Below are 57671 nucleotides of genomic sequence, written 5' to 3'. Positions count from 1 at the left end.
CAGGGAAAACATAGAACTCTTGTCCAAAACAAAAAACTTTCGACTGATTATGAATGGGGAAGAAGCGGTACGGCTATTTGTGCAGTATGAAAGAAATCTTGAACGGGTATTTCGTCAACATGAATCAAATGAGCAGGTACAGGACGGTCTTGCGGTGCAGTTAGACGAACCAAGCCAAGCAAATGACGAAAAAGAATTGTGAGGGCAAATGCTTAAACTGAATAGAGTGCTGCAAGGAGACGCATATACGGTATTGAAATCGCTACCGGCAAATTGTATTGATTCCTGTGTTACTTCCCCGCCATATTATAACCTGCGCGATTATGAAATAAAGGGACAGATCGGTAAAGAACGGACGCCGGAAGAATATATTGCAAGGCTTGTAGAAGTTTTTGTTGAAGTAAAAAGGGTACTTTGCAACGATGGAACGCTATGGATTGTCATTGGGGATAGTTATGCGGGAAGTCACCAGGGGAGGAACAAGGATGGAATACGCAATAAAACTGTCCACAACTACAAGCAAGGTACAAATATGGGTACTGTGATTGGGAAGATAACCCCCACAACAGGAGCCGAAAGCTGTAAACCGAAGGATTTAATCGGGATACCGTGGATGCTGGCTTTTGCTTTGCGTGATGCTGGATTTTATTTGCGGCAGGAAATTATATGGTATAAGGTGAACCCGATGCCCGAAAGCGTCAGGGACCGATGCACCAAAGCCCATGAAACGGTATTCCTGCTTTCAAAATCGCGGAAGTATTATTATGATGCGAAAGCGATTGCCGAACCTATGGCACAGAGTTCCCGTATGCGGTTAAGCCAAGACGTTGACCGTCAAAAAGGGAGTATGAGAGTCCCCGGAAAAATCAACGGCAACATGAAGGCCGTTGCTCCAAAATATTGTATCAAATCTGAAAACGGAGAACAAACCATACTGCGCAATAAACATTCTGTGTGGACCATTGCGACACAGCCTTTTGGCGGTGAACATTTTGCTACCTACCCACCTGAACTTGCCAGGCAATGTATATTAGCGTCCTGCCCTGTTGGTGGAACGGTTCTTGATCCATTCTTAGGTTCTGGAACTACCGCTTTTGTAGCATTCAATCATGGGCGTAATTATTTGGGAATAGAACTAAATCCCCAAAGTGTTGAATTGGCGAATCAGAGAATCAGAGAGGAAACAGGACAATTATCAATATGGAATCAAGAATTGTTGACGAATAATGAAGATGAGGTGATGCTGAAAGCAGAAAAGGATTCCACTCAGGAGCAACAATAAAATATATCCTGACTATAAAGCAGGATAAAAGAAAAATTGGCGGCAGACGAACCGGATCGCTTAACCGGAACAGTCTGCCGCCTTTTTTTGTCGGCAAGGAGGTAAATATGCTGATCGAAAACACATTATTTGGGAAAAAAACAAGGTTGAAGAAGCGATTAAAAGGTATCAGGCGTTCGAGCCGGAGGAAGGATACTGGCTCGCGTTTTCAGGCGGGAAGGATTCCTGCGTCATCAAACGTCTCGCGGAGATGGCGGGGGTAAAACACGAGGTCCATTACAACGTTACATCTGTCGATCCCCCTGAGTTGGTACGATTCATTAAAGCTATGCCGGAGGTCGCTTTGGATATACCGCACTACAAAGACGGGTCCGGCTTCATTACCATGTGGAACCTGATACCGCGAAAGATGATGCCGCCAACCCGCTTAGTCCGGTATTGCTGCGAAAAGCTGAAAGAATCAGGCGGTAAAGGGCGTTTGACAGTTACAGGAGTTAGATGGGATGAAAGCCTGAATCGAAAAAAGGGGCATGGCGTTATCACAGAAATGACGGGCAGCAAGAAGAAACGTGGGTTGGTGCTTAACGATGACAACGACGAAGCACGGCGCATGGTTGAGATGTGCTACCGGACTTCAAAGACAATTTTGAACCCAATCGTCGATTGGACAGACGCCGATGTATGGGAATTTATCAAGACAGAGAATATCCCTTATTGTGGGCTTTATGACGAGGGATATAAGCGACTCGGTTGTATTGGCTGCCCTATGTCAAACAGGCAGGAACAGGAGTTGGAGCAGTATCCGAAATACAAGGCTCTTTACCTGAAAACCTTTGAACGAATGCTGGAAGTCAGGAAACAAAGCGGCAGGGATGACCTGATAAGAGGTAATTGGATTTCGCCGGAACAGGTATACCTTTGGTGGCTTGGAAAATTGCCCAAAACAAACCCTGACCAAATATCTTTTGAACTTTAGGATGGCGATGAAGCCATCAGACAGGAGGAAAGAACTTTTATGAAGTTTGATGTAAAAATTAAGGACAAAAACAAATACACCACGCATGAAACTGTAGCTATTGGCGACAGGCATATCCTGCTTGCAGAATTGCCGGGGAAAGCAGAACCGTTTATGGTATTGGAGCGCAGGCACATTTCGGATTTGCCGGAATATGGAAATATGGAAAGCTATGCGACATATCTTGAAGCATATCAAAAATTTGCGGATAGAATCCAAGAACGAATCGCAGATATTCTCGCGTTCCGTAAGGAAAATGGCATTGAAGAAGGTGCGCTAACCGCAGATATATGTATTCCTGAAAGTCAGGATTTGGATTATGCAGGAGAGTATGTACTTCTGAAAGCGGACAGCCTTTTGCCGGAATACCGTGTGGCACAATATCAGATCGTCAAAGCGACAGGCGGCTTTGGATGTTCCCCAAATGCCAGGGGGACGGCAGTGTATGGGGAGAACCTGTTTAACGGCCAAACAGAACGATTTGAGCGGTATGAGATCGAGGGTATCATCGATTCTGAAAAAATGCCGGAGTGGGCGAAAGAAAAGAAACAAGAGTTGGAAAGTCACGAAAAGGAGCCGGACATTGAGCCGGAACGCTAAAAGGAGGTTTACAAAATGGAAGGAGAAGCAGCTAGATTTATTCCAGGGCGCGGAAATCGTCATGCAAATGGGGCGTGGCGCAGGAAAGATTATGGTATTCCTTTTCAAATTTAGGAGGTTGTTATGGAATATGATTTTAAAAAGCGGGAAAAGCCGGGTGGATATACGATCAGAGAAGCGATATGGCTTGCCGGACGGGATATTGTAATCGGCGAAAAATTAGACACAAAAGAATCACTCGTGTGGCTTGGAGAAAAAGTTGACACAGAAAAACCATATGTGGTTACAGAACGGCTGCAAACCTCCATATATATCCAATATTCTGATGCACAGACCTTTGATTCCTATCTGGAAGCATTTGAAAATGTTGCCGACAGGATCAAGGAAAAAATTAACGAAATTAAAAAGCACCGTGCAGCATGTGGAATCGAGGATCATTACCTCACGCAAGATATTTGCATTCAAGGGAGTGCACAATGCGATTATCAGAACCAATATGTGTTAATCAAGGCAGAATGTCTTGCGCCGGAATTTCGTGTCGAACAATATCAGATTATGAAAGCGGAAAGTGGAAATGGTTGTTCGCCACATGCAATAGGTCAATCTGTTTTTGGGATGAACCTTTTTGAAGAAAGAGACGTTCGCTATGATCGCTCAGATATTGCAGGAATTATCAATCCTGAAAAAATGCCGGAGTGGGCAAAAAGCAGGATACAGGATAAGATAATGCCGGACAATGAACCGGAAAGAGAGGTATAGCTATGGAAGGAGAAGCGGCCAGATTTATATTTCAAGGAACGGAGATCGTCATGCGCGCCGGACAGGGCATGGGAAAAATCATGGTGTTTCTTGTAGCAGCGTTAAAGAAACGAAAGGTATTCAAAGGGGAAACATCGCTGAAAAAGATACTTCGTATGGGTGCGTCTGTGATGATCGGCAGCATACCCAAGGAGCGAATGGATGAGTTTTTAAGCCACATCAAAGAATACGGCCTGCTGTACGCGACAGTAGACAACCCCGAACAGAATGCGGTGGACATCATGTTTCCCTCGCAGGACTTGGCAAAATTCAACCAAATCGCAAAACGAATTGGCGTCACCGTGGACAGTAATAAAATGGCGGAAGCGACGGTTGAAGATGTGCGCGAAAGCACGAAGGAGAAATTGGAGCGCAACGCGGCGTTCCTCGATGCGCCGGAGCCTGCCCCCTCAAATTGCACGATCAGCGATATGGACATCGAGACGATCCAAGAGACCGTTGGGGAAATCAACCGAAACAACGAGGAAGCATATACGCCGGACAACTGGAAAGCTTATCTTGAGATGCAGGCCGTCTTGTACGATTTTTCGAGCAAAAATCAAAACCTTATTTACGAAGCAAAGCCTGACGCAACGATGGTTATGTCAAGAACCCGTTGGCGCGCGATTGGCCGGGAAATCGCGGACGATGCAGATAAAATCATAATCAAGAGACCTGTGAAGAAAGACGGGAAAACAGAATTTGTGGATGCTGTTGTCTACGACGTACAGGATACGTCCGGCAAGGCTGTTGGATTTGGCTCATATTTTGAAAAACTTACGTCGGAAACGCTTATTGAAGTAAACGAACGATTCAAAAAAAAATATCCGGTGGAGGTTTCCGAAACACTCGGACAGGACGCTTTGTTTTCACCGGAAAAAAAGAAAATATTACTGAAAGAAGGGCTTTCACCGGAGCAGGAGTTTCAGGCGTTGCAGCGCGAAGCGATCTATGGACGGTGCTTTAAACAGCAGGGAGCGAAGTATACGCGGGAAGAAAATGCTTTCCGCGCAGACAGCGTTGTTTATGCCCTGTCCGTCAAGTATGGCCTCGATACCGCGAACATGGATTTTACGCAGCTTGATGAAATACCAATGGAGAAAGCGGACAAGCTGTTTTCAGACAGGGTGAGTGTCCTTGCGGATATTGCGGATAAGAAAAAAGAACTCAAGGAAATGATCCCCATAACAAAGGAAATGGACGTGATGACACTGTGATGGACAAAAAGACGCTGAAATCGTCGGTCATCATGTGGGGCGTGCTTCTCGGCGGGATGTTGTGGTTCGCCGTGAAGCTCGCTATGAGCTATGAAATAGGGATCACATTTGAGCAGTTCAAGCAAAATTTTATGATAAACGCCGCAAATATATTCTACTTCAAAGCCGCCGAGCACACGGCGGCTTTTGTAGTAGTAGTTGTTGTGATCTGGCTTGTGCTGCTGTCAAATTACCTTTTCCGTGCCGGTCTGTATATGCACGGTAAAGAGCATGGCAGCGCGGGGTTTGCCAATCTCAGGGAATTGCAGCGTAAATATGTGCAGGATGAAAATATCATCCTGTCTCAAAACCTTTCGATTGGACTGGATATGTACCGGCACCAACACAATCTCAATATTTTAGTGGTCGGCGGCAGCGGGAGCGGGAAAGGACGGGGATTTTGTATACCGGGGCTGATTTCGAATACCCCCGATTTAAGCTATGTTTGCTCCGATCCGAAAGGGGAAGCCCTGCGAAGTACAGGCCATGCCCTTGAGAAAATGGGATATGTAGTGCGGGTGTTAAACCTCATAGACATGAAAAATTCCATGCGGTACAATCCATTCCGCTATTTGCGAAAGGACAGCGACGTTATTTCCCTCATCACAAACTTCATACAGAACACAACGCCAAAGGACGCGCACAATTCCGATCCGTTTTGGGAGAAAGCGGAAATCGCTTTACTTCAAGCCCTTATGTTCTACCTATGGTACGAAGCGCCGAGCAACGAACAAAATTTTGCGATGATGGCGGAAATGCTGCGGTATGCCGAGGTGCGGGAAAAGGATGAAAACCATAAAAGTCCGCTGGATATGCTGTTTGAGGAACTGAAACACAAGAACCCCAACCACATTGCCTGCCGTCAATATGATATGTATAAGCTTGCGGCGGGAAAAACGGCAAAATCCATTCTTGTGATGGCGGGAGTGTCGCTGTCTCTTTTCGGGATCGAGGAAGTCATTGAACTTACCTCAGAGGACGAACTGCGTTTCAGTGATCTTGCGGAAAAGAAAGTAGCGTTATTTTGCATTACCTCAGACTGTGATCCGTCCTTTGACTGGCTTGCGAGTATGCTCTATACACAGATGTTCCAGGAGCTTGAGTATATTGCGGATAACAGGCCGGATGGACGGCTTGCCCGCCATGTGCGGTTCATTCTGGACGAATACGCCAATATCTCGATTTCCTCCGGGCAGTCAAACGACGGCGGTCAAAAAGTGCTTTCGACGTGCCGCAGCAGGAATTTCAGTATGAATATCGTGATTCAAAACATAGCGCAGCTCAAAGGCTTGTTCAAGGACACGTGGGAGAATATCACCGGATGTTGTGACGTGATGCTCTACCTCGGTGGAAATGAACAGAGTACGCACAGGTACGTGGCCGACGAACTCTCCAAAGCTACGATTCGGTATGATACATACGGAAAATCCGCGAACAACCTCAATACCAATATCAATATCACAGGAAGGGAGCTTATGACGCCCGGCGAGATAAGGGAGCTTGACCGGAAGGATTGTATCGTCCTGATTGCAAATGAAAAACCTATAATCGACAGGAAATACGACCTGATGAAGCATCCTAACATTAACCTTGCTCAGCAGGGCGGCGCCCCGCCGTATTATTACAGGCGGGATCGAAACAAAGCTGCCTGATGGCAGTCGCACCTTGAAAACTGAATAGGAGAAACAGCATGGAAAGAAGAAAAAACTTAAAGATTGTTGTTATGGTGGTCGTTATGCTGACCATCATTTTTTTTGCCCAAACGGCGTTTGCCGTAGATATACAGCAAGGCATGGATCCGCTTGAAGCGATGAACAACCTTGTGGATTTCATCCTTTCAATCGTTACCGTCGTGGGTGTCATCGCGCTCATATGGGGCGGCGTACAGCTCGCACTTGCACTTAAATCACAGGATGCGTCGCAGCGCACGAACGCGATCCTTTTTCTGGCGGGCGGCGCAATTATGGTCGGAATCAAGTTCGTGCTGCAGGCAATTGGAGTATCGGTATGACAGCGGCGCTAAGGAAAGGAGGTGGGGTAATTGGAGTATAGCGTATTATGGACGATCCAAATGGGCTTATCTTTCCTCAATAATTGTTTTGGGGATGTGAAAGCCCTGCTGATGACAGCCCCCGCCGATTATGCCGGTGGGGCGATATGGGATGTGGTCGTCAAAATCAACACGGGAATACAGGGGATCGGCTACGGTCTCCTGGTGTTGTTCTTCCTGATGACCTTTTTCAAGACTACGAGCAATTTTAAAGACCTTTCGATCCAACAGGTGATCGGCTGGATTGCGCGGTTCCTGATTGTGAAATTTGTGATCGACTACGGAATACAGGTTTTGAATTTCTCAATCAACGTTTCAATGGGGATCAACGACACGATTTTCCAGAATGCGACGGACTTTGAATTTGCACAAATATCCCCGGAAGTGATCGAAGCGGCACAGCAGATGATGAGCGCAAATTGGTGGGAACAGATCGCGGCAAATTTCCAGTCTATCCCGATGGGGCTGCTTGGTATGATCGGCAACATCATTATGTGGGCGGCGGGGATATGCCTTGTGGTCTGTACTTACCTGCGCTTTTTCCGCTTGTTCATCTATAGCTGCCTTGCCCCGGTTCCGCTCTCGACGCTCGGCAGCCCCGAAACAAGCCAAACAGGGAAGCATTTCCTCAAGGCTTACGCGGCGGTTTGTCTTGAAATCTGTGTGATCGCGCTTGCTATCGTTATATTCACGGCGATGGCGTCAAACAGCGCGTTCATCTTTCCATCATGGGAAGCGGGGAACACCAACGCCAACTTTACCTATTGGAATACGCTGATCAATTATTTGTTCCAGATCATGCTGCAATCGGTGATGCTGGTGGTGGTCGTGATGTCCGCGAACAGGTTCATCAGGGAAATGCTCGGCGTATGAGGAGGAAAATATGGAAACGACAGTTATAACAGACATATCCGAATATCAGGAAAACATAATCGCGGGGATGAATGGGCGGCAGCTTGCCCTCAGCATCATGGGGATCATAATAATCATTTTGTCCTATACGACAGTGACAAAGTACCTGCCCTTGCAGGCAGCAAGCTATTTGGCAATCGGGCTTGGGCTTCCCTGCTTTCTGTTCGCGTTCGCGCGGCCCCATAAAATGCGGCTCGAGCAATTCATCGCGATTTGGCTCGAGAGCGAACTGCTGTCCTTCAGGAAGCGGTGGTATATCTCGGAAAACAGCCTGTATGAAGCAATCGCAGGAAACGATACTCATAAAAAGGAGAAGAACACACATGGCACAGTGGAAACCGAAACAGAGTAAGCCCGTGTATAAAAGACCAAAATCCGTACAAAAAAGCATTCCGATCAAAGCCGTTCATCCGAACGGTATTTTTGAACATAACGGCGCGTTTACGATGACAGGCCGGTTTACGGATGTAAACTATCAGGCGGCGGCGCCGGAGGAACAAAAATATATTTTTGCGGGCTATCAGGAGCTTTTGAAATCCTTTGATATTGACGAGCTGATGAAGATAACGCTCGTGAACAAGAAGGTCAACGAAGCGACCCTGCACGGGGATATGTTCCTGCCGCTCAAAGGCGATGAGTTTGACGAATACCGCGAGGAAATCAACAGGGTAAACCGCCGCCGCGCGACGGAAGGCACAAACAACATCGTACAGGAGAAATACATCACGGTCACGACTCACAGGAAAAAAGCCGCAGACGCGCAGCCGTGGTTCACACGCATGGAAAGCACCCTCAAAGGCGCGCTTTCCAAAATCGACAGCAATTTTGAACGGATGGGTACAGAGGAACGCCTGAAAATCTTTTATGATTATTTTCGGGCGGGTGAGGAAGCGCAGTTTCATATTGACAAGGAGCTGATCGGAAAACGCGGCCATAGCGTGCGGGATTATATCGCGCCGGACGGTATGGAATTCCACAACGATTATTTCAAAATTGGGAAGCGGTATGGGCGCGTCCTGTTTTTGGGAGAATACCCCGCATACCTGCGGGACACGCTTATCACAGAACTGATGAGTCTGCCAAAAGAGATGATGCTTTCCATTGATATGATCTCAAAATCCCGTGAAGATTCCTTACAGCAGGTACAGCGGAAATTGCTTTCCGTTGAAACAGAGATCGGAAACTCAACAAAAAAAGCGAACGAGCAGGGCAATTACAACGCCACGGTTCCGCCCCGGCTGGAAGAAAAACGGAACGGCCTGACAGAGATCATACGTCTGATCCGGGAATACGACCAACGCATCGTATGGGCGCAGGTCAATCTTTTTCACATGGCAGATTCGCTGCGTGAATTGGATAACGACACAGAAGCTATTGTTGCGATTGGGCAGGGGTATATGTGCCGGTTCCAAACAGCGATGTATCGGCAAGAATGCGGGCTGAATACGGTGCTGCCATACGGATTATGGTATATGGATTCCCTGCGCACGCTAACCACTGAGAACGCCGCGACCCTGCTTCCGTTTGTGTCGGAGGAAATATGGGACAAAGGCGGGATATGCTATGGCATCAACATGATCAGCAAGCATTTGGTGATCGCGGACAGGCGGGAGCTGCTTACGCCGCACTCGGTTTGGGCGGGGCTGCCCGGCGGGGGCAAGTCAATGGGATATAAGCTGGAGTTTACAAATGTGTTCCTCAATACAAACGACGATATTCTGATCCTTGACCCGGAACGGGAGGCATTTCCTGTTGTCAAGATGTTTGGGGGAGAAGTGCTCCATATGTCTGCGGGTTCGCAGATGCACCTAAATGCACTCGATATGATGCAGTATGTGGAAAAAGGCGATGATCCGCTCGCGATCAAAGGAGAATTTGTCCTGACGATCATTGAAATGGCGATTGGCAGGGGAAACATCACGCCGAAACAGCAATCCATTATTGACCGTTGTGCGCGGCGGGTTCTGATGAGCGGCATGAGCGGGCGCAGGAAGAATCCGGTGACGCTGCGGGATTTGTACCAAGCAATCAAAAAGCAGCCGGAGCCGGAGGCACAGGATATTGCGACGTGCATGGAGATGTATGTGCTCGGTTCGCTCAATATGTTCTCAAAGGCGACCAACGTGAATACGAAATCCCGGCTTCTTTGTTACGACATCCGCGATCTTGGAGAGAAGTTGAAACCCCTTGCGATGACGATTGTACTTGATGCGATCCAAAACCGCGTTGCATATAACCGCTCGATTGGAAAACGAACGTGGGTATACATTGATGAATTTTGGCTGATGTACCGGGACGAATACACCGCAAAGTTTTTCGACGCCTTTTACCGCCGGATGCGAAAGTATGGCTGCCTGATCGGCGCCATGAGCCAGAATGTATCTTCCCTGCTCCATTCGGAATATGGGCGGGATATGATTTCAAACTGCCAATTCCTGATGCTGTTTTCGCAATCGGAATCGGATAGGAAAGCCCTCGGCGAATTGCTCAATTTATCCGAACGTCAAATGGATTACCTTTCAAACGCGAAAGCAGGGTGTGGACTGATGCGGCGTGGTTCCGTGGTCGTACCTTTTGACGGGCGGTTTGATCAAGACACCAAATTGTACCGCGCGATGACAACCAAAATCGAGGAGGTGGACACGCTTGCAGGATAAGCGGGAACAAGCAAAACGGATTGTTCACAGTATTCATGCTGAACGCGCGCGAAACATCCGCCTTTCCCCAAGCGTTATGAACCGCGAAGAAGAACTCCAAAAGCTACGGCCTCAAAGTTTAGGAAAGGGCGGTTTGCGTAATACGCAGGCTGCCCTTAGCCTTGTTAAGAAAAAAATGGCAATGGCACATTACGATTCTTCGCCGGAGCAGGCTGTGGGGAAGGAACTATTCGAGGACACGAAAGCAACGGCGAATGCCGTCGGCGGCGTTGCGCGGGATATAATTTCCCGCCGAGTGGGAATGCCGCTCAATGAAAGGGGGAGACGTCCTGCGGCATATAACAGTCCACCTTCAGTATCGTCAAATACGGGGAAAGCCGCCGAAATGGTGCGCAGGGAACGGGCGAAAAATGCTGTTGTACGGGAAACGAAAAAAGCGGCGGTTAAGACAGCAAAAAACACGGCGAAAAAAACAGTGAAAAAAGTCGTAAGGAGTGGGGCGGGCACAATGAGGAAAGGCGTATCTATTGCATTGAAAATGCCTTTTGTCGGGCTGCCCATCCTGATTGCCGTGCTTCTCGTGGCTATTATTGCCCTGATTACGATGGCAATTTCATCCTCACCGACGGGCATATTTTTTTCAGATAACGAGAAAAATCCGAATCAGGTGAAAAGTATCGTGGAGCAGGTCAACAACGAATGGTACAGGGAGCTTGCGGCAAGGCACCGGGAATATGAGACACAGGGATATACCGTTGACGTCAGCTACGGTGCGGACATTGGAGATGAGGGGGGCAGGGTAGATAATTGGGTGGATTGCCTTGCGCTCTACGCTGTTATTTCAAACGACAGCAGCAACGCGCCGATAGGGTTTAGCGACGGGGATATTCAGGAGATACGAAACCTGTATTTTAAAATGAATCCAATCAATGTAACGATATGGACAGAAGAACCGGAGCCTGCTGCAACAGGCGCACAGCGCAGTGTACGCGCTCTTGCTTCCCATACGCCTTTGCCGCAGGCAAGTATGCACGCTGAACTCAATGTGACGAATCTGCGGTATATTCAGATGCTTGATGAGTATAACCTGAGTGAAGAACAAAAGGAAATGCTCCAGTTTCTCGTGAGCAGCGAAAATGCCCCGCTTTGGCGTAAATTGGGAGTGGATTATTTCGGAATGACAGACGCCGACATTGGGAATATATCTGATATTGTGAAGAACCTCCCCAAAGGCACGCTTGGCGGAGATATTGTGGAAGCAGCTTTTACAAGGATTGGAGATCCTTACAGTATGGAACTACGCGGGCAGGGAAATTACATCGACTGTTCAGGATTGACACAGTGGGCGTATGCGCAAGTGGGGATAGAGTTGCCTGCTACGGCTGCGGATCAGGCAAAATATTGCGTGGATAATGAGAAAGTGATCGACGAGATCCAGTTACAGGCAGGAGACCTTATCTTTTGGTCGTATCCCAACAGCAGCAGGGTAAAAAAGCGGTTTATGGCGATTGGACACGTCGCTGTTTACGTTGGTGACGGAATGATGATCGAAGCTGCCCCATCTGCGGGCGGCGTTGTGTACCGCGAGGTTTCAGTGCAGGGGACGCCGTTTATGTATGGCAGACCGTATGTATAAGGAGACGAACATGAAAACATTGGTTGTAAATCTTTTCGGCGGCCCGGGAGCGGGAAAAACCGCCGCCGCTTGGGAAATCGCAAAAATTCTGAAAAAAGGAAATGTCTTGACTGAATATATTCCTGAATATGCGAAGGATCTCGTTTGGGCGGAACGCTTTGACCTCTTGGACGGCAGCTTTGCACATCAACTGCGGATATTGGAAGAACAAAACAGGCGGCTTAAATGCGTTCAGGGGAAGGTGGATGTAGCGGTTACAGATTCGCCGGTGATCCTTGGATTGATTTACCAAAAATATCCGAGTGAGGATTTAAAACGCGAAGCGTTCAAGGCATATAACTCCTATTTCAATTTCAACCTGTTTATTGAACGCCCAAAGAATAGGCAGTTTGAGCAGGCGGGGAGGATTCACACCGAACAAGAAAGTTTGGAAAAAGACAGGGAGATCATAAATCTGCTGAAAGGCAATAGGCTGTATTATGGAACATATTCAAGGGATTCTGAAAAATTGATCGTGAAAAATATAGTTCGGCATATGCAACGGATAAACAAAATGGAAAGGCAGGACAGTATGGGAGAAAAGAACGAACCCATTTTATGTAAAACGCAAGCGCATATTCACTCATTGAACGGTGAATTGAGGGAAGCGACGATTATTAAGAAAATTGGGGACAATGACTATTTAGCTGAATATAACGGTGTGCTCTGCCATGCGATTTTCAATGTGTATGTCGGAAAATATTATGTAGATGACAAATATGCCGTTATCAAAGAGAAAACATCCGTGAAAGACAAATTAGATAGACTGGAAATGACGAACGGACACACCGATGGGCCGATGAAAATAGTAGATGAATTAACGCCGGAAAAGTAAAGGAACGCCTCCCGCTTCGGCGGGAGGCTCTTTTGTTATTTCTGCTCAGATGAAAGAGCGTTATAGAAGGCTTCTTCCAACGCATCTAAATTTTTGCCTTGAATTGCTTTTTTTTGCCACCTCCAGTATAGCCGTTTGAGACGACCGCTGCTCTTGGTTATCATATAATGAACCGCGTTGACTTCCTTAGAATAACTTTCAATCGTAGCGTTCTGAAATTTGATAAATACTTCCGACGTTTTGCCGGAATCGGGATTCAGGATAGAATTGATTTTTGCAGATTGAATCCGGTCCTGAGCGTATTCTATGCTGGCTAACAAAAATTGCTCCATGAGCGGCAAATCTTTTGTTTTGATAATGGCAGCTAAATCACCACGGCCATCATAATACCTGTAATGATTGATCCTGAAAGTCAAATATAAGCTGTCAAAATAATGAACAACTGCGCCTTTCTTTAGGGCATTACTATAAATTGCCGGAAGGGATTTTTTCCTGTTGTTTCCATCAATATAAATAAGGCAGTCTATATTTTGTAGCATTGCCTTTTGCGGAGCATCCGAATTCATAGATATAAAGATACCTGAATATGGAGCCAGATCCTCCATGAAAGTTATGAAATCGTCCTGATCGGGCGAACAATAAACCAGGGCGCTTATATCATCACTTTTTATCTCATCGCGCATTTCCGATACCAACGACATAAACGTAATATCCGAATCATTGTTCTCGGATACGCAGAAGCTACCGACATTCTTTTGATACAGGTATTCTATATCGCAGCGAAGCGCCGCGCGTATGCGTTTGCTGTAATAGGGGAAATCGTCCTGTTTGCTACCAAGTTTTCTGAACGAATCAGCCCGTACATCTAAAAATCCGCATGATTGTGTTTTTTCCATAATTCTTCCTTTACTTCGTCCCGATAAAAGTAATACTGTTGACTATTCCGATAAAAATATCCTCATTCATTTGCGGTCCTGTGATCGTGAATATTTTCGCCTGGCCGCCGTATTCCGATTTAAAAATTCCGGTGCTGCCGTCCTGGTCGATAAAGTATTCAACGTTCTTCTTATCCATTGTCTGTGTAATCCCTTCTGCCTGAGGCTCGCTGTCACTTTCCATATAGCCGGTGGGTATATTATCCTGTTCATATAGGAAAATGCTTGAGCCATTGTAATCGTAAATTGATTTGTCATAGCCGAAATCAGCAACGCTTTCGCGTCCTTCAAAACGCACATCAGGGGAGGAGATAATATAGCATGGAAGGTCACCGCTCTGAACGACCTCCTGCATTTCGGCCACACGCTGCATGACCTGTTCCTCTGCGTTGACTTTTGGAGTTGTAAAAACTGAAAAGAGGACCACCACGGAAACGGCGCAGCAGGCAGCGCCCACAAGCCACTTATGTAGACGCTTTTTTTGACTTGTTTCCCGCTCGATCAGGAAATCCATTTCCTTACGGATTTCTTCTGGAAAGAGGTCAGGTGTGATATTTTGTTCTAATCTCTTTTTATCGGCAGGTTTCATCCAAATGCACCCTCAACAATTCGCTTATCTTCCGCTTATCACGATACAGCCACTTTTTGACAGTTTCATATTTCAGTCGTAATGCCCTTGATATTTTTGTTGCCCCGTACCCGCCAATGATATTGAGATATAACGCCTTTCCACGTTCGCTTGGCAATTCCGCAATGTATTCACGCAGAATATCCCTGATGATAATCTTATCCTCGATATTCCCATCAACGGAGTGATCGACCACATTCCCAAACTGTCCCGAATTTGTGTATTCCAGAAAGGCCGCATTATCCGGCTTTCGATAGTAGTCTGCGGCGCAATTCTGCGCGATCCGTTTCAGCCATTTTCCAAAGGCGGCAATATTGTCAAGGGTTTCGTAACTGCGCCATGCCTTTTGCATCGTTTCCTGTAAAATATCTTCAGCGTCATCGTCGGAATCCGAAATAGTAAGTATAAACCGTTTGATATATTGCTCATATTTTTGCCAAAGCTCCCAATCCATACAAATATCCTGATTATGCGTGTCCCCATTTCCATCATTTCATACGTCTTTATATATAGGGCTGTCAAAAATACAATTTAAAGGAGTATGTCATGAAAAAAAGAGTAATATCGTTCTTAATCGCTTTGATGCTCATTGTTTGCTCGATGCCTGCCTATGCTGCGCAGGCTGGAAATGAAGCGTTGGCAGGACCGGAGATCCAACCGCGGCTGCTGACAAATATATCCGTTTCCCTAAGCAAAAGCGGTTCTCAGCTTAAACTTTATACGTCGGTGATTTGTAATAACACCGACGAGCGAATCTACCTGACCGTTTACCTGCAACGATACCGCAACGGATCGTGGCAGAATTATTCTGCTTATACCGCCCAGGGGACAGGGGATTGCCTGATCGCGAAATACGTTTCGCCGCCAAGCGGTTACTCGTACCGGATCTATGCTGTAGTATCCAATTCGAGCTTGGCTACAAAGTATTCAGACTCAGTATATTTCTAAAAGAGTAATCCGTCTTTCCATTTGACAGCCTGTTTGCCGGTACGAACCGGCGCAGATCAGCAAGAGGCAGTAACTCATGACGCTGTCCTGCACCGTCCGCACCCCAGTTTACTCAGACGCCCAATGGAGGCGCAATTTCATTATATCATCAAATTTGGTTATAAAACAATATAATTAATAAACAAACACGTCAATCATTTAAGAGGTATAAAGATTACACTATTTATATGAGTAACAGTGAGGAAAAATTAAGAGAGTTTATTTCCAATAGGGTAAAGGAACTTCTGAAAACGAAAGGATCGCCAACGCAGAAAACAGTGAGCGGTTTAATTGGACATGGTGAAAATCAGCTTACCCGGTTACTTACCAAGAAACATACTCCCTCAATCCTCATTGTGTACGACCTGTGCAACTATTTTGGAATCACGTTGTCAGAATTTTTTAAGGAAGATTATAGCGGAGATAAAACAACATCATCACTCGTGAAGTTGTTAAGCGACAAGTATGATGCCGATGTCATAAATAAGCTATATGATCTCCTTGATTCTTTGGATAAAGCGACGGTAAAAGTATTGTTGTCATCTTATGCCGATTACCATCAATCCAAAAATGCAGACAAAAAGTAAGAGGGGAAATTGATATGAGCGAACCGAATATGCAGGATATTATGGATGTATTAGTTGGAATGCACCAACGTTTTGATAGTATAGACCAACGTTTTGATAAGCAGGATGAACGATTTGATAATATTGATGAACGATTAAATTCTATAGAAAATGATGTTCTTGCTGTTAAATTGGACAATGAGAACGTGATTAAGCCTGCTATTCAAACAATAGCGGAGAATCAAACGCTCCAGATCAAAAAACTGGAGGATATGCAAAAGGCCGTAGAAGTGATCCCGGATTTGGAAATGCGGGTGGATAACCTTGAAAAGGCATATCGTGAGGATCATTCGTTCAAGGCTGTAAAATAACGACAAAAGCAAAATCCATTGTGAGCGAGGCCATTCTTCGGGATGGCCTTTTTATGTTATCCATAATTTAATATTAAAATTCGTCATTTTTAACGCTATGTGGTAACAACGGAATATATAATGTCCAATACACCCTCAAACCAAGAATATCTGGAGAGAAGTAATGGACAGAATTATATTGCACAGCGATCTCAATAGTTTCTATGCAAGCGTGGAGTGCCTGAAAAATCCTGAATTGCGAAATGTCCCAATGGCTGTCGGCGGTTCGACTTCGGAACGTCACGGTATTATCTATGCCAAAAACGAGTTGGCAAAAAAGGCCGGTGTGAAAACAGGACAGGCACTTTGGGAAGCACACCAGGTATGCGACGGACTTGTGATTGTTCCACCGCACATGGAAGAATATATTGCTATCTCAGAACGTGTACGGGAAATCTATAATCGGTTTTCCTGTACGATTGAGCCGTATGGAATTGATGAGTGTTGGATTGACTGCACAGGCAGTACAAAACTCTTTGGAAGCGGCGTAGAAATTGCACAACAAATCATGGATACGGTAAAAAGAGAAATAGGGATGACAGTCAGCATCGGCGTCAGCTTCAATAAAATATTCGCAAAATTTGGCAGCGACTATAAGAAGCCCGCCGCGATCACGGAGATTACTCATGAGAATTTTAAAGAAATTATTTGGCCCTGCCCTGTGGAAGATTTATTCGGCATTGGCAGACGGCGCAAGAAATCCCTGAATTGGAAAGGAATATATAAGATCGGTGAGATTGCCAGATACGAAAGAAACCACTTAGTCTCTTGGTATGGAAAGGTTGGCGGCGAACTTTGGGATGCTGCTTGCGGTCTTGATGCAAGACCGGTTTCCCCATATGGTTATGTACCGCCTATAAAAAGTATAAGCAGCGGGATCACTTGCACATCGGATTTAGTCAACGCTGAAGAAGCAAAAAAGGTAATTTATGATCGGAGCGTAAATATTTCTCACAAACTCCGTAAGCATGGGTTGGCCGCGCGCGGCATTGAAATCAGTGTGAGGGATATTAACTTGCACTCATGGACATTTCAAGGTCAAATACCATATGTTACCCAGGCATGGCATGATATAGCGGAGCAGGCGTTTATCCTTTTTTGTAAGAGGTATCGGTGGAGCAGCCCGATCCGCTCGCTTACGGTTCGCGCAATAAATTTGGTTTCTTCCACGCAGCCAGAGCAGCTTTCCTTGCTTCACGATCAGGAGAAGCGTACCAAAAACGAAAAGCTCGAAAAAGTGATGGAGACGATCAAAAAGCGGTTTGGTAAGCGCGCAATTCTCCCCGCCATGCTCCTAAAAGACACAAAAATCCCTACCGATAGCCCCGGCGAATTGATGAAAATGCCGAATATGATCTATGGATAAAATAAATAATATCATTCCTTGACATTCATTAAGGCAGGAAATACAATAAGGCGTAGGGAGGGAATTTCCCTTTACATAAAAATATGCGGCAGGCCCGGAGTGGTGGAACACTCCGGGACCATGCTATCGGGTGAGACACCACCCTCAAGACATCCCCCGCAGGGGAACCGCAAGAATATTATATCATTCTGCGAGGATGTTACGCAATGTGATTTTACATGCACGAGGGAATTTGGCGTAAGCCAATCACCCCGTGCATTTTTTTATCAGGGAAATTCCCAACCATTTTAAAGGTGGTTGGGAATTTGAACAATTTTTTAATATCAAAGGGAACACTTCAAAAGCATGAACACAATCGAGAGTTTTTCCAGTTTTTTTCCGATTTAAATCAACTTGGAAAAGGGTGCGATGAATTCTATGATTATGTTAACTACATTATATGCGAAACAAATACCCTCGAAATCAATCATTCCGTAAATGCAGGTTTCCAGGCGGGCGTGCATTTGCATTTAATTTGTCAGGCTATTATAGACGAAAATTATCATATCGCTAATCGCCCCGACCTGTGCGCCAGAGCGGATGAAATATTCGATGTTTACAACCAATTTGAAGACAGGCTGACTCGTATCAATTATTTGTTTGTACACCTGAGCGATATGTTTTACGCAATAGAAGCTAAAAAATATATGTCGGATCAGAAAAAAGAAATTGCGGCACTATTTGAGACGGATACATATAAAAAAAAGGCAATCAGTTTGAAAAGCTGCATAGGGGAAACAAAATTTGAAATCCTGTTAAATAAACTACTGGATTTTTTTTATGTGATTCCGAGTTCGGACGGACATCGTCAGGGATTTAACAATGAACTTCTATATTCCCTATCCTATTGCGATGAAAGCAGCGGCAAAACTGTAATGCAGCTTTGGCTTGCTCATAGTGATTTACAGTAAAACCAGAAAAATTTAGCTCAAATAACAATTCGCGTAAGGAGAGCCAGTATTCGCGTAATTTCCTTAAATTGTGAAAATTTTATTCGATAAAGATTATAGAAGTATATAGATATGCGTTCAATGACAAAGCAAGGAGGCAAAATTATGTCAAACGTAAGCAGTATACCCTCAAGCGCTGCGGCCTATTATGCAGCATACTATTCTTATAAACCGCGGCAAACTCAGAACCTTGAACTTGTTGTTGGTAAAACTACAGAAGTCCTGTCGTTTAAAGGAAACGATACTTTCATGGATGTGGAACTAGCCGATTTCGACCAAGTTGAACGCATGGATGGCGTTGAATTTGTTGTCCCGGAAGGATTTGATAGTTTTCAGGACTACCTCGCCGACTGGAGCGAAAAGTATGGGTCAAAATTGCCGGATCCCTGGGAATCCGATCCGCCAGAATATAATTTTTATCGTTCATGGTCAGGATGGAATCTGATGGGAGGGCCTTGGCTCGACGAATCCACCAATTTTTTTGAGGCTGACAGTGGATCACGCTTTTTAGATGAAACTTTTTCATTCTTCCGGTTGCCGGGCGATTCTGACACATATTGGGACAGTTGGAGGACCTATCAGGATCAAGTACATGAGGCATGGCTTGAATATGACCAACAAGTCAAGGATGGAAAGGGAACCGGCTTTGAGAACCTGACGAAAACGATCACGATACAAGGTGTGGATATGACGCTCAATGATTTGGTGAAAACACACAAAATATTCAACGAGGCGATCAGGAAAATTGGTGGAAATGAGGGTGTCCCTTATGAAAATGCCGCGAAATTAGGACTAGCGGCGGCAACCGTAAAGGCTTTGGCCAAAAAAGAATTCTCGCCGGAAATGGCGGATAAGGTTGTTGCGCTGTATGAAAATCGTGTTCAAATATATTATTACGAACAAGATAGATCGCGAAGAAACTTATTCGATTTCACCTCACCTAAGTCATCAGATTCTTTGGATCATTACTATTCAGAGATGAATTCCGAGTTGAGTGATCCCAATTCGTTTATCGCGGATATTTACCATCGGTTCTCGAATATCGACATGGACGGGGATTATTGGAACAGCTTCCAAAAAGAAGCAGACTGGTACTTGGAAAAGAGAGAGAAGCTTCTTTCCACCTTTTATGGATACAGCGGTAACCGGCTTGCAAACAGTATGAACAGGATCGAAGGAACGCTCAACAAGATCAGGAACGCTTTCCAATAGCATTAGAACGGCAAATTGAAAGGAACCGGTTCAATCGAACCGGTTCCTTTTTGATGACAGTCTACATATAGTGGTTAAACAGATATTCCGCGGAGATAAGCCTGCTGCGATACTCCAACATCCGTCGCACCAGTCACAGAAATCGTGACTATATCGTATGTATGACGGTATACCGATCCGCTCGCAGAGTAAGCTCCAAAGGCGGGTGGGCATTCGTCTAAAGTAATATTAAAACCACCATTAGCTCCAACTGAATCTTCTACTACTCTACGGCCAAGATTTTCATTTGCTTTATCAATCCATGTTTGGTTATAGAAAGTCATTTTAATAGGTGTCCCCGATTGACAAAGATTTCCAAAAGCGTCTTTCGCCGTTCCTTCTACAGTAAGCCATGAAGAAGTATCAATACAGTACGCATAGCCTAACGTTGGCCAAGTAACAAAACCGTTCGCGCCAGTCGGGTCTTTGGGGGTACTCAGGGCCGTGATTGTGATTGACGTCGCGGCTGCTTTTGCTGTAACGAGGTCAAAGCTGATTTTATACCTGTGCCAATCGAAATTACTGCGGTTGGCCGGTTTAACTTGTACATAATAAGCAGCCTTGGATGTGTCAGGCGTGAATCTGTAGGTCGAGCCTGAAGTTGGTTGCACAACTTTCATTCGGTTGCTGCCGATGTGTTGATATACCGTAACCTTATCGCTGGATAATGTTGCATTCGTAGTAGGATCAACTACCTTGATATTTGCATCTGCATATTCATAAGCATTTCCAACCGTAGCGTCGAGTGCAAACCAATCTACGTCAGCAGGCGAATTCAGAATTACGCCGCTAGCAGAATTACCATATTTTAACGTTCCCGCAGGAGATGCGGGATTTTGGTCTTCTTCGCCTTGATTATAATTACCGCTTGCATCAATAGAGAAGTAGACAGTATAGCGGTCAAGTGATCCGCTGCCTTTTTTTGCATGGACGAGAATACAATAGCTCTTTGTTTCAGATGATGTGTTAATATAGTCTGTCCCCTCGTCAACTGTTTGTGGAGTTGTATCATCTGTATAGGTTGCCATTTGAGATACTGTCAAAATTGTGCCAACCGTATTATCCGGGTTGACTTCCGCAATATACAGGTCATAATCCAAAAGATTGTTTGACGGACATTCTAACCCTGCCTGCAAGATTTGGTTCGGACCAAGCTTCATCACACCATAAGGCTGAATCGTTCCTTCGGTTGAGATGCTATCCGTGATCGTGTCATAATATGCGCCATAAGTACCGCTCCGCAAATACGGATTTAACACTTGATCCAATTCTTCATAGGCGCCTTGATCAACCTTGGACTGGACTTCTGAAATTCGCTCATCAACATCGGAAGAAGCTCCCGGCAACTCAGAAATATCCATTTCCTCTGTCTCGCCAACGACCAATTCCTCTTGACCGGGATCAACGTCCAGAATCGGAATCGTCACGGTTTCCCCGGCAGGGAGCTCGGATTCGTCAGGCACGGGCTCAGAAGCATCCGGGGCAGCCTCAGTGATTTCTGGTGCGGGTTCAGAAGCATCCGGTGTGGTCTCCGCAACTTCCGCGCCCTCTGCGAGTGCTACTGACGCTAATGATAGACATAGCAATACGACGAGTACCAACGAGATCAGTTTAACAACTTTTTTCATCTTTTTTCTCTCCTTTGTAAAGATTTATTTGTGAATCAAATAAACTACTTTTTCAATTTCTGAGGGACTTTTGGTTCGTAGATTGCCCCTTTACACCAGCAGATACTCAAAATTTCTGACAGCGTGTAAAGAGATTTTGTTGTGTTTTTTACAATGGCTTCTTTTAGACTTTTGTTGTTTTTAGTCATGTTCGCCACCTCCTTTAAACCGAAAATAGCACATATTTTTAATGAAAAGTGTATTTTTACGCCAATCATTGCTCTGCTTACGCGAAATAATTTAAGAAAAAATGCTTAATTACGATAACTATTATAGAAGATATTTTATTAAACGATATGCGGGTAATTTAGTATGAGTGCTGGTTGGCTTGTCTGGGAAATACTCATGAGCTTTGTTGAAAGCGGTATGGGGGTATACTTTCGCAACAAATGTTTAGGGTATCAGCAAAACAAAAAAACGTTCGTGTATATTGGTTATTTTTTAATGGCCTCAATCGTTTGTTTGATCAACTATTTGGGATTTGATCTTGCGTGGATTGTTATTATTTCCCTTGGAATGGACATTGCCTATACTGTTGTTTTATACAAAGGATCATACCCGCAGAGGATAGCGATAGGCTTCCTCGTTACTGCGGTTTCCTGGATCAGCGACCTTATATGCTTTATTATTCTGCAAACGATGGGAATTTCAGACATATCGAGCGCATTGCAGCCGGGAGAAGTCCGGCTTGCAAGTTCTATTTTCTACATTATCGTCGTTATTATTCTTTTCTTTCTTATGGCAAATTTCAAAAAATCATCCGTGTCTTTACCGGCGTATATATATCTTATATTTATTGCGTTTATGATTCTTTCGGCGACTGCGATGGCATATGGAATACGGCTCTTTTATGAAGATGTCGATGAACGAAACTTGCTCGAAACTTTTCGCTTTGTTGCCATCGCAATTTTAGGTGTGATTTTAGGGATCATATTTGCATTTGACCGTTTAGGGAAGGAAATCAGAAAAAATATGATTTATGAAAAGGAACGTGAGCAATACTTTCTAGAAGAAAATTATTATAGCAAATTGGAAGAAACGATGTCTACGCTCCGTATGTGGAAACATGACAATCATAATCATCTGTTAGCTCTCCAGGGTTACATGCAAAAAGAGGAATATGACGAAGCCAATTCCTTTATAGACGATCTGATGGATGGATTGGAGCAGAGCACAATCGGATTTGGCGAATCGGGACTTACGGCTTTGGACGCTGTTATTTATAATAAGTATCTGATTGCGCAAAAAGATGGTGTAACTCCAAAGATTTCATTAGAAGGTTTAAACGGTCTTCCTATTGACACAATATCCTTTGTTTCGCTTGTTGGAAATCTACTGGATAATTCACTGGAAGCATGCCGAAGAATCGAAGATAAATTAGAAGCATACATTTTTTTGCGGATCGTGCGAGACGGCGGCATGTTGTATATAAAAAGCAAAAACAGTTCTGACGGAGTTTACAGAAAGGATAAAAATGGGAACCTTCTATCCACCAAAGGAGGCCGAAAAGGCTATGGCTTGACCAGGATATTTCAAACAGTAATTCAGGCAGGGGGTTTTGTAGAAACAAAAGCAGAAGACACACATTTTGAGATTAATATTTCTATTCCGTTTTATCTTGAACGAAGGTGATCATATGGATATTAATGTCGCAATACTAGAAGATGATGCTGTCCTGAACGATACACTGAAAGATTTGATATATGAATGGGGCGTAAGGAACAATTCTGTGGTTTTTGTGCATCAGTTTTTTGCCGCGGAAGCTTTCTATTACAGGCTTGACGATTTGTTTTTCGACGGGATTTTCATTGATATTCAATTGCCGCATGAAGAAAATGGTATGCAGATTGCATCTAAAATCAGGAAAAATAACCGAATGATCCCCATAGCTTTTGTTACTGGTTATCCTGAATACGCACTTCGAGGGTATGATGTTGGCGCGATCAAATATATTGTCAAACCGGCTCAATATGGCGATGTTGAATCGTGTATGGAGAAAATGCGTTCTTATGCTATGACAAAACAGGACGATTGTCTTGTAATTTATGAAAAAGGGCGTTTGACTAATATTCCTTTTCACAGCATTTACTACTTTTCGTCCAATTCCCATTATATTGACGTCCATACAACCGCGGCAGTAGTAAGTTACTACAAGCGTATGAGTGACTTGGAAAAAGAATTACCTGATTATTTTAAAAGGTGTCACAGGTCGATCATCGTCAATATTCACTTTATATATTTGTGTTCAAATAAAGGAATTGTTCTAAGGGATCAAAAAGCTTCAAGGCTGCCAGTAAGTCAGAAATATGCGCCTGAAATTATGCGCACATTGATCAATAAAATATAGGTGGAAATAAATGGAAAAATTGGCGCTGAAAATAGCAAGATGGCTTGGACAAAATGGCGGGAATGAAGATGATATAGAGGTATATGCCTATGGGATTGAAGTCGTATTAAATTACATTTTGACATTTGGATTACTGACAATACTTTCCATTATTTTTGATGTGTTGGCTGTTACGCTCGTATGGATGGGCTTTTGGGTAAGCCTTCGTTATGCCGCAGGCGGCGGACATGCTTCAACGCAGCTTAGATGCTTTTTGCTTACGATGTTAACAGGGATCATAAGTGTTTTGGTTATTGTCTTACTGAATCATTTTTTCATACCCTATTTTTTATTGGCAGGGCTTGTTTTTAGCAATATTATCGTTTTTGTTTTGGCTCCAGTTATTAATACAAACAATCCAATCCCAATCTCAAAACGTAATTCTGTTAAAAAAACTGCAAGAATTATCATTGTGATTGAAAGCATACTTGTTATACTCTTTTTTATCGTACCTGTATTAAGGCAGTATTCATACGCCGGAACCGTTTCGATGATTGGTGTAACCACGCTTTCTTTAATAGGTTATTTTCAAAATAAGAATAGTCGGTCAAAATGACTTTCACTGTCTAAATTTCACAATTTCTATAAATAATTTTATATTTCGTGTATATACGCACATATCTCGCGCTATTTTAGTTTTTATGCCTCAATTATATGATATTTTATTCTTGGCTCTTAATTGAGGAATATACGAGCGCTATCAAAGGGATGCAGAGCAAAGATAAGACCATATTGCTTGCGATGGGGAGATTGTTTAATATCTACCCGGCAAGCAAGGCGGCGAAGGAGACGGCTCGAAGCCAAAATAGAAACGGGAAATAGGTGCAGCGATGGAACAAAAAGAAAGACGATACAAAGATTTGGTTTTTTTGGCAGTCATTATAGTTTTCCTCTTTCGCCTGAGTATCTTGGCGCTGCGTTGGATATGGATCAGCGATGCAGGGCTTTCGCTCGGTGATCTCGTCATCGTGATAGGCCGGGATGGCTTGCAAATCAAGCTAATTCTCAAAGATAAAATTTTGGTTTATGCAATATCTGTAATTTATCCATTTGATAGGATAAGAGGTGTGAAATAGGGCTGACCGTATACAGAAGCCTTGATTTCTTAAAAAAATAAATTTAGCTCCTTACACCTTTGCATCAAATTATTGCAAAGGTGTTTTTTCTGCACTCATTTTTAGGTGTAGGTCGCCGCCAACCTCCGTTTTGAAGTTGATTTTCAACTCTCGCTCAAAACGGAGGTTACCATGAAAAAAATAAATCTAAAACAGTATTACCCACTTCTCCACGAACAGGACATGTGGATTGAAGTTTCTGATGCGATTGCATATGTGTTGGATGAATTATATCGCGCAGAAGCATCCCATTATTCAAGGATACGGTATCACAAAGCGTATTATTCCCTTGATCGGGCAGACGGACTTGAGAACGCAGCATTATTCTTATTTCCCTCACCGGAAGATCAGCTTATACAGAAACTGGATCGCAATCGTCTGTACGCTGCAATTTTAAGATTGCCGGAAAAACAGGCGCATCGGTTGTATGCACATTACTTTTTAGGCTTAAGCATCAAACAAATTGCAAAGCAAGAGGGGGTAACGCATTCAGCAGTTTCACTTTCATTGAAAAAAGCAAAAAAAAATCTGAAAACTTTTTTGCTGAAAGGGCTAACATATTGATTGTTTTTTCTCTTGGTTTATGAAGGGAGGTTTTTATCTCCCTGCACCTTGAAAAACAGCCGTTCAGTAAAATGAACGGCTCATAACCAATAGCTTGAATACGTTAACTGTATCACGAGCGAAGCAGGGGACACGCCAGGACTACCTGCGCCGAACGGCGTCAAAAGGATCGTATCCAAGGTACGAGCGATAAATGTTGCTTCTGTAATCTCCCCTTGGCAATGGGGAAACGCGATAACTGATACAGCCTATAATGATACTCCCGCATAGTCGAGGTTCATTCCCAGAGTGCGGTTCGGTGAAATGGATGGTGGAATTCCAGTGATGATCTTTGCCAGGATCAGTTCAAGCTATTGCCCGTTCGCTATGGGGAGTAGTGTCGAATAATAGCGTTTGAAATATATGAAAAGAGAGCAGCGGCTATGTAACAAAACAGTTGATCAATAATGCCGCTGCTCTTTTTAAGTTTATTGATTACGAACGTGCAAAATTATATTCATCAAAATTGGCACATCTTTTACGAGGATGTTAACATAAAATTGTAGCCTTTCCATAGCACGTATGTAATCGAAAGGAAGGCATAATGGATGCAAAAAAAATGGAGGGAAAAGATTTTTTCATTTATTTACGAAAAAAAGATACGATTGAGACTTTTGATTATGTTACAGGATATAAAATTATTTTAACTTTTAACCATAAAAAAGGGTGTGCAGAACTCTTTAAAAAAGAATTGAAATCGGCTATAGCTGATTTGAAATAATGCGTAAGAAGGTTGCCAAACATGAAAAAAAGAGTATGGTGTTTATACCGTGTATCAACAAAAAAACAAACGGATACGAAAAATGACATACCACGTCAAAAACGTAAATGTCATAGCTTTATTGACGGTAAACCTGACTGGATTTTAACAAATGAATTATATGAAAAAGGTGTCAGTGGATATAAGAAAACATCTGAAAATAGAGATGTAATTCAACAGATAAAAAAGGCAGCTATAAGTTGCGATTTCGATGTTCTTCTTGTATATATGTTTGACAGACTTGGCAGACGTGATTATGATACGCCTCAAATTGTAGAGTGGTTTATTGAGCATAACATTGAAGTTTGGTCTGTAGAAGAGGGGCAACAAAAAATCGAATCGCATGCTGATAGATTGATTACGCATATACGGTTTTGGCAAGCGGAAGGTGAAAGCATAAAGTTAAGCCAAAGAGTGTCAAATGCCCATGAACAAATGGCACGGGATGGATTGTTTCGTGGGGGTAAAGCATCATATGGATTTAAGTTGGTTTATTCTGGGGTGATTGACAAAAAAGGCAGAGCATTAAAGAAAAGAATTATTGATAAGGAAGAAGCTCCGGTTTTAGAATATATGTATGACTTAGCTGCGGATTATGGATATGGGAGAAACATTATAGCACATTTGCTTAACGAAAAAGGGATTCCTTCCAGAAATGGCGGAAAATGGATACCGAGTACTGTTGCATATATTTTACAAAATCCTGCAAATATGGGCTACCCAGCTTATGGTAAAACAACACAAAAAAAAGGAACGACGAAAATTAACAAAGAAGCAGATTGGATTTTGCCGGAGAAAAAACTTGAAGATCTTGCTATCATACTTGAAGAGAAGTGGTATCGTGCACAAGAAAAAAGAACGGCAAGAAAAGAAGGAATTGCCTGTCATGAAACTCTACATATGATTTCTCCAGGCCCCTTATTATTTGTCGGAATGATTTATTGTGGACACTGTGGAGCCTCGCTTACCACATTTTATAACTATAAATACAATGAATTAAAATCAATTAAATATGTATATCCCAAATATAGATGTACTAGCCATGTTGGAAAAACTAGGCCTTGTGATGGTCAGATGGTCTACTCGGGGAAAAATATTGACGAAACGGTACTGAGACAAGTTTATGTTTATCTCAGCAGTTTTCTGAAATGTGAAGCTTTTGGAAAAAATAACCACGGCGAAACAAAGAAAGAGAAATTAATAAGACAAGTTAAAGAAATTCAAGAAAAAATCCAAGAGAGTGAAGAAGAATATAATGCGTTACTTCAAGAAGTGGCTAAAAGTTTAATTGGAAAAAGTGGGTTCACCACGAATGTGCTGTCTGATTTAGTAAATGAAAAAAAGGATAAAATCGAAGAGTTAAAGGAAGAAGAAACCGCAATTTTATCACAGATAAAAAGAGTTAGAGAGCGAGTTACTGATTCAAGAACAATAAAAGAAATTATTGACACATGGGAAACAGGATTTTTAAAAATTGAGACGGATAGAAAAAAATCAATTTTGAGACATCTCATAAATAGAATTGACGTCTATCGAGACAAAGTGAAAATAGATTTTAACACAACAATAGAGGAGTTTATGACTGAAATTGAGATATATATGGATGAAACGACTGAACTCAAGATGGAGAAAAGTGCATTATAATGCTAAAATTGGTGTGTGGTAGTTAAATGATAGTGATGGTTAGAGTATCTCGTTGACATCGAGGGGGTCGCTGGTTCGAGTCCAGTCAGTCCCACCAACATAGGAAGGTCAAAGCCAAGGAATGGTTTCGGCCTTTTTTAATAGCAAAAAATCCTTTCTTTATTATATTAATCATGAGATAAAAAATTTGCCTTGATATCATTTTAAGATTTGAATGATTGAAAAAAATATTACGCTGAGATATACTTATTAAGCTGACATTATTGATGTATGTGCAACTGCAGGAAACGGAGTAAATATGTTTGAATTAATGGATGATATATCAGAGCTCGTATATGTTGCCGATCCGGAAAATTTTGATTTATTATATATAAATAATACAGGCCGGGAAAATTTTGGCCTGAAGGAGGATTTTGCGGGAATTAAATGCTATCAGGCATTGCAGGGCAGGACGGAGCCGTGCCCGTTTTGCACCAATTCAAAACTGAGCGCGGGTGAAATTTATACATGGGAATTTACAAATCCTCTTACCAAAAATCATTATCTTTTAAAGGACCGGTTGATTGACTGGGATGGAAAAATGGTCAGGCTGGAGGTTGCGTTTGATATTACGGAAAAAGAGAACGAAAAGCTTGAACTGACCAATGCTCTGGGTGCTGAAAAAATGATCATGGAATGTGTACGCTATCTCTATCGTGAAGACGAGCTGGATAAGGCAATTCCGCGGGCGCTTAAGACATTGGGAGAATACCTTGCGGCAGACCGTGCATATATTTTTGAGATCAGGGATAGCACGATGTATAATACGTATGAATGGTGTTCGGTCGGCATAGAGCCGCAGATTCAAAATTTGCAGGGTATCGATATTTTACTGATTGATCGCTGGAAGCCTTATTTTAACCGTCATGAATGCGTGATTATTGAAAATCTGGAAAAGATCAGGGATGAATCGCCGGGAGAGTATGAAGTGCTTAATATGCAGGGCATTAAGAGCCTTGTTGCGGCTCCTCTTGAAATCGGCGGCAAACTGAGCGGGTATATTGGCGTAGACAATCCTCCTGTCGACAAGATTAAAAATATATCGTCGCTGTTGCAGACGCTTCGTTATTTCCTGATGATGACTATCAGCAGAATCAACGATCAAAAAATGCTTGTAAAGCTCAGTTATTACGACACGCTGACGCAGCTTCATAACCGTAACCGATACGTGAAGGATATTGATCGGCTTTCAAAGGGAGATCAGCCAGTGGGCGTAGTGTATCTCGATATCAATGGATTAAAAGATATCAACGATCAGTACGGGCATGAATTTGGTGATGGAATTTTAGCTGAATGCGCCCAAAAGGCGAGAACAATTTTTGGACGGGAGCATTGCTATCGGATTGGCGGCGATGAATTTGTAATCATCAGGGAAGGCCTTACGGAAGAACAGTTTAAAGCGCTGACCATGGAACTGAAGCATGAATTTGAACGCGATCCGCGTTGCAGAGCCGCAATAGGTTATCAATGGACAGCGGAACCTGAGGACATCCAGCAGATCATTTCAACTGCGGACGCGCAAATGTATGAAGATAAAAAGCGTTTTTATCATCAAAACAGGGCTTCTAAACGTTATCGTCATAAAAATGACGACATATTGGACTTGGCAACGCCAGACAAGCTCAAGGAGGAGCTGGATGGAAATAAGTTCCTCGTTTACCTCCAGCCAAAGGTATCCACCGCAGACAGGTCTGTGATCGGTGCGGAAGCCCTGGTACGATATCGTGGAAAGAAAAATGTTACTTTGCCACCGGGACAATTTTTACCGCTGCTCGAGGATACAAGGCTGATCAGCGGAGTTGATTATTTCGTCTGTGACTTCGTCTGCGGCAAGCTGAAGGAATGGATTGATCAGGGAAATGATCCGTATCCTGTGTCTGTTAATTTTTCCAGGTATACGCTTGCGGAGCCGGGGTTTATTGAACGCCTTCTTCGCACCACTGAAAAATATGACCTGCCTAAACGTTATCTTGGCATTGAGATTACAGAAACGGTGGAGCTTTTGGATGAAGTGGATACAAAGGAGCTCATCAAAAAATTGCGTCAAGCAGGATTTAACGTGTATATTGATGATTTTGGTACGCATTACGCAAACCTGTCGCTTCTTTCCGGAATTGATTTCGATGTCCTTAAAATTGATAAAAGTCTTGTAGACGATATTGCGAATAACATTAAGACGCGTTCGTTGGTTGGATCGCTTGCAGAATTATGTAAAAAGATGAAGATCAATACGATTGCAGAGGGAATAGAGACGGAAGAGCAATTTAAGCTGATCAAAGAGCTTGGCGTAAACGAAGCCCAGGGTTTTCTGTTCAGCAAGCCCATACCGCTCGAGGACTTTGAAAAGATGTATTTAAAACTGTTTCAGGATAAATAAAAAAGCGCCAATGGCGCTTTTTTATTTAGTTTGAATTCAAATCCCGTATTTCCTGCATGCGTATTGTCTGATCGATTGGTATATTTTCAGGCATACCGATATAATATCCCTGCAGATAGTCGATACCATAGGATATCAGCGTTTTCATTTCTGCGTAGGTCTCCACGCCTTCGGCAATTATTTTGATGTTTTTCTGTTTCAAATAAGTGCTCAGGTTTTCAAAAAGCAGCTGTCTGTTTGGATCGGCGTCAATATCATGTATAATCGACATATCAATTTTAACATAATCCGGATTGATCAGAAGAAGTATCGAATCGCTGCTATAGCCTGTACCATAGTCATCAAGCGCAATCTGCGAATTCCATTTTTTGAATAGCTCCAGCTTTCTGGCGGTAAAGTTTTCATCGAGCCGTTCGGTTTCCATGATCTCAAAGACCACGTCGTCCAAAACCGAATGGAACTTTCGTTCGAATGCGCTGAGCGCATCTCCGCTCAGCATTTGGCTGGGAAGTGTGTTGATAAACAACTTGCGCTTATGGACTTTATCAGGAAAGTTTAAATATGATTTAAGCGCTTTGAACATCGTTAAATTCTCAATCTGGTACAAATGGGACTGCGCCTGCGCAATCCGTAAAACATCAGCAGGCGAGCGCAGGGTAGGAGGCTGGGGCCGCATCAGGGCCTCGTATGCAAAAATCTCTCCCGTACGTGCGTCTACGATAGGCTGGAAGGCATATGTAACAAGCTCGTTTTCAATCAACCGGTTCAGTTCTTCTTTACTGTGCAGCAGGAAAGAATCACGGCTGTACAGGCTCTTATCAAATTCGGCAATCTTGCCCTTTTCCGTATTTTTGACGGTGTACATTGCAAAATCGGCGTATTTAATCAATTCAGAATAATCCGTAGCGTCTGAAGGGAACCATGAGATACCAGCGGATGCACGTATTTTGATGCTGCCGGAATCCGGAAGATATAACGTGGCGGTATCCATTTTATTTTTGATCGGTTCAATGATTTGCCTGATTTCGTCTTTGGAATGGCATCCGTAAATAAACACGTAAAATTCATCGCCGGACATTCTGGCAACAATCGTATTTTTATTGGATGTAAACTGTTTCAGGATGTTTGCAGCTTTCTTGATATATTCATCACCGTAATCGTGTCCGTAGGTATCGTTGATATATTTGAGGTTATCGAGATCCCACATCATAAAAGCCGCGGTTTTTAGCTGCTCAGGCTTTTTAAATAAATCGTGGATAAGGGATTGGAAAGCGCGTCTGTTCAGCAGGTTGGTCAGAAGGTCGTAATCGCGTTCATATTCCAGCTTGCGTTTTTCAAGCATTTCCTGCGTAATATCTGTCAGTACGCCCATGCTGCGTGTTGTTTCGTTGCCCACTAACTTCAATCGAAGCCATACGCTATTACCGTTTTGACCAATAAGCCGGTAAACAGATTCATTTTCCTGTACATGGGGCTCCTTGAAAGAAGAAAATGTTTTTATCAGTTTTTGAAATTCATCACCGCTCATATGCGTGCGTTCTTCAAGTCCAAACTGGGAAAAGAAACGACCTGTTATAATTACCTGATCTGTAACCGCATTATATTCGTAAGCGCCGATTGCTATATTGGCAGCCTGTATGATCTGCGACAATTTGGATGCAGATTCTTCAATGTCGTTACTGAGAATTTCGACCGCATCAGCAAGACGGTCAATTTCCGCAATGTGCGTTTTTGCAAATTTGAGCGGCAACTCCGCACTGCTGCTCTGCAGGGTGTGAGCCAGCGATACGATAGGTTTCGTCAGCCTGCGCCCTGCAATCATAGCCGCGACCATACCAAACAAAATGGAAATCAAAGAAGAAATAATTGCCATCATCGTCACCTGGTATGAAGAGTCCAGCAAATATTTACTTTCAATCGCACCTAAAAGAACCCACTGATCTCCTTCAAACAATGTGTTGGAATTATACAAATGAATGGGCTGCATGCTTGTGTAAACAGTATCCGTAATCTTGCTTTTTTTCTGGAGCTGGTAAATATTTTCGTAAGAGTTGTCCTCAGCTAGCGGGGTAGTATCGGAAGTTCCAACCATCAGTTTTGCCATAGGGCCGCTGGTTGTGAGATTTTGAATATCCAATGATCCATTTTCAGAAATGCCAAGCAAATAAAATCCATTTTTATTAATATCTATTTCGTTATAGGGGAGGAGAGTGGAAATATAATCGGTAGAAACTCCCGTTCCCAGAACCCCAATAATGGTTCCATCCGACAGGCGCAAAGGAATGGTATAGGTAATAATAGGGCGCGCGGTATCAGCAGATACATCAAAAGGAGGAGACCAGTAAGCTAAGTCGCTGCTTCCCACCTCAGGATAATCTTGCGCCGCATTAAAAGGATTATAGTAAAAAGCAGAAGTAGAATCGGCAGGATCCAATGTAAATTTGGAATCCCAAGTACTGTCCAAAGAAATATTCAGCTTCTTTGTAATCGAAGCGGGAGCATTTTCTATCAGCAGGTCTGAATTATCCGCAGAATTCGTCGTAGGATCCGAATCCCTCAGGTAAAGGCCATATTTTACATTGTCATCGCGGTTGCCGTTCATAATAAGGAAAGCATCCGTTACAGAATTATCACGAAGCAATGAAATAATTTGTTCGGAAACAGAATCCAAAATTTGAATAGAGGCTTTATCGTCGATATCCTGTGCTGAAATATTATTGTCCGCCAAAAAGCTTTCGATCTGGTTCACAATAATGTCTTCATGGGGCTCAAGCGCCGACCAGTGCTGTATCATTTCGTTTTCCAGATCGTTTTTGCGGCTGATCGTACGCTCAGTCAGGATATCAAAGGAGTTGTCGTTTAAGTGGCGAATTGTTCCGCTGAATAAAAGAATACAGGCAAATAGGACGGTCTGAATCACCATGATGATCAAAATCGGCCCCATAAACTTTTTAATGATCGATTGCTCTTTTATTTTCACGGACATTCGCCGATCCCTCTATTATTTCTGTGTTTCTTCTAATTGTTTTTTCAGATCGGCCACCCATGCTGAAAAGTTTTCGTCATTGTCATATACCGCCACAGCTTCGCTTCGGCTTGTTCCTTCCGCCATAGCGGTAAGAACAGATTCACGGTCAGCCGCGGCTTTATCGGAAAGGGAATACTCCAGAATGTTTCTTGCGTCAAATCCGTTTTTGAATGCTTTATTTGTATAGAGCTGGTCATTTTGTACCTGACCAATCGAAACGAGCACGGATTCCTCCAATGACGTTGATATCTCGGCTGAATTTTCAAAGGACTTCTCAACAAGGGCAGTATCATTCGCCTCGTTTTTAACGGGGAGATAACCGGAGGTAACTGAAAAATCGATATTGCGCTGCGTATCGGTAAACCATTTTAAAAATTCTGCCGCCGCGTATTCTGTCTTTTCATCCGACTTCGTAACGACCATTCCCGCACCTTGCTGAATGCTGTAACGCTCCGCCCCTTCAAAGCAGGGGTTCTCAAGTACAACGCCTTCGATAGGATAACTTTCCGTATCGTTGATCGTCACTTCGCTTGGAAAATAGGTTGCGCCCGTTGTGGAGCATACCAAGGCAATCAGATCGCCGGTTTTCGCATCATCGGAACGGAATTTGCCAAATGCGCCGAAATAACCGTTTATATAAGGTACATAATAATTGTCCCATAACTTCCGCAGCGCCTTCTCGTCAAGGTTAAAGGTTACTTTTCCGTCGCTTGAGACATCAAAAAGTGTGATGCCCTGCTGCTTCATTCCGCTGATTAAATAATTCGCCATTACATCGCGGCCAAAAAAGGTTTTCCCATCATCCGCTTCTGGAGTAAGACTGTCGGTCCATTCGTAATACTTCCGGGCGGTTTCGGTAATCCCTTCGATGGTTGAAATATCTTCGTAGGTTGCGCCCGTCGCCTCCGCAAATTTGTCCCAATCGGTTTTATTGAGCATCATTACTTCCGTTGATTTTGCGGTTGGGAATATCTTCAGGGAATTTGACTGGTCAAAACGACCTTCTTCTATATATGAGGGAACATACTGCTCAAGCTCTTCCTGCGTGAAGTATGGATCGAGGTCTGCTACGACGCCAAGCTGGTCAAGTTCATATGCCGTATCGGCATAAGCGGCAAAGATGTCCGGGATATCGTCTGCGCCTACTTTTTTATTGGCTGCGTCGGATACCTTTGTAAGCAGGTCGCTCACGCTGCCCTGGTTAAAAGCTTCAACTACGATACCTTTTTCCTGGCCGATTGTTTCGTTGAATTCAGAAACCATATCATCAAAAGCAATCTTTTGCGGACCGTTATAATAATGCCAAACTTCTAAAGATACTGGATTTGACGAGTCTAGTTTCACGGCAGACTTATCCGTAGAACAGCCTGTTACGAGCATTACACAAACCGTAAGAAAGGCTGTAGCAATCCAAAGGACACGAGATTTTTTCATTTTGTTCCCCCAATAATATGAAATAGTAATACCTATCTTATCATATATTTCAATGTATGTGAAGCGTTTAGGCGAGAAGGGGAATATTTAAAAATTGAAATTAGGGTTTACAAAAATATATTCTTTATGATATGATATTAGACGAACAAAAGAGATTCAGTTTCCTGGGGTGTGCGTAACGCTTTGTGTTTTAAACCCACATTCTAAATTCGGGAATCAGATGTCTTTACAGCGGTGTGCAGGTCCGTTACGTGCGGAAAGCCTAAAGCTGTGAGCGGGATACCCACCTGCCGTGAGGCGGGTTTTAGAATCAAGGCGTACGGCACTTTGGGGCATATTTATAGAGATAGCGGAATTGTGTAATGGTAGCACAAACGACTCTGACTCGTTTAGTTAAGGTTCGAGCCCTTATTCCGCTGCCAGATTGGGATAAAGCTTGCTTTGTCCCTTTTTTATTATTTCATCGTTTTGAATGCCGCGGTGCATGTAATTCCAAGTGAGTTTATCGATTGAAGGCCATATAACACATCCCATTCCAAAAAATCTTCTGAAATTTGAGCGTTAATCTTCTCGTTTGCGTTTACTAATAGAAAACAGATAAATATTGAAAACAGGAGGATATCTCTATGAACAAACCGTATGAAATCGAATCGGTGCACGGAAGGGAAATCATTGATTCCAGAGGAAATCCTACGGTAGAAGCCGAGGTGATGCTCGCGTGCGGTGCAACAGGTACTGCCAGCGTGCCGTCGGGTGCATCCACAGGAATGTATGAGGCGCATGAATTGCGTGATGAAGATATGGATCGGTTTGGCGGAAAGGGTGTCCTTACGGCGGTTAAGAATATCGATGAAAAGATTTCCACTGCAATCCGTGGTATGGACGCGTCAAAGCAAATACTGCTTGACCAAACGCTGAACGAACTTGACGGAACGCCAAATAAGGCGGGCCTTGGCGCGAATGCAATTCTTGCAGTTTCGCTTGCAAATGCGCGGGCGGCTGCAAACGCGCAGCAGGTGCCGTTGTATCATTATCTTGGCGGAACGATGGCGCGCGTTTTACCCGTGCCGATGATGAATATCTTAAATGGTGGAAAACATGCGTCAAACAATATCGATGTACAGGAATTTATGATCGTGCCCCTAGGGGCGCCAAGCTTTCACGAGGCTCTTCGGTGGGGAGTTGAGGTCTATCATGCGCTCGGCTCGATTTTGAAGGGAAAGGGACTTTCTACCGCCGTGGGCGACGAAGGAGGCTTTGCACCTGATCTTGCCAGTGACGAGGAAGCCATTGAAACCATATTGGAAGCGATTCAGGCGGCAGGATATAAGACTGACGATATTGGTATCGCACTGGATGCCGCAAGCAGCGAATGGTATGCAGACGGTCAATATACGATGCTCAAAAAGCAACAACAGTTGAAGGAAGAAGAGCTGATCGCCCACTGGAAAAAATTGAGCGATAAATATCCGATCCTGTCGATTGAGGACGGTCTTTCAGACCGCGACTGGGAAGGATGGACGGAGATGACAAAACAAGTGCCCGTCCAGCTTGTGGGGGACGATCTGTTTGTCACCAATACCGAGCGGCTGCAAAAAGGAATTGAGACAGGCGCGGGTAATTCGATACTGATTAAAGTAAATCAGATTGGTACGCTTACGGAGACCTTCGAGGCGGTATATATGGCGGTAAATGCAGGATATACGGCAATTATTTCCCATCGTTCAGGCGAGACGGAAGATACGAGTATTGCAGATATTGCTGTGGCTACAGGCGCCGGGCAAATCAAAACAGGCGCTCCCAGTCGTACAGACCGCGTTGCAAAATACAACCGACTGCTTCGCATTGAAGAGGCCCTTGGAACAGCCGCCGTATATGCAGGGCGCGATGCTTTCAGGAAAAGAAAAAGCTTATAAACTGCATTGTTTATCAATCGCTTCAAAAAAGAACGCATACTGCGTTCTTTTTTTTCGGGACTTGGAGCAATAAAATCTTTGGGCCTAATATTGCTAAAAGAGTATATTTTTGATAGAATATAAAAGTTAAGTTTTAAGAATTTCAAGGAGGCACTCACAAATGTCTGCACTGATGGAAATAACGATTGGGGATTTATTGGAAAAACAAGCGGCGCAGTATCCGGATCATGATGCTGTTATCTCTCCTTATTTGGATGTTCGCTATACGTACAAGGAATTCAACGAGCTGACAGATCTGGTTGCGCGCGGATTCATGGGAATGGGGATCCAGAAGGGCGATAAAGTCTCAATTTGGGCGAGCAATTATCCGCAGTGGATCATCACTCAGTTTGCAACTGCCAAAATGGGGGCCGTTATGGTAACGGTCAACACAAATTATAAACAGTTTGAGCTTGAATATTTACTCAAGCAGAGCGATACCACAACGCTCATTATGATGGGCGGGGTAAAGGATAATTATTACGTCGACCATATCAACGGCCTTTGTCCGGAGCTTAAGGACAGCAAGCCCGGCGAGCTCGTTTCAGAGAAGCTTCCTTTCCTGAAAAATGTTATTTTTCTGGACGAGGAAAGGCATCCGGGTATGTTTTTGTGGGACGATATTTTTTCCTTTGCGGACCGCGTATCGCAGGGCGAGCTTGAAGCAAGAAAGAAGGAGCTCGACATCCACGATGTCATCAATATGCAGTATACGTCCGGAACAACCGGGTTCCCAAAGGGCGTTATGCTGACACACTATAATTTGGTTAATAACGGCATGGCAATCGGGGATTGTATGAAGTTTACGCACAAGGATATTTTGTGTATTCCGGTTCCGTTGTTCCATTGCTTTGGCTGTGTGCTTGGCGTAATGGCGTCTTATACCCATGCGGCGACAATGGTGCTGATCGACCACTTCAATCCGGTCAAGGTTATGAACGCGATTCAAATGGAAAAATGTACCGCAGTACACGGCGTGCCGACAATGTTTATTTCCATGCTGGATCATCCGGATTTTGATCAATATGATTTTTCTACGCTCAGGACAGGCATTATGGCGGGTTCGCCTTGCCCGATCGAATTTATGAAGCGCGCAATGAGCGATATGAATATGAGTGAAATTACGATTACTTATGGTCAGACGGAGGCTTCTCCCGCGATGACAATGACTACTACGGACGATCCGCTCGAGGTTCGCGTAGCGACTGTTGGAAAACAGATTCCGGGTGTGGAAGTCAAAATTGTGGATCCTGAAACAGGGGAAGACGCGCCCTTTGACGTACAGGGAGAGATCGTTGGCCGCGGTTATAATATCATGAAGGGCTATTACAAAATGCCTGAGGCGACGGCGCAGGCTGTCGATGAGGACGGCTGGCTGCATACGGGCGATCTTGGCACCATGGATCAGAACGGCTATTTTAAAATAACAGGCCGTCTAAAGGATATGATCATTCGTGGCGGGGAAAACATTTATCCGCGCGAGATTGAGGAATTCCTGTATACAAATGAAAAAGTACGCGATGTTCAGGTAATCGGCGTGCCGGATAAGCGATATGGCGAGGAAGTTCTTGCCTGCGTTATATTGAAAGAAGGGCAGGAAGCGACAGAGGAAGAAATGATCGAATTTGTCAAAAATGGCCTTTCAAGGTTCAAATCGCCACGTTATGTGCGCTTTGTAGACAGCTTTCCAATGACGGCAAGCGGGAAAATACAGAAGTATAAGATGCGTGAATGGGCGATCGAGGAACTCGACCTTAAAGATGCGGCTAAAATTGAAACCGCCTGAATAAAACTGGGGAAATGATGATATGAGTATGCCGGATAAAATAGCGATCCATAATTTATTTGGAGTAGAGGGACTGGATGTCGCGTGGTATGGAATTTTGATTGCGTGCGGCATTGTCCTTGGCGTTCTTGTTGCCATATACGAAGCAAAACGCAGGGGATATACTTCGGAGCTGCTGATCGATTTTATGATTTTGGCATTGCCACTGTCTATTGTTGGAGCGCGTATTTATTATGTGGCTTTTGAATGGGAATATTATTCGCAGCACCTCGATGAGATCGTTGCGGTCTGGAATGGTGGAATTGCGATTTATGGTGCGTTGATCGGCGGTATTATTGCGGCGGTCATTATTGCAAAATGGCGAAAATTTCCGCTCGGGAGGCTGCTTGATATATGTGCGCCGGGCCTGATTCTCGGTCAGGCGATCGGTCGGTGGGGAAATTTTGTCAATCAGGAGGCTTATGGCCTTGTGATCAACGATCCAAATTTGCAGTTTTTCCCATATGGCGTATTTGCACAGGCAGACGGGCAATGGCACCTTGCAACTTTTTTCTATGAAAGCATGTGGGACCTTGGCGTTTTGGCACTGCTGCTATGGTATTCGCGAAAGGCAAAGCACGATGGAAATGTATTTGCAATGTATTTGATCGGATATGGTATCGGAAGATTTTGGATCGAAGGGATCAGGATACAAACGCTCGAGCTCATGCCCGGCGTTCCCGTTTCCCAGTTCCTGTCTGCGGTTCTGGTTGCGATTGGCGTAATCTACCTGATTGTGATGCGTAAGCGTAATAAGCCAAATGCGCTTTATGAGGGACGGTACTGCAAAACAGAAAAAACAGAGCCTGAAGAGGCTTGATTTAGTGATAAAAAAAGCGGAAGATGATTCCGCTTTTCATTTTTTATACACAGCACCGGATGCCCTTGCGCGAGAAGGGATTTCGGATCATGAAGCAGGTCACAGCATCCGCGTGACTAAATATTTTAAACAAAATAAAATAGGTAGGTGTTATTCTTGAGAAATCTGACAATGCTGACCGATCTGTATCAGCTTACAATGATGTATGGGTACTACAAGGCCGGCAAACACAACGACACAGCGGTATATGATCTGTTTTTCAGACGGCAGGGGGATGAAACGAATTATGCAGTCTGTGCGGGACTGGAGCAGGTGATTGATTTGATCAACAATCTCCGGTTCGAAGAAGACGATATCAAATATCTTCGCTCCCTTGGCCTTTTTGACGAGGAATTCATGGATTACCTGCGGGAGCTTCGTTTTACCGGGGAAATTTATGCCATTCCGGAAGGAACAGTCGTTTTTCCAATGGAGCCGCTCGTAAGGGTTAGCGCGCCAATCAGCCAGGCACAGCTTATCGAAACGGCTTTGCTTAATATGGTGAATCACCAGACGCTGATTGCAACAAAGGCGAGCAGGGTTGTTTATGCCGCGCAAGGCGATGCGGTTCTGGAGTTTGGACTGCGCAGGGCACAGGGGCCTGATGCGGGAATTTACGGCGCACGGGCGGCCCTGATCGGTGGTTGCACGTCAACTTCAAACGTCCTGACAGCGCAGATGTTCGGCGCTACGGCTGCTGGAACGCATGCCCATAGCTGGGTTATGAGCTTCCCGGACGAGCTGACGGCGTTCCGGGCCTATGCACAAACATTTCCATCTGGCTGTATGCTTCTCGTGGACACCTATGATACGCTGAAAAGCGGCATTCCCAATGCGATCACCGTATTTAAAGAGCTGCGGGAAAAGGGTTATGAGCCCGTGGGAATCAGGCTGGATTCCGGCGACCTGGCGTACCTTTCCAAGCGTGCGCGTAAAATGCTGGATGATGCAGGTTTTCAAAATGCAAGGATATTTGCATCGAGCGACCTTGACGAATATACGATTGCCGATTTGAAACAGCAGGGCGCTAAAATTGATGTATGGGGCGTTGGAACAAGGTTAATCACGGGCCATGACCATCCTGCGCTTGGAGGAGTATATAAGCTGAGCGCAAATATTGTGGATGGCGAAATGATTCCAAAGCTTAAAATCAGTGAAAATGTCTGGAAAATCACAAATCCGGGTATCAAGAAAATAAAACGAATTTACAGCAAAGCTGACGGCATGGCGATTGCGGACCTTATCATGCTGGAATCCGAGGAGATCGATGCAAATCTGCCCCTTACGATATTCGATCCGATTGAAACATGGAAGAAGATGACAATCGTTGATTATGAGCTGCGCGACCTGCTGGTTCCTGTTTTTGTGGATGGCAAGCAGGTTTATGAATCTCCCTGTCTGAAGGATATCCAGGAATATGCACGTAAGGATATGGCGACCTTCTGGGATGAATTCAGGCGCATCAAGCGTCCGCATCTTTATAAGGTGGATCTGTCGGATGGCCTTTACAACCTGAAAAAGAAGCTTCTGAACGAGAAAAAATAGAAGAATCAACAGCGTTTGGATTGGAAATCAAAATAGAATATGTTATAGTAGGTAAAACGGCATTCGTTTTCATATTAAGGAAAGAAATACGGGTGCCGTTTTGTTTTTAACGGATTTATCCATTGAAGATAAGATATGCGTTTTATCTTGAATATCTATTCATTTTTAGTGTATAATAAGTAAAATAAATGTTTTGGATGAGAGGTGCCCATGCTGAAATTCGGCCTTTATACAAATGCAGATAAGGATCCGGACCTGCTTGCGACCAAAGAAGTGATACGTATCTTTGAAGAAGAGGGCTGTGAAATTTGTTACGACGATGAAACCGCCGGGCTTCTTGACATTTCTGAATATACGGACGCTTCCGAAGCAGATGTGCTTTTCATATTGGGCGGAGACGGCACAATTCTTCGTGCGGCGCGAAAATATGTTTCCTTTGGTACGGCGCTTGTAGGAATCAATATCGGTCATTTGGGTTTTATGAGCGAGATCAATCTGCCTGATGTGAGAATGATGATCCGCTGCATCAAGGCGGGGGATTACGTATTTGACGAGCGAATGATGATGCAGGCAAAAATCACAGGGAAGGACCGTTCCTTTATTGCGCTCAACGATTTTATCATCACAAAGGAAAACCGAACCCGCATGGTGCGCGTAGACCTGTATGTGAACGGAAATCTTGCGGAGCTTTATAATGGAGACGGCCTCGTGATAGCAAGCCCTACAGGTTCTACGGCATATTCCCTGTCGGCGGGCGGCCCGATTATTGCGCCAAACGTGAATTGTTTCTTGATTACGCCGCTTTGCTCCCATTCGCTTTATGCACGCAGTATTGTAACGCGGTATAGCGATACGATCATGGTAAAGCCCCATGAGGGGGAGTCGGACGTCACGCTTTCGGCAGATGGGCAGGAAACGTATTTCCTGACGGATCAGGATGAGGTCACGATTCAAAAGTCGCAGTTGAAAGCGCGTTTTTTGCGAATCACAAACGATCACTTTTTCCCGCAGCTCAAGGACAAACTTGCGCAGTGGAGCATCACAAAAAAATAGGAGCAAATTCATGAAATCCAAAAGACAAAATAAAATTTTAGATCTCATTGAAAACAATGAAGTGGAAACACAGGAGGAGCTTGTAACGCTTTTGAACAAGGCTGATTACAGGGTGACGCAGGCGACGATCTCGCGTGATATCAAGGAGTTGCACCTCATTAAGGTACAGTCCTCCTCCGGAGCGTATAAATATGCAGTCAATAAAAAGAATAAAGCGAACGATATGGATATCATGATGCGTATTTTCAAGGATACTGTTATGTCGGTGGACAGCGCGGGAAACCTTGTAGTGATCAAGACGCTTTCAGGCAGCGCGAATGCTGCGGCAGAAGTGGTGGACAGTCTCCATTACAGCGGCGTGATGGGAACCCTTGCCGGCGATAATACGATTTTTGTAGCGACCGTATCAGAGCAGGCGGCGGAAGAAATAGCAGAACGTTTTATTAAAATGGTTAATAAGTAGGAGAAAGCAGTAAAGCATGATACACAGCCTGACAGTGAGAAACATCGCGCTGATCGATGAACTGAATATTGAATTTTCAGGTGGGCTTAATGTCCTTTCCGGCGAAACAGGCGCGGGAAAGTCTATTGTTGTGGATTCCATGAATTTGTTGCTTGGGGAACGCGCAGACCGCGAATTGATCCGTTCCGGGCAGGAAAGGGCGCATGTAGAAGCTGTGCTTTCTATCGAACCGGCTGCTTTTGAACGTTTTTTTGAAGAAAACGGTCTGGAACCGGACGAAGAATTGATTCTGTCGCGCGATCTGTCATCCAGCGGGAAAAATATATGCCGTATCAACGGCACGGTCGTGACTTTGGCGACGCTGAAAGAGCTGACCGATCAAATCATAGACCTTCACGGACAGCACGAGCATCAGTCCTTGCTTTACGCGAAAAACCATCTTGCTTTTGTTGATAATTATTCCAAAAAACAGACGGAGCCGATAAAAGCAAAAATTGCGGATTTATACGCACAGTTAAAGGGCTTTGAGGCACAACTGAAAGCCACTGGCGGGGATGAAAAAGAGCGGATGCGCACGATTGACCTTTTATCATTCCAGATTGGAGAGATTACCAAAGCTGAACTGAGCGCGGGGGAACGCGACGCATTAAAGGAAGAACGCGAAAAGCTGAGTAATGCACAGTCTATCGTACAGGCGCTCAATATGGGATATATGCAATTATACCTTGGCGGGGAAGACGGTGGCAGCGCGCTTTCCCTCGTGCAAAGCGCGATTACCGGCTTAGAGCAGATAGCCTCCTATGACGGGCAGTATCAAAAGACGCTTGAACGGCTGCGCGAAGCGGCTTATGAGATGGAAGAATGCGCCCATGACATGAGAAGCTATTCAGAAAATGTTTTATTTGACGAGCAGAGGCAGACAGAGATAGAAGAGCGGATCGAGCAGATCAATACGCTTATGCGGAAATATGGGGGTACGGAAGAAGAAGTTCTTGCGTACTGCGCGGATGCACAGGAACAGCTTGAACGGCTGCAAAATGCGGAGCAGCTCGCGGCAAAGCTGACTGTGGACATAAAATTGATTCAGGAAAAGCTGTATGCCGAATATATTAAATTATCCGCGGAACGAAAAAAGGCGGCGCAAAAGCTGTCAAAAAATATACTTGCCGAGTTGAATGATCTTGGAATGGAGAACGCGAAATTCGAAGCGCGTTTTGCGGAACTTCCCGCTCTGGAGAATACCGTTTTTTCAGGCGGCGGGATCGATGAAATGGAGTTTTATATTTCAACCAACATGGGAGAACCCTTAAAGCCGCTTTCGAAAACTGCTTCGGGTGGTGAAATATCGCGCATTATGCTTGCGTTTAAAAATATATCTGCGGGTATTGATGATATATCGACCTTGATTTTTGATGAGATCGATACCGGAATCAGCGGAAAAATGGCGCTTGTTGTTTCAGAGAAAATGGCGTCAATCGCGAGGTCGCGTCAGGTGATTTGCGTTACCCATCTTCCCCAGATTGCGGCAATGGCAGATACGAACTTTTTGATTTCAAAGAGTTCAAAGGGGAATACGACGAATACTATGGTAAGAAAGCTCAATAGAGATGAAACCGTGCAGGAAGTTGCGCGTCTCTCAGGGGGTGTCGAGACGGAAAGCTCCAGGAAATATGCGGCGGAATTGATTGAGAATGCCGAGCAATTAAAAAATGCGTTTTAAACGGGCGGAGGATTGCGTTGACAAGATTCAGGCGCACATTAATAGTTGAGCAAAGTAATGAATATGTCAATCAGGTCCGGGATATACTACAGGATGTTTCGGATTCGTTTTATGGTACGACAAGCGGAGAAGAAGCCTTTGAACTCTATGACAGATATCATCCTGATCTGGTTCTTGTCGAGGCGATTTTACCAGGATACGACGGTTTTGCGCTGATGGAGCACATGCTTGCCGATAAGGATGTTGTAAAACTGGTTCTTACCTCCCTGAGTCAGGAGCTGATCATCAAAAAGGCGTTTGAGCTTGAAGCCAATTATATCTTTGTAAAACCATATGTAAAAAAGATATTTGTCGATCGACTGCTTGATGCGGCGGATTTGCATACGTACAACAGGTCGCTTAGCCTTCTGGACGGCGACCAGCTTTTGAGTGCGCGGATTTCAGTGGTACTGAAACGCCTTGGAGTTCCCGCCAATATTCAGGGCTATAAGCTTTTGAAGGGTGCGCTTTTGCTTGTATGCCGAAATCAGCAGAGTATTCGTCCGCTCAATAAAAACATATACCGTCCGCTGGCGCTGAAATATGGTTCCACTGAAAAATGTGTGGAACGCAATATCAGGCATGCGATTGAAACGGCTGCGGACAGGGGTGATCCGGATGCTTTTATCGAATACTTCGGCTATACGATCAGCGCAGAAAAGGGTAAGCCGACCAACGGAGAGTTTATTGCCGCATTGGCGGAAAAAATATTATTACAGTTTGAATCTGGAAAGGAAACAGAATGAGAGAGAGACTTACGATAGCAAAGAATTATATTGAATCCAAAACGGATTTTAAGCCGGAAGTTGTTATTGTTTTAGGTTCGGGGCTTGGCGATTATGGCGATACGGTTGATGAAGTCGTCGCAGAGTTCTGTTACGCAGATATCCCGGGCTTTCCGGTATCAACCGCACCGGGGCACGCCGGAAAGCTGACCTTCGGATGTAAAGAAGGGAAGAAGATTGCTCTTTTATCCGGACGTTTTCATTGCTATGAGGGCTATACCGCGTCAGAAACAGTCGTACCGCTGCGCACGCTTTTAATGCTTGGCGCAAAATATGTATTGCTGACCAACGCGGCTGGAGGCGTCAATCTGGATTTTTCCGCAGGAGATTTGATGGTTATCACAGACCATATCAATTTTTCTGCGAACAACGCGCTTACAGGACCGAATATCGACGAGCTTGGGCCGCGCTTTCCTGATATGTCCTTTGCTTATTCCGGAGAGCTGAACGATCTGCTTGACGAGGTGGCAGCGGAGGAAAAGATCGACTTGCAGCATGGCGTATATGGATACATGGTAGGGCCGTCTTACGAAACACCGGCAGAAATCCGTGCGCTCAGGGTGCTTGGCGCTGACGCGGTTGGAATGTCTACGGTGCATGAGGTAGTGGCTGCATCCCATGCCGGCGTAAAAACCGTTGCAATTTCCTGTATCAGTAACCTTGCGGCAGGCGTTGCAAAGCATGCGCTTACAATGGAAGAGGTCATGGAGGCGGGCAAAATGGTCGCATCGAAAATGCGCGCTCTCGTTGATGGTTTCCTGAGAAAATTAGGTAGCGCAAAACTTTGATTATCATCGTAGAATATGTTAGAATTTACTAATACGTCTTTCATGGCGATGTGATTGTGGTTTCTCAAATGGATGTGAAAGCAACTGTTGTGTGGAACTGCTATGCAGCATACATTCTAATGTGCGTACCGTGCACTGGCATTTGTTTATATGCTGTAAATTATGAAAATATGAGGTTTGTCAGATGATTTTTAGCAATTTTGCAAATCCAAACTATTGGATGGCGCTTTTGTATAGTATTCCGGCAGTGTTGCTGGCGCTTTCGATTCACGAGTATGCGCATGCGTACGCCGCTTATAAGTGCGGCGATTCAACTGCGCGCAACCTTGGAAGGATGACGCTTGATCCGGTGAAACATCTTGATCCGGTCGGGCTTATTTGCCTTCTGTTGTTCCGGTTTGGCTGGGCGAAACCCGTGCCGATCAATTCACGTAATTTTAAGCATCCAAAGAGGGATAACATCATTGTATCGCTTTCGGGTATTATTGCTAACTTTATCACCTCGTTTATTGTCGCGGCGATTCTCTTTATCAGTATGGCGCTTGGATTTATCAACGAGATATACATTCATATTATGGTGCCGATCATGGTTCTCAGCATTACGCTTGGTATTTTCAACCTGATCCCCATTCCGCCGCTTGACGGGTTTCAGTTCCTGAGCAGCTTCCTGCCGTATAAAGCGACAAAGGTATTGAATGTGCTTTACCGCTATGGGTTTATTATCCTTTTGATTTTGATTATAACTGGCTTTACAGGCTGGCTTCTGGGAAGCTTCACGATCTGGCTGATCAATGTCTATGATTCTTTCTTCAGCCTGTTTGTACCTCAAATGAAAGGAATGCTTCTGGGTTCGTATGTGTTCGCATATTCCGCTTTTTAAGCTTGCCCGGTTTGAAGGGCCGCTGGATTTGCTGCTGCACCTTGTCAGCAAGGCGAAGATAGACCTGCAGGACATTTTTGTTTCGGAGATTACGGAGCAATATCTTTCCTATATGGAAGAAATCAAAGAGCTTGATATGGATCGCGCCAGTGAATTTTTGAATATGGCGGCAACGCTGCTATACATCAAATCACGTTCGCTTCTGCCTGCGCGGCGCGAAGAAACGGAAGATGAGAATTTTGTTGATCCAGAAACAGAGCTCATAGAACGCCTGCGCGCATACAAACTTTACAAGGAAGCAAGCGAAAGGCTTGCCCGGATGGAAAGCGGTGCAAGCGGCGTTTATTATAAGCTGCCGGAAGAGATTATCGACGCCGATCAGGAGATCGTTATTGAAGGTACAGATACGGACGCACTCTATCTTGCTTTCCTGTCGGTTCTGAAAAACAGGAAAAAAGAACCGGTTCAATACCGTAATGTTGAAATCAGGCAGGATATGTTCAGCATCAGGGTACAGAAGAAAAAAATTCTGGAGCGTCTGCAACGTGAAAAAAAGATATCCTTTTTTTCACTGTTTGAGGAAAAGGCCACTCATATGGAGATAGCGGTTACCTTTATCGCCCTTCTTGAGTTATGGCACATCAGCAAGCTGATGATCAACCAGAGGGCAGCTTTTGGGGATATTATTCTGGAGCAGCAAAACGGAGGGATGGCAGATTGAACAAAAACAAAATATGCGGAGCGGTTATGGCTACGCTTTTTGTGGCGGGCGACGCAGTTGAAACTTCTGTATTTGCACAGCTTTTTGATATGGATGACGATGAACTTGACGTGATCCTGCAGGAAATCATCGAAGAAAAGAAAAACAGGGAGGAAGGGCTTCTCTTAACGCGAATTGGAGACAAGCTGCAATTATGCACAAATCCGGTGTATGGAGGCTATATTAAAGACCTGCTTGCTCCGGATGAGCATACGTCTCTTTCTACCTCTGTTTTGGAAACGCTCAGCATTATAGCCTATAAGCAGCCGGTCACGCGGGCGGAGATTGATGAAATAAGGGGCGTACGCTCAAATTATGCAATCTCTACATTGAGGGAAAAAGGGCTTATCGAAGTGATCGGACGAAAGGATGTGCTTGGCAGGCCGTCGCTTTTCGCAACGACGGATGAATTTTTAAGACACTTTGGAATTGCATCGCTTGAGGAGTTGCCGAAAATTGATTTTGAAGCGTTGGAGGAATCCTCACAGGCCGATGAAGACAGCTTTTAAATACCATAGGAGTGCCGAAACAAATTGGGTTCGCGCTCCTGTTTTTGTATGATAGTATCGGGTTAACATAAGATAAATAAGGAGAACGGATGAGATTACAAAAGTTTTTAGCGAACGCGGGGATTGCTTCCAGGAGAAAAGCGGAAGAACTGATTGCCGCGGGCAGGGTAGAAGTCAACGGACAAACTGTCAGGGAAATGGGATTTCTTGTCGATCCGGAAAAAGACGAAGTAAAGTATATGAACCGCGTTGTAAGGCCGGAAAAGAATAAAATCTATCTGATGCTGAATAAACCGGCAGGATGCGTTTCTACCTGTCATGATGAAAATGGCAGGAAAACTGTGATGCAATATGTAAAGGATGTGAAGGAACGCCTCTATCCGGTTGGACGGCTTGACTTTACGACCGAAGGCCTGCTTTTGATGACCAATGACGGATCGCTTACGAATGCCCTTACACACCCAAAGCATAACGTACAAAAAAAGTACCTTGCCGTCATTGATGCGGAAATTACGGAAGAAGAGCTTGAAAAACTATCCAAAGGAGTGGTTCTGGACGACGGCTATAAAACGGCGCCGTGCGTCATGAAACTTTTGAGCAGCTCCGGATCGAGGAGCGAAGTCCTTTGCGTTATTACGGAAGGGAAAAACAGGCAGGTGCGGCGGATGTTTGCGGCGATTGAAAAAAACGTATGCTATCTGAAGCGCGTCGCGGTAGGAGATATCAAGCTTGGGAACCTGAAAAAGGGTTCCTACCGGATGCTGACAAAAGAAGAAGTTGCGTACTTGAAAAAATTTGTCCTTTGATCATTTTTTTGCAGGGATACGAAGGGGAAATATTGAATTGTTAAAATAGAGGGTAGTTTTTTGTTCAAACAAATACATTATTAATATGGAGGTAACGTAATGGGCAAACTGGAAGAGCTCAGAGAAAAGAATTTGGATGCTCTTGCCGGCGGTGGGCAACAGAAGGTTCAGGCTCAGCATGAAGCGGGTAAGAAAACAGCCCGCGAAAGAGTGGAGCGATTGCTCGATGCGGGCAGTTTCATCGAGATTGAAAAATTTGTAAAGCGAACCTTCTCCACTCCCGGTTTTGAAGCCGCAAGCGCGACGGGCGAGGGCGTGGTATGCGGTTATGGGACGATAGACGAAAGACCTGTTTTTCTATATGCACAGGATTACACAGTCCTTTCGGGTTCGTTATCTGCTGCACATGCCGCAAAAATCCTGAAGGTTATGGATATGGCGGCAAAGAATGGCGTCCCTGTTATTGGCGTTTTAGATTCCGGCGGAGCGAGAATATCGGAGGGAATTGCTGCGGTGGAAAGTACAGCCGCTATATTAAACAAACTGACGGAGCTTTCGGGCGTCATTCCAACGATTACAGTTGTTGCAGGCCCTTGCATTGGAACGGCGGCATATATTGCTGCGCTTTCTGATTTTACGCTTATGGTGGAGGGAATTTCCGCGGTTGCTCTGCACGGTCCGCAGATTTACGGCTCTGCGCTTGGAAAAAACATTCAGGCGACGCAAGAATTTGGAGCACGCAATCATAATGAAAATACAGGCATTTCGCAGTTCTTATGTGCAAACGAAGAGGAATGTGCTGATACGGTTAAAACACTTCTGTCCTTCCTTCCATCCAATAATCTTGACGAAGCGCCTTATGGGCTTGATACGGACGATTTAAACCGTCAACTTCCTTTTACAGGGGAAGAAGGCTACGATGCAAAAGCTGTTATTTCAGCGATTGCCGATCATGGAATCATTCTGGAAAGCGGCGCATACTTTGCGCCCGGCGTAATCACAGCATTTGGCAGACTGGGGGGGAATGTCTGCGGCTTTGTGGCGAATGCGGATCAGGAGATGACCTGCAATGCAGCCAAAAAAGCGGCGCGGTTCATAGGATTGCTGGATGCGTTTAATATTCCGGTCATAACGCTCGCAAACTGTAACGGCTCGGGCGTAAATATTGAATGGGAACAAAAGGCATTGATTCCGAATGCGGCGCGCCTCATTGGCGCATATGCACAGGCGGGTATTCCGAAGCTGACAGTCGTAACGGGAAAAGCAGTCGGCGACGGTTTCGCGATGATGTGTCCGAAGGCCCTTGGCGCCGATATGGTGTATGCGTGGCCAACCGCTGAGATTTCATCCATGCCTGCGGAAGCGGGCGCCCTTATCCTATATGAAGATGAAATCAGCAAGGCGCAGGACGGCGTTGCTGCAAAGCAGCAAATGAAGGAACGGTATATTGAAGAGTATGCAAATCCATGGCAGGCGGCGGAGCAGGGCGTAGTAGACGATGTGATCGAACCGGCCCATACGCGGCAGATCCTTGTGTCGGCCCTGGAAATGACAATCTCAAAGCGTGAAAACAAGCTGCCGAAAAAGCACGGCGTGCTTCCGCTGTAAGAGAGGTGGGGCTTTATGAACAGTGGTCTTGATTTATCACAGGAACTGGCGATCGGCGGGCAGTCTATCGCGCTCGGACTATTGGTTGTCTTTGTATGTCTGGCTCTTATTATTGCCGTTATAACGGTTCTTTCTATTGTTTTGAAGGATCGGAAAAAGCCTGCGGAAGAATCCAGAGTTGAAAAGGCGGTTTCGGAACCACTGCCACAGTCGCCCGTCCTGCAGGTGCAGGATGACGAACTGCTTGCAGTGCTTACGGCAGCAGTCGCAGCGGCAATGGAGAGCGAACAGGCGTCAACACCATTTGTGATCAGATCCTATAGGAGAACAAATGGCCCTTCTGCATGGAATAAAGCAGGCAGAGACTCACAGATCACAAACTGGTAAAATTTTCGGAGGTAATCAAATATGCGTAGATTTGTAATTAATGTAAATGGAAATACTTATAATGTGGATGTGGAAGAAGTAACAGCTTCGCAGGCAACTCTACAGGAAACGCCAACACCCGCACCAGCGGCTCCGGCTGCCCCTGTTCAACAGGCGGCGCCAACACCCGCACCGGCACCTGCAGCAGCAGCGCCTGCCGCCGCTCCGGCAGGAGGCACACAGGTAAGCGCTCCAATGCCCGGTACAATCCTAAGCGTTAATGTAACAGTCGGCCAGAAGGTTGCGGAAGGCGACGTGCTTATGATTCTGGAAGCAATGAAAATGGAGAACGAGATTATGGCGCCCCATGCGGGAACCGTGACGGCAGTATCTGTAGCAAAAGGAGCAAGTGTAGAAACAGGAAGCCTTCTTGTGGTAATTGGTTAAATATGACTTATTCTCATAAAGGAGGTTGATTGATTTTGGGTAATTTTGGCGAAACACTGGTCAATTTTGTACAGACTACAGGTTTTTTTAATGGTACGAATTGGCAGCAGTGGGTTATGATAGGTATAGCGTGCGTACTGCTATACCTCGCGATCGTAAAGAAATTCGAGCCGCTTTTGCTGCTTCCGATTGCGTTTGGTATGCTGCTCACAAATCTGCCGATGGCGGAAATGTACCACACAGCACTTTTTGAGGGCGGCCATGTAGACTGGCAAAACTTCCAGTCAACGGCTGGTTTGCTCGACTACTTATACCTGGGGGTAAAGCTTGGAATCTATCCGCCGCTTATTTTCCTTGGCGTTGGAGCGATGACGGATTTTGGTCCGCTGATCGCAAATCCCAAAAGCTTACTGATGGGTGCGGCAGCGCAGCTTGGCATTTTTTTGGCGCTGATTCTTGCGTTGCTCGTTGGCTTTGCGCCGAACATTGCGGCTTCGATCGGTATTATTGGAGGTGCGGACGGACCAACGGCGATTTATGTCACGTCCAAGCTTGCACCAGAATATTTAGGCCCGATTGCGGTCGCGGCCTATACGTACATGGCTTTGGTTCCGGTTATACAACCGCCGATCATGAAGCTGTGTACGACAAAAGAAGAACGCTCGATCAAGATGGAGCAGCTTCGTCACGTATCGAAAAAGGAAAAAATCATTTTCCCGATTGCCGTAACGATTTTTGTATCGCTTTTGGTTCCGGCCGCAGCCCCGCTTGTGGGTATGCTCATGCTGGGTAACCTGATGCGGGAATCCGGAGTGGTAGACAGGCTTTCCAACACCGCGCAGAATGAACTGATGAATATCGTAACGATATTCCTCGGCGTATCCGTAGGCGCAACAACGCAGGGCGCTACGTTCCTGTCGCCGGATACTCTCCTGATTATCGCCCTGGGCGTTATTGCCTTTGGCTTTGGTACGTTTGGAGGCGTGATGCTTGGAAAACTGATGTGTAAATTATCAGGCGGAAAGATCAACCCGCTCATTGGATCTGCGGGCGTATCGGCGGTGCCGATGGCCGCACGTGTATCGCAAAAGGTCGGACAGGCTGAAAATCCATCCAACTTCCTGTTGATGCACGCGATGGGTCCAAATGTTGCCGGGGTTATTGGCAGTGCGGTAGCGGCAGGTGTGCTGCTTTCGCTGTTCGCCTAATGAAGGAGGAATAGTATGGCAAAAGTAAATATTATGGATACCATCATGAGGGACGCGCACCAGTCGCAGGCTGCGACGCGTATGACGACGGAAGAAATGCTTCCGATTGCTCCTCTAATGGACAGTATAGGATACTGGTCGATTGAATGTTGGGGCGGCGCTACCTTTGACGCGTGCCTGCGCTTTTTAAACGAGGATCCGTGGGAACGGCTGCGCAAATTAAGAAAAGCAATGCCAAACACCAAGCTTCAGATGCTCCTGCGCGGGCAAAACCTGCTTGGATATAAGCATTACGCGGATGATGTAGTCGACTTTTTCGTGAAAAAGGCATGTGAAAACGGGATTGACGTGATTCGTATTTTTGACGCGCTCAACGATACAAGAAACCTGAGACAGTCGATCGAAAGCACAAACCGTTATGGCGGATGGCCTGAGGTTGCGCTTTCGTATACTACAAGCCCGGTGCATACGTTCGATTATTTTATCGAGCTGGCGCAGGAACTTGAAGGAATGGGCGCTAAATCGATCTGCATCAAAGATATGGCAAACCTGCTGCTTCCGTATGAGGCGTATAACCTTGTCAGCGCATTAAAAAAACATATCAAGGTTCCTATTCACCTGCACACGCATAACACAAGCGGTGTTGGCGATATGACATATCTGAAGGCAATCGAAGCAGGTGTGGATATCGTGGATACAGCATTGTCTCCGCTTGGAAACGGAACGTCGCAGCCTGCGACTGAGTCGCTTGTGGCGACGCTCGCCGGTACAGAATATGATACAGGGCTCGATCTTGGCAAGCTGACAGAAGCGGCGAAGTATTTTACAAAAGTTGCGGATCGTCTCAAAGCAGACGGATTCCTTGATCCCAAAGTATTGGGGATCGATATTAATACGCTCCTTTATCAGGTTCCGGGCGGTATGCTTTCCAACCTGATCAGCCAGCTGAAGCAATCTGGCGCAGAGGATAAACTTATGGATGTTTTGGCCGAGGTTCCGCGTGTTCGCGAAGACTTTGGTTATCCGCCTCTCGTTACGCCTTCCAGCCAGATCGTAGGTACGCAGGCGGTGCTCAATGTCCTTGCGGGTGAGAGATACAAGATGGTCACCAAGGAATCCAAGGCAATGCTGCGCGGGGAATATGGAAGGTTGCCCGCTCTGGTCAATGAAGAGGTACGTAAAAAGTGTATTGGAGACGACGAGGTTATCACAGTACGCCCGGCAGACCTTCTTCCGCCTGAAATGGACAAATACAGGGAAGAAGTCAAGGGATGGATGGAGCAGGAGGAAGATATCGTAACCTATGCGATGTTCCCGCAGGTCGCCCCCAAATTCTTTGAATTCCGGCGTGCACACCAATACAAACTGGATTCGGAAATGCTTGATAAAGAGAACATGATACATCCGGTTTAAAACGAATAAAAATAATCACTAAAAATAAAAACGTATGAAAATGGCTTTACAAAGCGGTTTTTATACGTTTTTTCATTTATTCTTAAAAGAAATGAAAAAAATGGAAAGAAGATTTTACAAAAAATGACCTAATATTCCAAGACCATGCAAAGTTACTTTACTATACTTTTATTAACGATTAAACTATCTATTAAACCAATCGTTAATCTTTCAATTAAGCTTTCAAAATAAAATTTAAATACCTGAATGTAAAACAAGATATTGCGGGGCGTGTTATGCGGTACCAAAAGATTAACAGCCAGAAAATGAAAGAGATAAACATCGAAAATGTTTTAAGCATCGTGCGTAAGTATGGTGTTATTTCCCGCAAGGATCTGGTAAAAAAAACGGAACTCACAACCGGAACGATTACAAACCTGATTACGGAGCTGCTTGAAAGAGGGCTGATTCAGGAAATCGGCAGTGGGGAATCGGCTGGGGGAAGAAAGCCGATTTTACTGCAGCTTAATCCAAATGCCGGTTATGCGATTGGCGTTGAGCTCAATACATCGCAAATCATATGTGTTATGAGCGATTTCCAGGGGAACGTTATCGATAAAATATATATGGACGCAGAAGTCCAGCGAGGTAAGGATTTTACAATCGACAAAATGGTGCTCATCATTGAGAGCATGATTTTAAAACATAATATCAAAAAACAAGACGTAATCGGAATTGGCCTTGCCGTTCCGGGCCCCTGTAACCATATCCAGGGAACAATGGTAAACCCGCCAAATCTTCCCGGATGGATCAATGTACCGATCAGGGATATCATTGCGGGCCGGACCGGGATTAAGACCTTCTTTGAAAAAGAGACGCCAGCAGCCGCGCTCGGTGAATACTGGTTTGGTAAAAGTAACGGTTATAAACGAATCTTCCAGACAAACGTGTATGGTGTTGGTATTGGCGGTGGAATGGTAATCGAAGGGAAAATCTTTCATGGCTATAATAATGGAAGTATGGAGATCGGACATACGACAGTTCAAATTGGCGGGCAGCCTTGTTCCTGCGGTGGCGCCGGATGCCTGGAGGCTCAGGCAGATGGAGCGGCGGCGGTACGATACGTGCGCGAAGCGCTTGCAAAGAATGAAAAAAGCATACTCAGCCTCGATCAGGAAATTACGTTCCAGGATGTTTCAAGCAGTGCAAAAAAAGGTGATGAAGTATGTGTGCAGGCCATTGATAAATGCGCTTATTACTTAAGCGTAGCGCTTGGAAATATTATTGGGCTATTGAGCCCAAACGTCATTTTTTTTGGCGGTGATTTTATGGAGAGCAGTGATCTTTTGTTCTATAAAACTGTCAAATACATCAATCAAAAGCCTTATCCGACTCATGTGAAGGATGTAAAGAAACTTCGCTCCTCATTTGGAACAGACGCAGGGGCGATTGGTGGGATAGCAGCAGTGTTTACAGGTATGACATCAATAGAGTAACAAACAATTTGCAGGGGGAAATTGGGTAATGAATTCAAGGCAAAGAATACAGGCTGTACTAAACGGCCAGACTCCGGATAAACTGCCGATCGATTTTGGCGGCATGCGTTCCACCGGTATCCAGGCAATCGCGTATGCGGAATTATTAAAATATTTAGGATTTAAAGACGAGAAGGTTCTTGTTTATGATATTTTTCAACAACTTGCGGAACCAAGCGAAAAGATCGTCGATTATATGGGGGGCGATGTGCTCCAGGTGCACAAACGGTGCCCGGCATTCGGAATCTCCATTGAGGAATATAAAGAATCCAAACTAATGAGCGGGGCTACAGGATATTTTCCCAAAGATTTTAATCCTGTTACAAATGAAAATGGTGACATTGACATACTTACCCCGGATGGAAAAGGCGTCATAGCACGTATGCCCAAAGGCGGATTGTATTTCGACCTGATTGACAGGAAATATGAGAATGCACATACCATTGAGGAGATAGACGCACTGCCCACAGAAGGCCTTGAAGATGTGGATATCGATTATATGGAAAACAGTGCAAAAAAGCTTTATGAGACGACGGATAAAGCGCTTTTGATGGAATTTGGCGGAAATGTTTTTGAAGCCGGCCAATCTGATTTTGGATATGAGAATTTTTATGTAAACATAGCGATAGAGCAGGATTTGATGCACCACTATTTTGAACGGATCACGGACAGGTATATCGAAGATCTCAAAAAATTGATGCCGCGTGTTCATCAGTATATCGACATCATACAATTTGGCGACGACCTCGGAACGCAGATCGCTCCGCAGATTTCTCCTGAAATGTACGTGGAAATGATCAAACCATACCATAAAAAGCTGTATCAGTTTATCCAAAAAAATTATCCTGATGTCAAGGTCTTCCTGCATAGCTGCGGAGCAATTTACAACCTGATTCCGGAGTTGATCGATGCGGGCGTACAGATATTGAATCCCGTGCAGATATCGGCCGAGGGGATGAGTCCGGAGAAGCTGAAAAAAGAATATGGGAAAGACCTCGTATTCTGGGGAGGCGGTTCCAATATGCAAAACACGGTTCCGAATTCCGACGTCGATACGATCCGGCAGGAGGTCAAACACCTGATTGACATTTTTGCAAAAGACGGGGGATATGTATTCAATCAGGTTCATAATATTCAAGCGGATGTTCCACCAGAAAAAGTGGTCGCGATTTACGAAGCGGCGAAGGAAAACAGAGAGTAATTCTATGAATTCAAAAGAGCTTGTATTAAAAACGTTGGAAGGCCGGAATACAAACGGACGTGCGCCGCGGCAGCTATGGACACTGCCTTATGCAGAGCAACACTTTCCGGAGCAGCTTAAAAATATTACTTCAACGTTTCAAAACGATATCGTAGAAGTGCCGCCTGAAGCAAAACAGTATCGCACTAAACCGCAGATTACAGGGGATTTTTATGAGCTGGGAGAGTATATAGACGAATGGGGCTGCCAGTTCACGAATCTCCAAAAAGGGATTGTCGGCGAGGTAAAAAAGCCGATCATCGTAGATGAAGAATGGGGAGATGCGAAAGACGTGCACATCCCTGAGGAGCTGCTCACGATTGATACGGAAAAAATCAACGAATATTGTGCAGGCACGGACCAGTTTGTATTGGCAAGCGATATTGCGAGACCGTTTGAAAGACTGCAGTTTTTACGGGGAACCGAAAACCTGTTTATGGATTTTGCCTATCATCCGCTTGAATTGTATAGATTTTCGTTCCAGTCGTTTTAAGGCTATTTTCGCCCGTGAAGGGCTCTTTTTTTTGCTTTTTTCCGCCGAACGAAAATCTATGCTTTTATCGAAAAAATGCACGATTTTTATAAACGTCTTCTCGAAGTATGGGCCGGGACAGACGTAGATG

General features: G+C 44.7%; 57 protein-coding genes, 1 tRNA gene, 1 other RNA gene and 1 pseudogene (2 of these 60 cut by a window edge). 53 read left to right on the top strand and 7 right to left on the bottom strand.

What is annotated here, in order from left to right; translation table 11 throughout:
• From CHK_RS12580 to CHK_RS16400, 13 genes are all read left to right on the top strand, one after another.
• Positions 1 to 202 carry the 3' end of a hypothetical protein gene (locus CHK_RS12580; RefSeq protein WP_131924946.1) on the top strand. Its footprint begins 497 nt before the window's first position, so the window shows 202 of its 699 coding nt (coding positions 498-699); its start codon lies beyond the left edge, outside the window; it ends in the stop codon at positions 200 to 202.
• Positions 203 to 208: 6 nt separating this feature from the next.
• On the top strand, positions 209 to 1282 hold the full coding sequence (locus CHK_RS15840; RefSeq protein ID WP_082103551.1) for a DNA-methyltransferase: 1074 nt from the start codon (positions 209 to 211) through the stop codon (positions 1280 to 1282).
• Between the two features lie 250 nt (positions 1283 to 1532).
• A complete protein-coding gene (locus CHK_RS12570) occupies positions 1533 to 2258 on the top strand; it encodes a phosphoadenosine phosphosulfate reductase family protein (protein WP_235843845.1) in 726 nt (241 codons plus the stop codon).
• Between the two features lie 39 nt (positions 2259 to 2297).
• Positions 2298 to 2897, top strand: coding sequence for a hypothetical protein (locus CHK_RS15835; protein WP_052740576.1), 600 nt, complete (start codon positions 2298 to 2300; stop codon positions 2895 to 2897).
• A 123-nt stretch (positions 2898 to 3020) separates the two neighbouring features.
• A complete protein-coding gene (locus CHK_RS12560) occupies positions 3021 to 3656 on the top strand; it encodes a hypothetical protein (RefSeq protein ID WP_046444414.1) in 636 nt (211 codons plus the stop codon).
• A gap of 2 nt (positions 3657 to 3658) precedes the next feature.
• Positions 3659 to 4912: a DUF3801 domain-containing protein gene (locus CHK_RS12555; RefSeq protein WP_046444413.1), complete on the top strand. Its 1254-nt coding sequence runs from the start codon at positions 3659 to 3661 to the stop codon at positions 4910 to 4912.
• The gene (locus CHK_RS12550; protein WP_052740575.1) at positions 4912 to 6603 is read left to right on the top strand and encodes a VirD4-like conjugal transfer protein, CD1115 family; all 1692 of its coding nucleotides are present in this window, start codon (positions 4912 to 4914) and stop codon (positions 6601 to 6603) included. The genes CHK_RS12555 and CHK_RS12550 overlap by 1 nt, the downstream gene beginning before the upstream one ends.
• 38 nt (positions 6604 to 6641) lie before the next feature.
• The gene (locus CHK_RS12545; protein WP_046444412.1) at positions 6642 to 6962 is read left to right on the top strand and encodes a TrbC/VirB2 family protein; all 321 of its coding nucleotides are present in this window, start codon (positions 6642 to 6644) and stop codon (positions 6960 to 6962) included.
• A 30-nt stretch (positions 6963 to 6992) separates the two neighbouring features.
• Positions 6993 to 7874 (top strand): hypothetical protein, encoded by an 882-nt coding sequence (locus CHK_RS12540; RefSeq protein ID WP_046444411.1) that lies wholly within the window; start codon positions 6993 to 6995, stop codon positions 7872 to 7874.
• Positions 7875 to 7884: 10 nt separating this feature from the next.
• Complete coding sequence (locus tag CHK_RS12535; protein WP_046444410.1) at positions 7885 to 8265, top strand: PrgI family protein; 381 nt, start codon at positions 7885 to 7887, stop codon at positions 8263 to 8265.
• The gene (locus CHK_RS12530) at positions 8237 to 10570 is read left to right on the top strand and encodes a VirB4-like conjugal transfer ATPase, CD1110 family (protein WP_046444409.1); all 2334 of its coding nucleotides are present in this window, start codon (positions 8237 to 8239) and stop codon (positions 10568 to 10570) included. Before CHK_RS12535 ends, CHK_RS12530 begins: the two co-directional genes overlap by 29 nt.
• Positions 10571 to 10646: 76 nt before the next feature.
• Positions 10647 to 12206, top strand: a complete 1560-nt coding sequence (locus tag CHK_RS15830) for a C40 family peptidase (protein ID WP_160295670.1) — start codon at positions 10647 to 10649, stop codon at positions 12204 to 12206.
• Between the two features lie 10 nt (positions 12207 to 12216).
• A complete protein-coding gene (locus tag CHK_RS16400) occupies positions 12217 to 13080 on the top strand; it encodes an AAA family ATPase (protein WP_160295668.1) in 864 nt (287 codons plus the stop codon).
• Between the two features lie 35 nt (positions 13081 to 13115).
• Here the strand turns inward: CHK_RS16400 and CHK_RS12515 are convergent, their stop codons facing one another.
• The 3 genes from CHK_RS12515 to CHK_RS15825 are packed head-to-tail and all read right to left on the bottom strand — an operon-like array spanning position 13116 to position 15097.
• Entirely contained in the window at positions 13116 to 13976 is an 861-nt protein-coding gene (locus tag CHK_RS12515) for a hypothetical protein (protein ID WP_046444408.1), read from the bottom strand.
• A gap of 10 nt (positions 13977 to 13986) precedes the next feature.
• Positions 13987 to 14604, bottom strand: a complete 618-nt coding sequence (locus CHK_RS12510; protein ID WP_046444407.1) for a hypothetical protein — start codon at positions 14602 to 14604, stop codon at positions 13987 to 13989.
• Positions 14588 to 15097, bottom strand: coding sequence for an RNA polymerase sigma factor (locus tag CHK_RS15825; protein ID WP_052740573.1), 510 nt, complete (start codon positions 15095 to 15097; stop codon positions 14588 to 14590). The genes CHK_RS12510 and CHK_RS15825 overlap by 17 nt, the downstream gene beginning before the upstream one ends.
• 92 nt (positions 15098 to 15189) lie before the next feature.
• On the opposite strand from CHK_RS15825, the gene CHK_RS12500 reads away from it, so the two are divergent.
• From CHK_RS12500 to CHK_RS12475, 6 genes are all read left to right on the top strand, one after another.
• The gene (locus CHK_RS12500) at positions 15190 to 15591 is read left to right on the top strand and encodes a hypothetical protein (protein WP_046444406.1); all 402 of its coding nucleotides are present in this window, start codon (positions 15190 to 15192) and stop codon (positions 15589 to 15591) included.
• Positions 15592 to 15818: 227 nt separating this feature from the next.
• Positions 15819 to 16217, top strand: a complete 399-nt coding sequence (locus CHK_RS12495; RefSeq protein ID WP_046444405.1) for a helix-turn-helix domain-containing protein — start codon at positions 15819 to 15821, stop codon at positions 16215 to 16217.
• Between the two features lie 14 nt (positions 16218 to 16231).
• On the top strand, positions 16232 to 16567 hold the full coding sequence (locus tag CHK_RS12490; RefSeq protein ID WP_046444404.1) for a hypothetical protein: 336 nt from the start codon (positions 16232 to 16234) through the stop codon (positions 16565 to 16567).
• Positions 16568 to 16730: 163 nt separating this feature from the next.
• Complete coding sequence (locus CHK_RS12485; protein WP_046444403.1) at positions 16731 to 17972, top strand: DNA polymerase Y family protein; 1242 nt, start codon at positions 16731 to 16733, stop codon at positions 17970 to 17972.
• A 218-nt stretch (positions 17973 to 18190) separates the two neighbouring features.
• The gene (locus tag CHK_RS12480; protein WP_160295666.1) at positions 18191 to 18922 is read left to right on the top strand and encodes a hypothetical protein; all 732 of its coding nucleotides are present in this window, start codon (positions 18191 to 18193) and stop codon (positions 18920 to 18922) included.
• 144 nt (positions 18923 to 19066) lie between these two features.
• Positions 19067 to 20173, top strand: a complete 1107-nt coding sequence (locus CHK_RS12475) for a hypothetical protein (RefSeq protein WP_046444401.1) — start codon at positions 19067 to 19069, stop codon at positions 20171 to 20173.
• Positions 20174 to 20247: 74 nt separating this feature from the next.
• Here CHK_RS12475 and CHK_RS12470 read toward each other — a convergent pair whose 3' ends face one another.
• Both CHK_RS12470 and CHK_RS16695 read right to left on the bottom strand, forming a co-directional pair.
• Entirely contained in the window at positions 20248 to 21840 is a 1593-nt protein-coding gene (locus tag CHK_RS12470; RefSeq protein ID WP_046444400.1) for a hypothetical protein, read from the bottom strand.
• Between the two features lie 44 nt (positions 21841 to 21884).
• Positions 21885 to 22028 carry a hypothetical protein gene (locus CHK_RS16695; protein WP_160295665.1) on the bottom strand — a complete coding sequence of 48 codons (144 nt, stop codon included), beginning with the start codon at positions 22026 to 22028 and terminating at the stop codon, positions 21885 to 21887.
• A gap of 163 nt (positions 22029 to 22191) precedes the next feature.
• On the opposite strand from CHK_RS16695, the gene CHK_RS12465 reads away from it, so the two are divergent.
• From CHK_RS12465 to CHK_RS12435, 9 genes are all read left to right on the top strand, one after another.
• Positions 22192 to 23511 carry a sensor histidine kinase gene (locus CHK_RS12465; RefSeq protein ID WP_082103549.1) on the top strand — a complete coding sequence of 440 codons (1320 nt, stop codon included), beginning with the start codon at positions 22192 to 22194 and terminating at the stop codon, positions 23509 to 23511.
• Positions 23498 to 24226 (top strand): LytR/AlgR family response regulator transcription factor, encoded by a 729-nt coding sequence (locus CHK_RS12460; protein WP_160295664.1) that lies wholly within the window; start codon positions 23498 to 23500, stop codon positions 24224 to 24226. The genes CHK_RS12465 and CHK_RS12460 overlap by 14 nt, the downstream gene beginning before the upstream one ends.
• Positions 24227 to 24236: 10 nt before the next feature.
• Entirely contained in the window at positions 24237 to 24821 is a 585-nt protein-coding gene (locus CHK_RS15820; protein WP_052740572.1) for an accessory gene regulator ArgB-like protein, read from the top strand.
• A gap of 98 nt (positions 24822 to 24919) precedes the next feature.
• Positions 24920 to 25087: a hypothetical protein gene (locus tag CHK_RS16690; protein ID WP_160295662.1), complete on the top strand. Its 168-nt coding sequence runs from the start codon at positions 24920 to 24922 to the stop codon at positions 25085 to 25087.
• An 8-nt stretch (positions 25088 to 25095) separates the two neighbouring features.
• Entirely contained in the window at positions 25096 to 25341 is a 246-nt protein-coding gene (locus CHK_RS12450) for a hypothetical protein (protein ID WP_046444397.1), read from the top strand.
• A 171-nt stretch (positions 25342 to 25512) separates the two neighbouring features.
• Positions 25513 to 25944, top strand: a complete 432-nt coding sequence (locus CHK_RS12445; protein WP_046444396.1) for a sigma-70 family RNA polymerase sigma factor — start codon at positions 25513 to 25515, stop codon at positions 25942 to 25944.
• 583 nt (positions 25945 to 26527) lie between these two features.
• Positions 26528 to 26704, top strand: a complete 177-nt coding sequence (locus CHK_RS16685) for a hypothetical protein (protein WP_160295661.1) — start codon at positions 26528 to 26530, stop codon at positions 26702 to 26704.
• A gap of 21 nt (positions 26705 to 26725) precedes the next feature.
• Positions 26726 to 28387, top strand: a complete 1662-nt coding sequence (locus CHK_RS15815; protein WP_052740571.1) for a recombinase family protein — start codon at positions 26726 to 26728, stop codon at positions 28385 to 28387.
• Positions 28388 to 28685: 298 nt separating this feature from the next.
• Entirely contained in the window at positions 28686 to 30803 is a 2118-nt protein-coding gene (locus tag CHK_RS12435) for a sensor domain-containing phosphodiesterase (RefSeq protein ID WP_046444395.1), read from the top strand.
• A 25-nt stretch (positions 30804 to 30828) separates the two neighbouring features.
• On the opposite strand, the gene CHK_RS12430 is transcribed toward CHK_RS12435, so the two are convergent.
• Positions 30829 to 33789: an EAL domain-containing protein gene (locus tag CHK_RS12430; RefSeq protein ID WP_046444394.1), complete on the bottom strand. Its 2961-nt coding sequence runs from the start codon at positions 33787 to 33789 to the stop codon at positions 30829 to 30831.
• Between the two features lie 15 nt (positions 33790 to 33804).
• Positions 33805 to 35265 carry an extracellular solute-binding protein gene (locus tag CHK_RS12425; RefSeq protein ID WP_046444393.1) on the bottom strand — a complete coding sequence of 487 codons (1461 nt, stop codon included), beginning with the start codon at positions 35263 to 35265 and terminating at the stop codon, positions 33805 to 33807.
• A gap of 158 nt (positions 35266 to 35423) precedes the next feature.
• Between CHK_RS12425 and ssrS the strand changes: the two genes are divergently transcribed.
• The 25 genes and pseudogenes from ssrS to CHK_RS16200 form a co-directional block, all read left to right on the top strand.
• Positions 35424 to 35603, top strand: a non-coding RNA gene (gene ssrS, locus CHK_RS16210) — 6S RNA.
• Positions 35604 to 35613: 10 nt separating this feature from the next.
• Positions 35614 to 35687 (top strand) — tRNA-Gln (locus CHK_RS12420).
• Positions 35688 to 35891: 204 nt separating this feature from the next.
• The gene (eno, locus tag CHK_RS12415; protein ID WP_046444392.1) at positions 35892 to 37181 is read left to right on the top strand and encodes a phosphopyruvate hydratase; all 1290 of its coding nucleotides are present in this window, start codon (positions 35892 to 35894) and stop codon (positions 37179 to 37181) included.
• 160 nt (positions 37182 to 37341) lie between these two features.
• Entirely contained in the window at positions 37342 to 39006 is a 1665-nt protein-coding gene (locus CHK_RS12410) for an AMP-binding protein (RefSeq protein WP_046444391.1), read from the top strand.
• 22 nt (positions 39007 to 39028) lie between these two features.
• Entirely contained in the window at positions 39029 to 39865 is an 837-nt protein-coding gene (gene lgt / locus CHK_RS12405; RefSeq protein ID WP_235811579.1) for a prolipoprotein diacylglyceryl transferase, read from the top strand.
• Positions 39816 to 40025: a hypothetical protein gene (locus CHK_RS16680; RefSeq protein ID WP_160295659.1), complete on the top strand. Its 210-nt coding sequence runs from the start codon at positions 39816 to 39818 to the stop codon at positions 40023 to 40025. The genes lgt and CHK_RS16680 overlap by 50 nt, the downstream gene beginning before the upstream one ends.
• Before the next feature lie 11 nt (positions 40026 to 40036).
• On the top strand, positions 40037 to 41449 hold the full coding sequence (locus tag CHK_RS12400) for a nicotinate phosphoribosyltransferase (RefSeq protein WP_046444390.1): 1413 nt from the start codon (positions 40037 to 40039) through the stop codon (positions 41447 to 41449).
• A 210-nt stretch (positions 41450 to 41659) separates the two neighbouring features.
• Entirely contained in the window at positions 41660 to 42502 is an 843-nt protein-coding gene (locus CHK_RS12395; protein WP_046444389.1) for an NAD(+)/NADH kinase, read from the top strand.
• A 10-nt stretch (positions 42503 to 42512) separates the two neighbouring features.
• Positions 42513 to 42965 carry an arginine repressor gene (locus CHK_RS12390; RefSeq protein WP_046444388.1) on the top strand — a complete coding sequence of 151 codons (453 nt, stop codon included), beginning with the start codon at positions 42513 to 42515 and terminating at the stop codon, positions 42963 to 42965.
• 16 nt (positions 42966 to 42981) lie between these two features.
• Positions 42982 to 44685 (top strand): DNA repair protein RecN, encoded by a 1704-nt coding sequence (recN, locus tag CHK_RS12385; protein WP_046444387.1) that lies wholly within the window; start codon positions 42982 to 42984, stop codon positions 44683 to 44685.
• Between the two features lie 17 nt (positions 44686 to 44702).
• Positions 44703 to 45470: a sporulation initiation factor Spo0A C-terminal domain-containing protein gene (locus CHK_RS12380; RefSeq protein ID WP_046444386.1), complete on the top strand. Its 768-nt coding sequence runs from the start codon at positions 44703 to 44705 to the stop codon at positions 45468 to 45470.
• Positions 45467 to 46297, top strand: a complete 831-nt coding sequence (locus CHK_RS12375) for a purine-nucleoside phosphorylase (RefSeq protein WP_046444385.1) — start codon at positions 45467 to 45469, stop codon at positions 46295 to 46297. The genes CHK_RS12380 and CHK_RS12375 overlap by 4 nt, the downstream gene beginning before the upstream one ends.
• A gap of 184 nt (positions 46298 to 46481) precedes the next feature.
• Positions 46482 to 47177 (top strand): site-2 protease family protein, encoded by a 696-nt coding sequence (locus CHK_RS12370; RefSeq protein WP_052740570.1) that lies wholly within the window; start codon positions 46482 to 46484, stop codon positions 47175 to 47177.
• Positions 47152 to 47898, top strand: a complete 747-nt coding sequence (locus CHK_RS12365) for a segregation and condensation protein A (protein ID WP_046444384.1) — start codon at positions 47152 to 47154, stop codon at positions 47896 to 47898. The genes CHK_RS12370 and CHK_RS12365 overlap by 26 nt, the downstream gene beginning before the upstream one ends.
• Positions 47895 to 48446: an SMC-Scp complex subunit ScpB gene (scpB, locus tag CHK_RS12360; RefSeq protein ID WP_046444383.1), complete on the top strand. Its 552-nt coding sequence runs from the start codon at positions 47895 to 47897 to the stop codon at positions 48444 to 48446. Before CHK_RS12365 ends, scpB begins: the two co-directional genes overlap by 4 nt.
• 89 nt (positions 48447 to 48535) lie before the next feature.
• On the top strand, positions 48536 to 49252 hold the full coding sequence (locus CHK_RS12355) for a pseudouridine synthase (protein WP_046444382.1): 717 nt from the start codon (positions 48536 to 48538) through the stop codon (positions 49250 to 49252).
• 99 nt (positions 49253 to 49351) lie between these two features.
• On the top strand, positions 49352 to 50860 hold the full coding sequence (locus tag CHK_RS12350; RefSeq protein ID WP_046444381.1) for an acyl-CoA carboxylase subunit beta: 1509 nt from the start codon (positions 49352 to 49354) through the stop codon (positions 50858 to 50860).
• A 15-nt stretch (positions 50861 to 50875) separates the two neighbouring features.
• The gene (locus CHK_RS12345; protein ID WP_046444380.1) at positions 50876 to 51247 is read left to right on the top strand and encodes an OadG family protein; all 372 of its coding nucleotides are present in this window, start codon (positions 50876 to 50878) and stop codon (positions 51245 to 51247) included.
• Between the two features lie 21 nt (positions 51248 to 51268).
• Positions 51269 to 51673 (top strand): biotin/lipoyl-containing protein, encoded by a 405-nt coding sequence (locus tag CHK_RS12340; RefSeq protein WP_046444379.1) that lies wholly within the window; start codon positions 51269 to 51271, stop codon positions 51671 to 51673.
• A gap of 32 nt (positions 51674 to 51705) precedes the next feature.
• Entirely contained in the window at positions 51706 to 52881 is a 1176-nt protein-coding gene (locus tag CHK_RS12335; RefSeq protein WP_046444432.1) for a sodium ion-translocating decarboxylase subunit beta, read from the top strand.
• Positions 52882 to 52896: 15 nt separating this feature from the next.
• Positions 52897 to 54294 (top strand): oxaloacetate decarboxylase subunit alpha, encoded by a 1398-nt coding sequence (locus CHK_RS12330; RefSeq protein ID WP_046444378.1) that lies wholly within the window; start codon positions 52897 to 52899, stop codon positions 54292 to 54294.
• A 305-nt stretch (positions 54295 to 54599) separates the two neighbouring features.
• Positions 54600 to 55769, top strand: coding sequence for an ROK family transcriptional regulator (locus CHK_RS12325; protein WP_160295658.1), 1170 nt, complete (start codon positions 54600 to 54602; stop codon positions 55767 to 55769).
• A gap of 28 nt (positions 55770 to 55797) precedes the next feature.
• Positions 55798 to 57009, top strand: a complete 1212-nt coding sequence (locus tag CHK_RS12320) for a uroporphyrinogen decarboxylase family protein (protein WP_046444376.1) — start codon at positions 55798 to 55800, stop codon at positions 57007 to 57009.
• A 4-nt stretch (positions 57010 to 57013) separates the two neighbouring features.
• Positions 57014 to 57541 carry a hypothetical protein gene (locus CHK_RS16205; protein WP_082103547.1) on the top strand — a complete coding sequence of 176 codons (528 nt, stop codon included), beginning with the start codon at positions 57014 to 57016 and terminating at the stop codon, positions 57539 to 57541.
• 51 nt (positions 57542 to 57592) lie between these two features.
• Positions 57593 to 57671, top strand: a pseudogene (locus CHK_RS16200) (uroporphyrinogen decarboxylase family protein) (its annotated part continues 452 nt past the right edge of the window); the annotation flags it as partial.

The sequence above is a fragment of the Christensenella hongkongensis genome (assembly GCF_000981035.1).
In the GTDB taxonomy this organism is placed as follows: domain Bacteria; phylum Bacillota; class Clostridia; order Christensenellales; family Christensenellaceae; genus Christensenella; species Christensenella hongkongensis.
Note: the sequence above shows the minus strand (reverse complement) of the source record. Positions and strands in the feature narration are given on the sequence as shown.

What these genes read in the sequence shown, in the direction of transcription:
- CHK_RS15840 (WP_082103551.1), top strand. Translation starts at nt 209, where the DNA reads ATGCTTAAACTGAATAGAGTGCTGCAAGGAGACGCATATACGGTATTG.
- CHK_RS12570 (WP_235843845.1), top strand. Translation starts at nt 1,533, where the DNA reads ATGGCGGGGGTAAAACACGAGGTCCATTACAACGTTACATCTGTCGAT.
- CHK_RS15835 (WP_052740576.1), top strand. Translation starts at nt 2,298, where the DNA reads ATGAAGTTTGATGTAAAAATTAAGGACAAAAACAAATACACCACGCAT.
- CHK_RS12560 (WP_046444414.1), top strand. Translation starts at nt 3,021, where the DNA reads ATGGAATATGATTTTAAAAAGCGGGAAAAGCCGGGTGGATATACGATC.
- CHK_RS12555 (WP_046444413.1), top strand. Translation starts at nt 3,659, where the DNA reads ATGGAAGGAGAAGCGGCCAGATTTATATTTCAAGGAACGGAGATCGTC.
- CHK_RS12550 (WP_052740575.1), top strand. Translation starts at nt 4,912, where the DNA reads ATGGACAAAAAGACGCTGAAATCGTCGGTCATCATGTGGGGCGTGCTT.
- CHK_RS12545 (WP_046444412.1), top strand. Translation starts at nt 6,642, where the DNA reads ATGGAAAGAAGAAAAAACTTAAAGATTGTTGTTATGGTGGTCGTTATG.
- CHK_RS12535 (WP_046444410.1), top strand. Translation starts at nt 7,885, where the DNA reads ATGGAAACGACAGTTATAACAGACATATCCGAATATCAGGAAAACATA.
- CHK_RS12530 (WP_046444409.1), top strand. Translation starts at nt 8,237, where the DNA reads ATGGCACAGTGGAAACCGAAACAGAGTAAGCCCGTGTATAAAAGACCA.
- CHK_RS15830 (WP_160295670.1), top strand. Translation starts at nt 10,647, where the DNA reads ATGAACCGCGAAGAAGAACTCCAAAAGCTACGGCCTCAAAGTTTAGGA.
- CHK_RS16400 (WP_160295668.1), top strand. Translation starts at nt 12,217, where the DNA reads ATGAAAACATTGGTTGTAAATCTTTTCGGCGGCCCGGGAGCGGGAAAA.
- CHK_RS12515 (WP_046444408.1), bottom strand. Translation starts at nt 13,976, where the DNA reads ATGGAAAAAACACAATCATGCGGATTTTTAGATGTACGGGCTGATTCG.
- CHK_RS12510 (WP_046444407.1), bottom strand. Translation starts at nt 14,604, where the DNA reads ATGAAACCTGCCGATAAAAAGAGATTAGAACAAAATATCACACCTGAC.
- CHK_RS15825 (WP_052740573.1), bottom strand. Translation starts at nt 15,097, where the DNA reads ATGGATTGGGAGCTTTGGCAAAAATATGAGCAATATATCAAACGGTTT.
- CHK_RS12500 (WP_046444406.1), top strand. Translation starts at nt 15,190, where the DNA reads ATGAAAAAAAGAGTAATATCGTTCTTAATCGCTTTGATGCTCATTGTT.
- CHK_RS12495 (WP_046444405.1), top strand. Translation starts at nt 15,819, where the DNA reads ATGAGTAACAGTGAGGAAAAATTAAGAGAGTTTATTTCCAATAGGGTA.
- CHK_RS12490 (WP_046444404.1), top strand. Translation starts at nt 16,232, where the DNA reads ATGAGCGAACCGAATATGCAGGATATTATGGATGTATTAGTTGGAATG.
- CHK_RS12485 (WP_046444403.1), top strand. Translation starts at nt 16,731, where the DNA reads ATGGACAGAATTATATTGCACAGCGATCTCAATAGTTTCTATGCAAGC.
- CHK_RS12480 (WP_160295666.1), top strand. Translation starts at nt 18,191, where the DNA reads ATGCACGAGGGAATTTGGCGTAAGCCAATCACCCCGTGCATTTTTTTA.
- CHK_RS12475 (WP_046444401.1), top strand. Translation starts at nt 19,067, where the DNA reads ATGTCAAACGTAAGCAGTATACCCTCAAGCGCTGCGGCCTATTATGCA.
- CHK_RS12470 (WP_046444400.1), bottom strand. Translation starts at nt 21,840, where the DNA reads ATGAAAAAAGTTGTTAAACTGATCTCGTTGGTACTCGTCGTATTGCTA.
- CHK_RS16695 (WP_160295665.1), bottom strand. Translation starts at nt 22,028, where the DNA reads ATGACTAAAAACAACAAAAGTCTAAAAGAAGCCATTGTAAAAAACACA.
- CHK_RS12465 (WP_082103549.1), top strand. Translation starts at nt 22,192, where the DNA reads ATGAGTGCTGGTTGGCTTGTCTGGGAAATACTCATGAGCTTTGTTGAA.
- CHK_RS15820 (WP_052740572.1), top strand. Translation starts at nt 24,237, where the DNA reads ATGGAAAAATTGGCGCTGAAAATAGCAAGATGGCTTGGACAAAATGGC.
- CHK_RS16690 (WP_160295662.1), top strand. Translation starts at nt 24,920, where the DNA reads ATGATATTTTATTCTTGGCTCTTAATTGAGGAATATACGAGCGCTATC.
- CHK_RS12450 (WP_046444397.1), top strand. Translation starts at nt 25,096, where the DNA reads ATGGAACAAAAAGAAAGACGATACAAAGATTTGGTTTTTTTGGCAGTC.
- CHK_RS12445 (WP_046444396.1), top strand. Translation starts at nt 25,513, where the DNA reads ATGAAAAAAATAAATCTAAAACAGTATTACCCACTTCTCCACGAACAG.
- CHK_RS16685 (WP_160295661.1), top strand. Translation starts at nt 26,528, where the DNA reads ATGGATGCAAAAAAAATGGAGGGAAAAGATTTTTTCATTTATTTACGA.
- CHK_RS15815 (WP_052740571.1), top strand. Translation starts at nt 26,726, where the DNA reads ATGAAAAAAAGAGTATGGTGTTTATACCGTGTATCAACAAAAAAACAA.
- CHK_RS12435 (WP_046444395.1), top strand. Translation starts at nt 28,686, where the DNA reads ATGTTTGAATTAATGGATGATATATCAGAGCTCGTATATGTTGCCGAT.
- CHK_RS12430 (WP_046444394.1), bottom strand. Translation starts at nt 33,789, where the DNA reads ATGTCCGTGAAAATAAAAGAGCAATCGATCATTAAAAAGTTTATGGGG.
- CHK_RS12425 (WP_046444393.1), bottom strand. Translation starts at nt 35,265, where the DNA reads ATGAAAAAATCTCGTGTCCTTTGGATTGCTACAGCCTTTCTTACGGTT.
- eno (WP_046444392.1), top strand. Translation starts at nt 35,892, where the DNA reads ATGAACAAACCGTATGAAATCGAATCGGTGCACGGAAGGGAAATCATT.
- CHK_RS12410 (WP_046444391.1), top strand. Translation starts at nt 37,342, where the DNA reads ATGTCTGCACTGATGGAAATAACGATTGGGGATTTATTGGAAAAACAA.
- lgt (WP_235811579.1), top strand. Translation starts at nt 39,029, where the DNA reads ATGAGTATGCCGGATAAAATAGCGATCCATAATTTATTTGGAGTAGAG.
- CHK_RS16680 (WP_160295659.1), top strand. Translation starts at nt 39,816, where the DNA reads ATGAGGGACGGTACTGCAAAACAGAAAAAACAGAGCCTGAAGAGGCTT.
- CHK_RS12400 (WP_046444390.1), top strand. Translation starts at nt 40,037, where the DNA reads ATGCTGACCGATCTGTATCAGCTTACAATGATGTATGGGTACTACAAG.
- CHK_RS12395 (WP_046444389.1), top strand. Translation starts at nt 41,660, where the DNA reads ATGCTGAAATTCGGCCTTTATACAAATGCAGATAAGGATCCGGACCTG.
- CHK_RS12390 (WP_046444388.1), top strand. Translation starts at nt 42,513, where the DNA reads ATGAAATCCAAAAGACAAAATAAAATTTTAGATCTCATTGAAAACAAT.
- recN (WP_046444387.1), top strand. Translation starts at nt 42,982, where the DNA reads ATGATACACAGCCTGACAGTGAGAAACATCGCGCTGATCGATGAACTG.
- CHK_RS12375 (WP_046444385.1), top strand. Translation starts at nt 45,467, where the DNA reads ATGAGAGAGAGACTTACGATAGCAAAGAATTATATTGAATCCAAAACG.
- CHK_RS12370 (WP_052740570.1), top strand. Translation starts at nt 46,482, where the DNA reads ATGATTTTTAGCAATTTTGCAAATCCAAACTATTGGATGGCGCTTTTG.
- CHK_RS12365 (WP_046444384.1), top strand. Translation starts at nt 47,152, where the DNA reads ATGTGTTCGCATATTCCGCTTTTTAAGCTTGCCCGGTTTGAAGGGCCG.
- CHK_RS12355 (WP_046444382.1), top strand. Translation starts at nt 48,536, where the DNA reads ATGAGATTACAAAAGTTTTTAGCGAACGCGGGGATTGCTTCCAGGAGA.
- CHK_RS12350 (WP_046444381.1), top strand. Translation starts at nt 49,352, where the DNA reads ATGGGCAAACTGGAAGAGCTCAGAGAAAAGAATTTGGATGCTCTTGCC.
- CHK_RS12345 (WP_046444380.1), top strand. Translation starts at nt 50,876, where the DNA reads ATGAACAGTGGTCTTGATTTATCACAGGAACTGGCGATCGGCGGGCAG.
- CHK_RS12340 (WP_046444379.1), top strand. Translation starts at nt 51,269, where the DNA reads ATGCGTAGATTTGTAATTAATGTAAATGGAAATACTTATAATGTGGAT.
- CHK_RS12330 (WP_046444378.1), top strand. Translation starts at nt 52,897, where the DNA reads ATGGCAAAAGTAAATATTATGGATACCATCATGAGGGACGCGCACCAG.
- CHK_RS12325 (WP_160295658.1), top strand. Translation starts at nt 54,600, where the DNA reads ATGAAAGAGATAAACATCGAAAATGTTTTAAGCATCGTGCGTAAGTAT.
- CHK_RS12320 (WP_046444376.1), top strand. Translation starts at nt 55,798, where the DNA reads ATGAATTCAAGGCAAAGAATACAGGCTGTACTAAACGGCCAGACTCCG.
- CHK_RS16205 (WP_082103547.1), top strand. Translation starts at nt 57,014, where the DNA reads ATGAATTCAAAAGAGCTTGTATTAAAAACGTTGGAAGGCCGGAATACA.